60 protein-coding genes and 2 tRNA genes (2 of these 62 running past the window's edge) are annotated in these 57,671 nt (G+C 35.1%); 35 read left to right on the top strand and 27 right to left on the bottom strand.

From position 1 onward, the window contains the following. Both BN1225_RS09040 and BN1225_RS09035 read left to right on the top strand, forming a co-directional pair. Positions 1-388: the 3' end of a class I SAM-dependent methyltransferase gene (locus BN1225_RS09040; protein ID WP_041139473.1), read on the top strand. The gene continues 440 nt to the left of window position 1, outside the view; 388 of the gene's 828 nt are visible here — the last part of the coding sequence; its start codon lies beyond the left edge, outside the window; its stop codon occupies positions 386-388. A 237-nt stretch (positions 389-625) separates the two neighbouring features. Then, positions 626-1,753, top strand: coding sequence for an Mbeg1-like protein (locus BN1225_RS09035; protein ID WP_041139472.1), 1,128 nt, complete (start codon positions 626-628; stop codon positions 1,751-1,753). Positions 1,754-1,777: 24 nt separating this feature from the next. On the opposite strand, the gene BN1225_RS09030 is transcribed toward BN1225_RS09035, so the two are convergent. After that, positions 1,778-2,560: a Cof-type HAD-IIB family hydrolase gene (locus BN1225_RS09030; protein WP_041139471.1), complete on the bottom strand. Its 783-nt coding sequence runs from the start codon at positions 2,558-2,560 to the stop codon at positions 1,778-1,780. A 148-nt stretch (positions 2,561-2,708) separates the two neighbouring features. On the opposite strand from BN1225_RS09030, the gene BN1225_RS09025 reads away from it, so the two are divergent. The 5 genes from BN1225_RS09025 (at position 2,709) to BN1225_RS09005 (ending at position 7,358) form a co-directional block, all read left to right on the top strand. Next, positions 2,709-3,374: a putative ABC transporter permease gene (locus BN1225_RS09025; protein ID WP_041139470.1), complete on the top strand. Its 666-nt coding sequence runs from the start codon at positions 2,709-2,711 to the stop codon at positions 3,372-3,374. A 120-nt stretch (positions 3,375-3,494) separates the two neighbouring features. After that, positions 3,495-4,271 (top strand): ZIP family metal transporter, encoded by a 777-nt coding sequence (locus BN1225_RS09020; RefSeq protein WP_041139469.1) that lies wholly within the window; start codon positions 3,495-3,497, stop codon positions 4,269-4,271. Positions 4,272-4,281: 10 nt separating this feature from the next. Continuing rightward, on the top strand, positions 4,282-5,118 hold the full coding sequence (locus BN1225_RS09015) for a DUF2238 domain-containing protein (RefSeq protein WP_041139468.1): 837 nt from the start codon (positions 4,282-4,284) through the stop codon (positions 5,116-5,118). Positions 5,119-5,204: 86 nt separating this feature from the next. After that, entirely contained in the window at positions 5,205-6,527 is a 1,323-nt protein-coding gene (locus BN1225_RS09010; RefSeq protein WP_041139467.1) for an aspartate kinase, read from the top strand. Between the two features lie 108 nt (positions 6,528-6,635). Beyond that, positions 6,636-7,358 (top strand): biosynthetic peptidoglycan transglycosylase, encoded by a 723-nt coding sequence (locus BN1225_RS09005; RefSeq protein ID WP_041139466.1) that lies wholly within the window; start codon positions 6,636-6,638, stop codon positions 7,356-7,358. Between the two features lie 139 nt (positions 7,359-7,497). Here BN1225_RS09005 and gltX read toward each other — a convergent pair whose 3' ends face one another. After that, entirely contained in the window at positions 7,498-8,958 is a 1,461-nt protein-coding gene (gene gltX, locus BN1225_RS09000; protein WP_041139465.1) for a glutamate--tRNA ligase, read from the bottom strand. A 59-nt stretch (positions 8,959-9,017) separates the two neighbouring features. On the opposite strand from gltX, the gene BN1225_RS08995 reads away from it, so the two are divergent. Continuing rightward, positions 9,018-9,092 (top strand) — tRNA-Gln (locus BN1225_RS08995). Between the two features lie 118 nt (positions 9,093-9,210). Here BN1225_RS08995 and BN1225_RS15160 read toward each other — a convergent pair. Then, on the bottom strand, positions 9,211-9,363 hold the full coding sequence (locus BN1225_RS15160) for a tyrosine-type recombinase/integrase (protein ID WP_373139819.1): 153 nt from the start codon (positions 9,361-9,363) through the stop codon (positions 9,211-9,213). Between the two features lie 481 nt (positions 9,364-9,844). Then, positions 9,845-9,920, bottom strand: a tRNA-Glu gene (locus tag BN1225_RS08990). Between the two features lie 128 nt (positions 9,921-10,048). Here BN1225_RS08990 and BN1225_RS08985 point away from each other — a divergent pair. The 3 genes from BN1225_RS08985 to BN1225_RS08975 all read left to right on the top strand — a co-directional run bounded on the left by BN1225_RS08985 (position 10,049) and on the right by BN1225_RS08975 (position 13,946). Next, positions 10,049-10,726, top strand: coding sequence for a TIGR00266 family protein (locus tag BN1225_RS08985; protein WP_041139464.1), 678 nt, complete (start codon positions 10,049-10,051; stop codon positions 10,724-10,726). Between the two features lie 129 nt (positions 10,727-10,855). Then, positions 10,856-13,408, top strand: coding sequence for a calcium-translocating P-type ATPase, PMCA-type (locus tag BN1225_RS08980; RefSeq protein ID WP_041139463.1), 2,553 nt, complete (start codon positions 10,856-10,858; stop codon positions 13,406-13,408). 55 nt (positions 13,409-13,463) lie between these two features. Next, on the top strand, positions 13,464-13,946 hold the full coding sequence (locus BN1225_RS08975; RefSeq protein ID WP_041139462.1) for a GNAT family N-acetyltransferase: 483 nt from the start codon (positions 13,464-13,466) through the stop codon (positions 13,944-13,946). A gap of 183 nt (positions 13,947-14,129) precedes the next feature. Here BN1225_RS08975 and BN1225_RS08970 read toward each other — a convergent pair whose 3' ends face one another. After that, positions 14,130-14,438 (bottom strand): spore coat protein, encoded by a 309-nt coding sequence (locus tag BN1225_RS08970; RefSeq protein ID WP_041139461.1) that lies wholly within the window; start codon positions 14,436-14,438, stop codon positions 14,130-14,132. Beyond that, complete coding sequence (locus BN1225_RS08965) at positions 14,431-14,631, bottom strand: hypothetical protein (protein ID WP_041139460.1); 201 nt, start codon at positions 14,629-14,631, stop codon at positions 14,431-14,433. Before BN1225_RS08965 ends, BN1225_RS08970 begins: the two co-directional genes overlap by 8 nt. A 93-nt stretch (positions 14,632-14,724) precedes the next feature. On the opposite strand from BN1225_RS08965, the gene BN1225_RS08960 reads away from it, so the two are divergent. Together BN1225_RS08960 and BN1225_RS08955 are read left to right on the top strand one after the other, a co-directional pair. After that, the gene (locus tag BN1225_RS08960; RefSeq protein WP_041139459.1) at positions 14,725-15,036 is read left to right on the top strand and encodes a nucleoside triphosphate pyrophosphohydrolase; all 312 of its coding nucleotides are present in this window, start codon (positions 14,725-14,727) and stop codon (positions 15,034-15,036) included. A gap of 230 nt (positions 15,037-15,266) precedes the next feature. Next, positions 15,267-15,530 (top strand): acylphosphatase, encoded by a 264-nt coding sequence (locus BN1225_RS08955; protein WP_041139458.1) that lies wholly within the window; start codon positions 15,267-15,269, stop codon positions 15,528-15,530. 26 nt (positions 15,531-15,556) lie between these two features. Here BN1225_RS08955 and BN1225_RS08950 read toward each other — a convergent pair whose 3' ends face one another. Then, on the bottom strand, positions 15,557-16,120 hold the full coding sequence (locus tag BN1225_RS08950) for a hypothetical protein (RefSeq protein WP_041139457.1): 564 nt from the start codon (positions 16,118-16,120) through the stop codon (positions 15,557-15,559). A gap of 85 nt (positions 16,121-16,205) precedes the next feature. On the opposite strand from BN1225_RS08950, the gene BN1225_RS08945 reads away from it, so the two are divergent. Then, complete coding sequence (locus BN1225_RS08945; protein WP_041139456.1) at positions 16,206-16,649, top strand: GNAT family N-acetyltransferase; 444 nt, start codon at positions 16,206-16,208, stop codon at positions 16,647-16,649. A 12-nt stretch (positions 16,650-16,661) separates the two neighbouring features. Here the strand turns inward: BN1225_RS08945 and BN1225_RS08940 are convergent, their stop codons facing one another. Both BN1225_RS08940 and BN1225_RS08935 read right to left on the bottom strand, forming a co-directional pair. After that, a complete protein-coding gene (locus BN1225_RS08940) occupies positions 16,662-17,081 on the bottom strand; it encodes a flavodoxin domain-containing protein (protein ID WP_052466518.1) in 420 nt (139 codons plus the stop codon). 83 nt (positions 17,082-17,164) lie between these two features. Beyond that, positions 17,165-17,734 carry a YdcF family protein gene (locus tag BN1225_RS08935; RefSeq protein WP_052466516.1) on the bottom strand — a complete coding sequence of 190 codons (570 nt, stop codon included), beginning with the start codon at positions 17,732-17,734 and terminating at the stop codon, positions 17,165-17,167. Positions 17,735-17,835: 101 nt separating this feature from the next. Here BN1225_RS08935 and BN1225_RS08930 point away from each other — a divergent pair, with 101 nt between their 5' ends. The 3 genes from BN1225_RS08930 (at position 17,836) to BN1225_RS08920 (ending at position 19,900) form a co-directional block, all read left to right on the top strand. Continuing rightward, the gene (locus BN1225_RS08930; RefSeq protein WP_041139455.1) at positions 17,836-18,315 is read left to right on the top strand and encodes a VanZ family protein; all 480 of its coding nucleotides are present in this window, start codon (positions 17,836-17,838) and stop codon (positions 18,313-18,315) included. A gap of 216 nt (positions 18,316-18,531) precedes the next feature. Beyond that, entirely contained in the window at positions 18,532-19,425 is an 894-nt protein-coding gene (locus BN1225_RS08925) for an aminoglycoside phosphotransferase family protein (RefSeq protein ID WP_041139454.1), read from the top strand. 211 nt (positions 19,426-19,636) lie between these two features. After that, positions 19,637-19,900 carry a hypothetical protein gene (locus BN1225_RS08920; protein ID WP_041139453.1) on the top strand — a complete coding sequence of 88 codons (264 nt, stop codon included), beginning with the start codon at positions 19,637-19,639 and terminating at the stop codon, positions 19,898-19,900. Positions 19,901-20,013: 113 nt separating this feature from the next. Here BN1225_RS08920 and BN1225_RS08915 read toward each other — a convergent pair whose 3' ends face one another. After that, positions 20,014-20,868, bottom strand: a complete 855-nt coding sequence (locus tag BN1225_RS08915; protein WP_041139452.1) for a DUF368 domain-containing protein — start codon at positions 20,866-20,868, stop codon at positions 20,014-20,016. Positions 20,869-21,087: 219 nt separating this feature from the next. Here BN1225_RS08915 and BN1225_RS08910 point away from each other — a divergent pair, with 219 nt between their 5' ends. The 4 genes from BN1225_RS08910 (at position 21,088) to BN1225_RS08895 (ending at position 27,393) form a co-directional block, all read left to right on the top strand. Then, positions 21,088-23,313 (top strand): alpha-galactosidase, encoded by a 2,226-nt coding sequence (locus tag BN1225_RS08910; protein WP_041139451.1) that lies wholly within the window; start codon positions 21,088-21,090, stop codon positions 23,311-23,313. Positions 23,314-23,442: 129 nt separating this feature from the next. After that, positions 23,443-23,694 (top strand): dihydroxyacetone kinase, encoded by a 252-nt coding sequence (locus BN1225_RS08905; RefSeq protein WP_041139450.1) that lies wholly within the window; start codon positions 23,443-23,445, stop codon positions 23,692-23,694. Positions 23,695-23,776: 82 nt separating this feature from the next. Next, positions 23,777-24,742 carry an AraC family transcriptional regulator gene (locus tag BN1225_RS08900; protein WP_041139449.1) on the top strand — a complete coding sequence of 322 codons (966 nt, stop codon included), beginning with the start codon at positions 23,777-23,779 and terminating at the stop codon, positions 24,740-24,742. Positions 24,743-24,825: 83 nt separating this feature from the next. Then, positions 24,826-27,393: an alpha-L-rhamnosidase gene (locus BN1225_RS08895; protein WP_052466515.1), complete on the top strand. Its 2,568-nt coding sequence runs from the start codon at positions 24,826-24,828 to the stop codon at positions 27,391-27,393. Between the two features lie 529 nt (positions 27,394-27,922). Here BN1225_RS08895 and BN1225_RS08890 read toward each other — a convergent pair. Continuing rightward, positions 27,923-28,771, bottom strand: coding sequence for an AraC family transcriptional regulator (locus BN1225_RS08890; RefSeq protein WP_041139448.1), 849 nt, complete (start codon positions 28,769-28,771; stop codon positions 27,923-27,925). Between the two features lie 100 nt (positions 28,772-28,871). On the opposite strand from BN1225_RS08890, the gene BN1225_RS08885 reads away from it, so the two are divergent. Both BN1225_RS08885 and BN1225_RS08880 read left to right on the top strand, forming a co-directional pair. Then, positions 28,872-29,384 carry an SOS response-associated peptidase gene (locus tag BN1225_RS08885; protein WP_052466512.1) on the top strand — a complete coding sequence of 171 codons (513 nt, stop codon included), beginning with the start codon at positions 28,872-28,874 and terminating at the stop codon, positions 29,382-29,384. Positions 29,385-29,394: 10 nt separating this feature from the next. Further along, positions 29,395-30,288 (top strand): PfkB family carbohydrate kinase, encoded by an 894-nt coding sequence (locus tag BN1225_RS08880; RefSeq protein ID WP_041139447.1) that lies wholly within the window; start codon positions 29,395-29,397, stop codon positions 30,286-30,288. A 36-nt stretch (positions 30,289-30,324) separates the two neighbouring features. On the opposite strand, the gene BN1225_RS08875 is transcribed toward BN1225_RS08880, so the two are convergent. The 7 genes from BN1225_RS08875 to BN1225_RS08845 all read right to left on the bottom strand — a co-directional run bounded on the left by BN1225_RS08875 (position 30,325) and on the right by BN1225_RS08845 (position 38,146). Beyond that, a complete protein-coding gene (locus BN1225_RS08875; protein WP_041139446.1) occupies positions 30,325-30,963 on the bottom strand; it encodes a hypothetical protein in 639 nt (212 codons plus the stop codon). Positions 30,964-31,144: 181 nt separating this feature from the next. Further along, the gene (locus BN1225_RS08870) at positions 31,145-32,302 is read right to left on the bottom strand and encodes a tetratricopeptide repeat protein (RefSeq protein WP_041139445.1); all 1,158 of its coding nucleotides are present in this window, start codon (positions 32,300-32,302) and stop codon (positions 31,145-31,147) included. Between the two features lies 1 nt (position 32,303). Further along, a complete protein-coding gene (locus BN1225_RS14775) occupies positions 32,304-32,477 on the bottom strand; it encodes a hypothetical protein (RefSeq protein ID WP_156133052.1) in 174 nt (57 codons plus the stop codon). A gap of 1,093 nt (positions 32,478-33,570) precedes the next feature. Beyond that, the gene (locus tag BN1225_RS08860) at positions 33,571-33,966 is read right to left on the bottom strand and encodes a hypothetical protein (RefSeq protein WP_041139443.1); all 396 of its coding nucleotides are present in this window, start codon (positions 33,964-33,966) and stop codon (positions 33,571-33,573) included. 802 nt (positions 33,967-34,768) lie between these two features. Next, on the bottom strand, positions 34,769-36,781 hold the full coding sequence (locus BN1225_RS14130) for a sensor histidine kinase (RefSeq protein WP_052466510.1): 2,013 nt from the start codon (positions 36,779-36,781) through the stop codon (positions 34,769-34,771). 12 nt (positions 36,782-36,793) lie between these two features. Next, a complete protein-coding gene (locus tag BN1225_RS08850; RefSeq protein WP_041139442.1) occupies positions 36,794-37,492 on the bottom strand; it encodes a response regulator transcription factor in 699 nt (232 codons plus the stop codon). A 93-nt stretch (positions 37,493-37,585) separates the two neighbouring features. Further along, a complete protein-coding gene (locus BN1225_RS08845) occupies positions 37,586-38,146 on the bottom strand; it encodes a DNA-3-methyladenine glycosylase I (protein WP_041139441.1) in 561 nt (186 codons plus the stop codon). A 335-nt stretch (positions 38,147-38,481) separates the two neighbouring features. Between BN1225_RS08845 and BN1225_RS08840 the strand changes: the two genes are divergently transcribed. From BN1225_RS08840 to BN1225_RS08805, 8 genes are all read left to right on the top strand, one after another. Next, positions 38,482-39,753, top strand: a complete 1,272-nt coding sequence (locus BN1225_RS08840; protein WP_041139440.1) for a replication-associated recombination protein A — start codon at positions 38,482-38,484, stop codon at positions 39,751-39,753. After that, complete coding sequence (locus BN1225_RS08835) at positions 39,753-40,493, top strand: SDR family NAD(P)-dependent oxidoreductase (RefSeq protein ID WP_187117546.1); 741 nt, start codon at positions 39,753-39,755, stop codon at positions 40,491-40,493. Before BN1225_RS08840 ends, BN1225_RS08835 begins: the two co-directional genes overlap by 1 nt. A gap of 103 nt (positions 40,494-40,596) precedes the next feature. Beyond that, the gene (locus BN1225_RS08830) at positions 40,597-40,800 is read left to right on the top strand and encodes a cold-shock protein (RefSeq protein ID WP_041139438.1); all 204 of its coding nucleotides are present in this window, start codon (positions 40,597-40,599) and stop codon (positions 40,798-40,800) included. A gap of 107 nt (positions 40,801-40,907) precedes the next feature. Next, entirely contained in the window at positions 40,908-41,438 is a 531-nt protein-coding gene (locus BN1225_RS08825) for an RNA polymerase sigma factor (RefSeq protein WP_041139437.1), read from the top strand. Beyond that, positions 41,438-42,172, top strand: a complete 735-nt coding sequence (locus BN1225_RS08820) for a hypothetical protein (RefSeq protein ID WP_041139436.1) — start codon at positions 41,438-41,440, stop codon at positions 42,170-42,172. The genes BN1225_RS08825 and BN1225_RS08820 overlap by 1 nt, the downstream gene beginning before the upstream one ends. After that, positions 42,169-43,290 carry an ABC transporter permease gene (locus tag BN1225_RS08815; protein ID WP_041139435.1) on the top strand — a complete coding sequence of 374 codons (1,122 nt, stop codon included), beginning with the start codon at positions 42,169-42,171 and terminating at the stop codon, positions 43,288-43,290. Before BN1225_RS08820 ends, BN1225_RS08815 begins: the two co-directional genes overlap by 4 nt. Further along, the gene (locus tag BN1225_RS08810) at positions 43,291-44,157 is read left to right on the top strand and encodes an ABC transporter ATP-binding protein (protein ID WP_041139434.1); all 867 of its coding nucleotides are present in this window, start codon (positions 43,291-43,293) and stop codon (positions 44,155-44,157) included. Then, the gene (locus tag BN1225_RS08805) at positions 44,154-45,494 is read left to right on the top strand and encodes an ABC transporter permease subunit (RefSeq protein WP_041139433.1); all 1,341 of its coding nucleotides are present in this window, start codon (positions 44,154-44,156) and stop codon (positions 45,492-45,494) included. Before BN1225_RS08810 ends, BN1225_RS08805 begins: the two co-directional genes overlap by 4 nt. 139 nt (positions 45,495-45,633) lie before the next feature. Here BN1225_RS08805 and BN1225_RS08800 read toward each other — a convergent pair whose 3' ends face one another. After that, on the bottom strand, positions 45,634-46,209 hold the full coding sequence (locus BN1225_RS08800; RefSeq protein ID WP_041139432.1) for an ECF transporter S component: 576 nt from the start codon (positions 46,207-46,209) through the stop codon (positions 45,634-45,636). Between the two features lie 93 nt (positions 46,210-46,302). Between BN1225_RS08800 and pdxR the strand changes: the two genes are divergently transcribed. Beyond that, on the top strand, positions 46,303-47,619 hold the full coding sequence (gene pdxR / locus BN1225_RS08795) for a MocR-like pyridoxine biosynthesis transcription factor PdxR (protein ID WP_052466508.1): 1,317 nt from the start codon (positions 46,303-46,305) through the stop codon (positions 47,617-47,619). A 54-nt stretch (positions 47,620-47,673) separates the two neighbouring features. On the opposite strand, the gene BN1225_RS08790 is transcribed toward pdxR, so the two are convergent. Together BN1225_RS08790 and BN1225_RS08785 are read right to left on the bottom strand one after the other, a co-directional pair. Further along, on the bottom strand, positions 47,674-48,912 hold the full coding sequence (locus BN1225_RS08790; protein WP_041139430.1) for a 6-phosphofructokinase: 1,239 nt from the start codon (positions 48,910-48,912) through the stop codon (positions 47,674-47,676). 91 nt (positions 48,913-49,003) lie between these two features. Further along, positions 49,004-50,512, bottom strand: coding sequence for an IMP dehydrogenase (locus tag BN1225_RS08785; protein WP_041139429.1), 1,509 nt, complete (start codon positions 50,510-50,512; stop codon positions 49,004-49,006). A 319-nt stretch (positions 50,513-50,831) separates the two neighbouring features. On the opposite strand from BN1225_RS08785, the gene BN1225_RS08780 reads away from it, so the two are divergent. Genes BN1225_RS08780 through BN1225_RS08770 form a run of 3 tightly spaced genes read left to right on the top strand, consistent with a single transcriptional unit; the run spans position 50,832 to position 52,853 of the window. Continuing rightward, positions 50,832-51,419: a P-loop nucleotide/nucleoside kinase family protein gene (locus tag BN1225_RS08780; protein ID WP_041139428.1), complete on the top strand. Its 588-nt coding sequence runs from the start codon at positions 50,832-50,834 to the stop codon at positions 51,417-51,419. 47 nt (positions 51,420-51,466) lie between these two features. After that, entirely contained in the window at positions 51,467-52,306 is an 840-nt protein-coding gene (locus BN1225_RS08775) for a patatin-like phospholipase family protein (RefSeq protein WP_041139427.1), read from the top strand. Between the two features lie 10 nt (positions 52,307-52,316). Further along, positions 52,317-52,853 (top strand): nitroreductase family protein, encoded by a 537-nt coding sequence (locus tag BN1225_RS08770; RefSeq protein ID WP_041139426.1) that lies wholly within the window; start codon positions 52,317-52,319, stop codon positions 52,851-52,853. 26 nt (positions 52,854-52,879) lie between these two features. Here the strand turns inward: BN1225_RS08770 and BN1225_RS08765 are convergent, their stop codons facing one another. The 6 genes from BN1225_RS08765 to BN1225_RS08740 form a co-directional block, all read right to left on the bottom strand. Then, the gene (locus BN1225_RS08765; protein WP_041139425.1) at positions 52,880-54,208 is read right to left on the bottom strand and encodes a hypothetical protein; all 1,329 of its coding nucleotides are present in this window, start codon (positions 54,206-54,208) and stop codon (positions 52,880-52,882) included. Positions 54,209-54,304: 96 nt separating this feature from the next. Then, complete coding sequence (locus tag BN1225_RS08760; protein ID WP_041139424.1) at positions 54,305-54,640, bottom strand: EamA family transporter; 336 nt, start codon at positions 54,638-54,640, stop codon at positions 54,305-54,307. Continuing rightward, on the bottom strand, positions 54,609-54,980 hold the full coding sequence (locus BN1225_RS08755) for a transporter (RefSeq protein WP_041139423.1): 372 nt from the start codon (positions 54,978-54,980) through the stop codon (positions 54,609-54,611). Before BN1225_RS08755 ends, BN1225_RS08760 begins: the two co-directional genes overlap by 32 nt. Beyond that, positions 54,958-56,154 carry an ATP-grasp domain-containing protein gene (locus BN1225_RS08750; RefSeq protein WP_242857706.1) on the bottom strand — a complete coding sequence of 399 codons (1,197 nt, stop codon included), beginning with the start codon at positions 56,152-56,154 and terminating at the stop codon, positions 54,958-54,960. Before BN1225_RS08750 ends, BN1225_RS08755 begins: the two co-directional genes overlap by 23 nt. Continuing rightward, complete coding sequence (rffA, locus tag BN1225_RS08745; protein ID WP_041139421.1) at positions 56,105-57,232, bottom strand: dTDP-4-amino-4,6-dideoxygalactose transaminase; 1,128 nt, start codon at positions 57,230-57,232, stop codon at positions 56,105-56,107. Before rffA ends, BN1225_RS08750 begins: the two co-directional genes overlap by 50 nt. A gap of 14 nt (positions 57,233-57,246) precedes the next feature. Next, on the bottom strand, positions 57,247-57,671 hold the 3' portion of the coding sequence (locus BN1225_RS08740; RefSeq protein ID WP_041139420.1) for an ArnT family glycosyltransferase. It continues 883 nt past the right edge of the window; 425 of the gene's 1,308 nt are visible here — the last part of the coding sequence; its start codon lies off the right edge, out of view; its stop codon occupies positions 57,247-57,249.

Below are 57,671 nucleotides of genomic sequence, written 5' to 3'. Positions count from 1 at the left end.
TCGTAAAATTTTACTGAAAAAGGTCTATCAAGGTCTTAAAAGCGGGGGTTGTTTTTTATTTGATGTATTCACACTAGAAAAATATCGAGGACAAGAAGAATATAAGGAGTGGAGTATTGAAGCGCAAGGATTTTGGCGGGAAGAAGCAAGTTTGATTTTAAAATCTTTCTACCGTTATGAGGCGGAAAATACCTTTTTAGAACAATATATTATTATTAATGAAAATGAAACAGTCTGTTATAATATCTGGGAACATGTGTTTACTTTAGAAGAAATTAAGCAGGACTTAAAAGAGGCGGGTTTCAACAAAATTGAAGTTTATGGTGATGTTACTGGGAAACCCTACATCGATAATGGACAGACAATCTGTTTGATTGCAAAAAAATAATGGATATGTAAAAGGGGAACAAACTATTGTTTACCCTTTTTACTTTGATAAAGGGGTATCTATAGTAAGAGAAAAACAGAATTAAAAATAAATCTTATAATCAGCGGATTTTCTGTTGAAAGAATGGAGAGTGACAGCAGATGAAACGACATCTTTTTAATGATCAAGTAATAAGCAGGCAGTCCCATTGATTCCATGAATTATGTTATAATCTATATAAGATGTGGGGGGACGATCATGGAAAATATATTGACCTATTTAAAATGGCGTGGTGATCTTTTATTTAAAGAGAAGGCATTTAATAAAATAGACAGTCTAATCTTTGCGCTGTTAAGTTATATTGAGTGGGGAGAGATTATCAAAGAGACTTCTGTTTCACTGCCTACGGCATGTCTTGATTACTGTGAAAGATATGATCAGGAACATTTTAATAAAACCTATAGCTTTTCGCCGTTATTATCCGAATTGATTCATGTGCTTCCTACGGTTTTGCGTTACAGAGAAGTGAAATTAAGCCGTTATCAGGTGGTTAATGATAAACAAAAAGAAGTTCAGTTTGGTGCACTCTGCATTGAACTTGCTGAAAATATAGTTTATGTTTCTTATCGTGGTACCGATATTTCCATTTTAGGCTGGAAAGAAGATTTAGATATGACCTATCTGGATGTTATTCCATCTCAACACTTAGCCGAAAATTATTTAAAAGAAATTGGTCACCAGCTATTTAAACCGAAAAAATGGTGGAAATTTAGGGATAAAATGCCCGATTTATACATTGGCGGACATTCTAAAGGTGGAAATCTGGCTATGTATGCCGCTATTTGCTGTGATGAGCTGTCTCCTTGGATAAAAGGAGTTTATAGTTTTGATGGTCCGGGATTTCGTAAGATTTTTTACGAGCAGCATAATCCTTCTTTTATATCTGATCGATTGCATCATTATATTCCGGAAGCCTCTATCTTTGGCCGTGTGCTGGAACATTGTCAAGATCCGACAATTATTAAAGGGTATAGTGAGGGACTTATGCAGCATGATGCATTCTATTGGGAAGTGGATAAAGATCATTTTGTCTATAAGGATACACTAAGCAAAGAGAGTGATCAGATTAAACTGTATTTAGATCAGGTGCTGATTAATAAATCGGATGAAGAAAAGAAAACGTTTATCACACTTCTTTATAAAATGCTGGATGAGATGAAGATTGAAAGCATTAATGATTTTACTGCGGTTGGGTTTAGACAATGGATTCGTGGTATTAAAGAATTAAGCATGATGAGTAAAGAAGAATATAAAATGTTTTATGAACTCTTAAAATTAATGTTTATGCAGTCAAAATCCTTTCTATATGATCTGATCAAACGATAAAAGTCCTCACCTGAGGACTTTTGTTTAATCAATCCAGCCAAAATGTTTACAGGCATATTCAATACCGTCTTCATCATTGCGCTTTGTAGTAAATGTGGCAGCGGCTTTAACTTCCTCGATCGCATTGCCCATAGCAATCGAAATTTTAGCTCGCTTCATCATTTTAATATCATTCTTGCCATCGCCAAAAACCACAACATCTTCTTCATTCCCGCCCAAGTATTGAAGCATATCGAGAATCCCTTGATATTTATCGTCCGGTTCGATTTCAATATGCCCATGACTATAACGTGAATAAGGAATTCCGGTTTCTTTAATAGAAGTGATTTTGTCTTCTTCCTCTGCGGTGAGTCCTGCATAAATTTTGAAAAACTGTGGAATCTCATGATAATCCAGCCAAGGATTGACAGTTAAAGTAAAATATGGTTTTTCTTTATAGTGGTCATATAAACGGGTATTATGGCTGTACCAGGTTCGTGTCTCGTCAATCATTACACAGATGCCAACATCTTTTTCATTGCATTCATCGATAACTTTTAACGCATCTTCACGATGAAGCGGGTGAATGTGAATAAGCTGATGATCAACAACCAAACCGTTTCCTCCGTCTGTGATCATATTGGCGATATTTGCCTTTTTGGCAAATTCTGCGGCACTGACATATTCTCTTCCCGTCGCTATAGAGACAACATGTCCGTTTTCTTGCAGCTTTTTTAAAGTTCGATAAGTAGAATCCAACACTTTTCCTCCGGGGTTTTGATCGGTCAAAGTGCCATCAATATCAAAAAAGAAAAATTTGCGTTTCATTTTTTATCCTCCTTCACCATTATAGCAAAATAAAAAAAGCGGGGACTTCGCTTTCAAGAATAGAAAAACAACAGAATTTGTCTAAATATAGCTGAATACCTGTCTTTTAAAGTGAATCTTGGTATAATGAAAAAAAGGAGGCGATTCCATGGCTGAAAAAAAGATATTTGCAAAAGGATATTGCTTCGCTAAGATTTTTATCTTCTTTTTAATCGGGTGTATTATTGGAACGTATTATGAAGAATGGCTGTTTTTTATAAAGGTTGGTCAAACGACTTCCCGACAAGGATTGATCTATGGTCCTTTTAGTCCTATTTATGGAGTGGGCGTTGCAATTTTTGTTGCTTGTTTAGGGAAGTATAATGATCAAAGAAGCATAGCTAAAACATTGCTTTATGCCTCCCTTATCGGTGGGGTTACGGAATTTGCAACGAGTTGGATTGCGGAAGTATTCTTTGGTGTGGAATTTTGGAACTATAGCGGTTACGTTTTAAATATTGCTGGCAGAACCACTGTTCCTTTTATGTTGGGATGGGGAATTGGCGGAACTCTATTGATGAAAGTTATTTATCCATTTATTTCTAAATGGATTGAGAAAATCCCTTATTCAATAGCGCATCCGGTTTATTATGTAGTCCTAATTCTTATTCTATTTGATGTTGTATTAACCTATACGGCTTTTGCTCGTATGGCGTTAAGGGATCAAGGGAAACCACCCTACAGCATTATCGGAGAACTCATGGATGATTGGTATGATGATGCCTTTATGTATCAAACATTTCCCGTTATGCGCCCGCAATCCAATGCGGAATAATGATGATGCATTTGGCTAAAACTGAATTAATGGTAAATAATAGGTATATGGCTTGCAAATGGGCAAGAATATCGTATACTTAATGTTAATGAAAACTAACTTATGTTTGGGAGGGATTGTATGGAAACAATAATTGGGATATTGATTCCTTTTTTAGGAACAACTCTAGGGGCAGGATGTGTCTTTTTTATGAAAGGCGCTATTCGTCCTAAAATACAAAAAATGCTGTTGGGATTTGCTTCCGGAGTGATGGTGGCAGCTTCTGTTTGGTCATTATTAATACCGGCAATGGAGATGTCAGAAAGTATGGGAAAATGGGCTTTTATACCGGCGGCTGTTGGCTTTTTGTTTGGTATTTTGTTTTTACTTATTTTAGATGCTACCATTCCTCATCTTCATCTAAACGATGATGAACCGGAAGGGAGAAAAAGCAATATTACTAAAACGATGATGCTGGTCTTAGCAGTAACGCTACATAATATCCCGGAGGGGATGGCCGTCGGCGTCGTTTTCGCCGGTGTTGTGAGCGGTTCACAGAATATTACCATGGCGGGAGCAATTGCCTTAGCGATAGGAATCGCGATTCAGAATTTTCCTGAGGGTGCCATTATTTCAATGCCATTAAAAAGTGAAGGATTAACAAAAGGAAAAGCTTTCATTTACGGTACTTTATCCGGTGTTGTAGAACCGATTGCGGCAGTTATAACGATTTTATTATCTTCTTTCATCATACCGATTTTACCTTATTTATTATCCTTCGCAGCTGGAGCTATGATGTATGTGGTGGTAGAAGAATTAATACCGGAATCTTCAGAAGGTGAACATTCCAATATTGGAACGATTGGTTTTGCTGTTGGCTTTGTGATTATGATGGTGCTGGATGTTGCATTAGGATAGGAGGTCTTGAATGAAAAATCGTCTCAAGATGACATGGACAGCCATGCAGATGGAGCGACGTGAGCATAAGAGTTCTTTTTGGGTATACTTGATTTTAAGAGCGATGGTAGTGGTCGTGATGATCCTTCAATTCTTAAATCGCAACTATGAAAATGTATTCTTTTGTTTGCTGACATTATTTCTGCTAATCGTACCTAGCTTTATTCAAGTAGAATTCAAAATAGAAATACCGACAACATTAGAAATCATTATTTTGCTTTTTATCTTTGCAGCGGAAATCTTAGGGGAAATTCATGCTTTTTATGTGAAAATCCCCTTATGGGATACTTTATTGCATACAATGAATGGCTTCTTAGCCGCCGCCATTGGATTTTCTTTAGTAGATATTTTAAATCGCAACAAACGTTTGGAATTTAATTTATCTCCTTTGTTCATGGTTTTGGTAGCCTTCTGTTTTTCAATGACCATTGGTGTGATCTGGGAGTTTTTCGAGTTTTTTATGGATTCATGCTTCAACATGGATATGCAGAAAGATACAGTAATTCATGCAATTCATTCGGTGATGCTAGATCCATCGATGAGCAATCGTGTATATTCAATTTCTTCTATTAATGAAGTGTTCATTAATGGCAATGCGTTACCTGTAAACGGCTATATAGATATTGGCTTGATTGATACAATGATGGATCTGATTGTTAATTTTGTCGGTGCGTTTATCTTCTCTGTTTTTGGGTTCTTTTATTTAAAGAAAAGAGGGAAGGGAACATTTGTTAAGCGGTTTATTCCCAGAATTAAAGATAAATCAAAGGACTATCTTCTAAAACTTAGAAAAGAAGCTGAAAAATAGGCTTCTTTTTAATTTTAAACGCCTTGTAATTTAAGTTTAGACGTGGTATTTTATTTAGTAAGCAAATAGAAAAGTGGGGGAGAAATATGGCTAAAATAGCGAAATTTGGTGGATCATCACTAGCAGATGCCAACCAGTTTAAAAAGGTCTATGAGATTATTAAAAGTGATCCTAACCGTATGTTTGTTGTGCCTTCAGCACCGGGAAAAAGATTTAAAGACGATACAAAAGTAACTGACCTTTTATATCAGGCTTACTACGCAAAAGAAGAAAATGAGTTTGAAATGGTTTTTCAACAGATCAAACAGCGTTATCAAGATATTATAGCGGATTTACACTTAGATTTTAGTTTAGAAAAAGAATTTGAAACGATTGAGACTAATTTTAGGGCTCAGATTGGAATTGACTATGCGGCAAGTCGCGGGGAATATTTAAACGGATTACTTTTAGCTCATTATCTTAACTATCCGTTTATTGATGCGGCTGATGTTATTTATATTGACGAATATGGGAATTATGATGCTAAGCTGACAGATCCGGTTTTAACGCAAGCATTAAAAGATTGTGGCTATGCTGTTATTCCCGGATTTTATGGAACCTTGAATGATGGATCAAAGCAGATCAAAACATTTTCTCGTGGTGGCTCTGATGTAACCGGATCAATCGTTGCTAAAAACGCCCATGTCAGTTTATATGAAAACTGGACAGATGTTTCCGGATTTATGATTGCTGATCCGCGTATTATTAAAGACCCTGAATCAATAGAAACGATTACTTATCGTGAATTAAGAGAGTTATCTTATATGGGAGCAAGTGTTCTTCATGAAAATTCTATTTTTCCAATTCGTGATGAAGGAATCCCCATTCATATATTAAATACAAACCGACCACAAGATAAGGGGACTTTGATTGTAGAAAGTACTTGTCATAAGCCGAATCATATTATCACGGGGATTGCCGGAAAAAAAGGGTTTGCAACAATTATGATTGAAAAAGAGATGATGAATGGCGAAATCGGCTTTAGCCGTAAAGTATTGCAGGTATTGGAAGAAAATCAGGTTTCTTTAGAACATATGCCTTCAGGTATTGATACGATGACGCTGATTGTTCATACAGATGACTTTTTAGAAAAAGAACAGGATATTCTTGCCGGAATCCATCGTGCAGTTCATCCGGATTCGATTGAGTTAGATTCTAACCTTGCACTGATCGCAGTAGTAGGACGGGGAATGAAAGATGGTCGTGGAACCGCCGCCCGTATCTTTGAAGCATTAGCCAGAGCCAATATCAATGTGAAAATGATTGATCAAGGTTCATCAGAACTCAATGTCATCGTCGGGGTAAAAAACGTGTACTTTGAAAAAGCAATCAAAGCGATATATGAAATGTTTATTGAAAGAGAAGCTTAGCTTTTCTTTTTTTCTTACTAAAATGTAAGATAAATGTAAGAATTTATTTGGGATATCTTTAACTTAAAGTGATACAATAGACTTGTGAAAAGGGAAGAGGTGACCCACATGAAATACATAAAAAGATTTCTGATGCTGCTGCTTGTCGTTGTGCTCATTATTGGTGGCTACTATGTTTATTTGGGGTATCAGATGTATGATAAAGCAAAAAATGAAAAACCATTTGACGAGATGGCAGAAACAATTCAAGGCAATCAAAACTATACCACGTTAGATCAGTTACCTTCTATTTATTTAGACGCAGTCATTGCGGTGGAGGATCACCGTTTTTATGAACATGGCGGTATTGATGTTTTAGCTATTGGACGTGCCATTGGAAATGACATTGTTTCTCTTTCTTTTAAAGAAGGGGGAAGTACCATTACTCAGCAACTCGCTAAAAATCTTTACTTTACTCAAGAAAAAAAGATAGAAAGAAAAATTGCTGAGGTGTTTATGGCATTCGATATCGAAAGAACATGCAGTAAGGATGAAATCTTAGAATTATACTTAAACACTATTTATTTTGGCGATGGCTATTATTGTGTGAAAAATGCCAGTCTTGGTTATTTTGATAAATTACCAAAGGAAATGAACGATTATGAAGCGACCCTTTTGGCAGGAATTCCGAACGCCCCCTCGGCGTATTCACCAACAAACTCTACGGTATTAGCGTCACAAAGACAGCGTCAAGTACTTGAAAGAATGGTGAAGTGTCATTATTTAGATCAAGAGGAAGCAGATCGGATCGCCGCTTTAGGAAGCGTTGAACAAATTGATCGTATTGATTAAAAAGGGGGATTACGCCCCGTTAAAACAATCAACAACATAAGCAGAAAAAAACAGAATGGAAGCATTGTCTTCTTAAAAAATAGTATATAAAATGATTTAGGCTAACAATTAAAATAAAAAGCGATAGTGACATGGTTCATCATGCCGTTATCGCTTTTTCTAATTCTTCTATAGCTTGGTCAATACGCTTTAATGTTTCCTCTTTCCCTAGAATATGGGCAATTTCCACAGCCCCTCCGGGAGTGAATGATTTATAGGTCAAGGCAACACGAACAGGCCACATGATACGCCCGTTTTTTACAACGTGTTCCTGAGCTATATGAACAAATAAATTCATTAACGCTTCATCATCGTCATAATGCTCTGTCTTTGCTAAAGCTGTTCGCACCCATTTCAAGGCTTCTAATGAATTTTCAGGATTCGTTTTCATCTTTTTGCTTGTATAAAGATCAATGTTGAAAGGGTGTGCTTGATCAATAAAATCCACCGCTTCACAAATATCTTCCAACATAACAACACGAGGCTGTAAGACTTTACTTAATTCCAAGAGATCAACTTTAGCTGTGATTGTTTTTTGATAATATGGCAGTGCATATTCATGGAAAGTTTCAATATCCATGTTACGCAGATACACCCCATTCATCCATTTTAATTTTTCAATATCAAATATGGCAGGAGATTTACTGATACGATCTACCGAAAAAGCACCAATTAATTCATTTAGTGTAAAGATTTCTTCTTCCCCATTAGGAGCCCATCCAAGTAAAGCAATATAATTTAAGATGGCTTCTTTTAAGAATCCTTTATCTATTAAATCCTGATAAGAGGCATCTCCGTTTCGTTTGCTTAGTTTATGCTGTTCATCCTTCATGACCGGCGGAACATGAATGTAACTTGGGATATCCCAGCCAAATGACTGGTAGATTAAATTGTATTTAGGTGTACTGGATAAATATTCATTTCCCCTGACAACATGCGTAATCCCCATTAAATGATCATCCACAATATTGGCAAAATTGTATGTAGGATAGCCGTCACTTTTTAATAGGACTCCTTCATCCAACGTAGCATTTTCTACCTCAATATGACCGTATACCTCATCTTCAAATGAAGTGATTCCATTTGAAGGAATGGTTTGACGAATCGTATAAGTTTCCCCATTGGCAATTCTTTTTCGTGCTTCTTCAATTGAAATCGCATGACAAGGATCCTGATATTTAAAAATCTGTCCTTCACTGTTTTGTTCACGCATCTTCTGAATATCTTCTTCGTGACAAAAACAATAATGGGCACCGCCTAATTCTACTAAACGATCGGCATACTCCTTATAAAGTGGAAGTCGTTGTGATTGAACATAGGGTCCACAGTCACCGGGCTTATTCGGACCTTCATCATAATGTAATCCGGTATCTTCTAAAACATGGTAAATCATGTCAATAGCGCCTTCAACTTCACGTGCCTGATCGGTATCTTCGATACGTAATATAAAATCTCCACCATCATGTTTTGCGATTAAATATTCATAAAGTGCGGTTCTTAAATTTCCAATATGCATATATCCAGTTGGACTTGGAGCAAAACGAGTACGAACTTTTTTCATTTTTTTATATTTCCCTCTTTCCTTTTTATTCATTTTGCGTTATAATAATTCTCGTTGATTGGGGTGTCGCCAAGCGGTAAGGCTCTAGACTCTGACTCTAGCATGCGGAAGTTCGAATCTTTCCACCCCAGCCATTTAACTGTTGACACTGATTGAAGTTACTTTGATTTCATCAGTGTTTTTTAATTTATTTGATTTCTTGGAACTGTTTTTGACATGTTTTTGACATACTTAGGTGATAAATCTGCAGTGCTAAATACATCTGACATTTTTTACTATGTTTTTATAAATTACTAAGGTTTTCTCTATCTTTTTGCGATATAATATTTCTTGTGCAATTTTTGGACTTATATCAGCTTCACATAGGCGTGTTGCCATACTATGCTTTAGTTGATGGAAATGTATATGAACTCCATGCTTTTTAGAATAGTAGTGCCTATTAGTTTAAATGCGCTTTGATCATAACTTCAAAGATGATTTTTAAGGAAGGGATAGAAGTTATCAGATTTGATAGAGTCATTATAACGCTCATATTAAGAAGGGTGATTCTTAAGTGAATTCCATTTACTCAACAGAAGTCGTAATATCACAGACTTTAATGAGTGCTGAAAATTTGCTTACATTCTTACTTTAGGGTTAATGAAATAACAAGGATATAGGCAAATTTTCTATCTCTTTAGTAATTATTGTAGGCACAATAACTTCTTTGTTTAACACATTTTTTCTTTTATTAATCGCCTTCACATATAAAATAATACAAACACGATTCTTTGAAACTATATTTTTTATAGGCACCAACAACCATTATTATACTATATTCCGTTAAAAGGAGAAATGTTTTATTAAAAAAACCAATCTTTTTTGATTGGTTTATCTAAATTATTAATGGTAGCCTGTAGGGGGCTCGAACCCCTGCATGCTGGAATGAGAATCCAGTGTGTTAACCACTTCACCAACAGGCCATCGTTCTTTCATATTATAGCACTAAAAAAGAAAATGTGATAGTGAAAATTAAAAAAATTCCCTCGTCTCTATTTTATAAAAATAATCTCTGCTATAATGAAATTAGAATAGATAAAGGAGAAACACTATGAAATATGAAATTATAGGAGGGCAATTGCCGGTTGTCAGTTGTACATTGAATCAAGGGGACAGTATTTTTACAGAATCTGGCGGGATGTGCTGGATGGATGATGCATTCGATATGGAAAGTAATACCCGTGGGGGATTATTAAAAGGACTAGGCCGTGCTATGAGTGGTGAATCCATCTTTATGACAACGTATCACTGTAAAAAGGATGAATCAACGATTGCCTTCGGATCTTCATTTCCGGGTTGTATTATGCCTGTTGATCTGCCGGCGGGAAAGCGTTTGATTCTACAAAAAACAGCTTTTTTGGCAGCTGAAAATACAGTGACTTTAGAAGCCCATCTGAATAAGAAAGTCAGTACCGGACTTTTTGGGGGAGAAGGTTTTGTTCTGCAAAGGATTATCGGTCCCGGGTTAGCCTTCTTAGAAATTGATGGGGATGTGGTTGAAAAAACTCTAGCTCCCGGAGAAATGATTAAAGTTGATCAAGGATATATCGCCGCATTTGAAGATACGGTTAATTATGAAATTACGACAGTAAAAGGATTAAAAAACAAATTTTTATCAGGAGAAGGGTTTTTCTTAGCGACATTAACCGGTCCGGGAAAAGTATGGCTTCAAACAATGCCATTTAACGTCTTAGCAGGAAGAATTATCGATTTAGTGCCGAAACGTTAGAGCGCCTATTCAATTAGGCGTTTTTTTATGTTTAAAATAAGCAATATAAAAGAAATTGTAAAAAAAAGGTAGGTAAGATCAAGCATAATCGTTATTTCCTTTCATAGATATAACTAGGAGGGTTAGACAATGGATTATAGAAAAACAATTAAAGAAGTCTACGAAGAATATAAAGTAGATCCAAAGTTAGGATTAACGTCCCAACAAGTCAAAGAACGTATCGAATTGTATGGTCAAAACATTTTAGAAAAAGAAAAGAAAAAGAGTCTAATCAAAATGTTTATAGAACAATTCAAAGATCCGATGGTAGTGATTTTAATCATTGGTGCCATCATGTCCCTTGTTTTAGGGGAATTTATTGATGCTTCTATTATTTTATTCGTACTTATTTTAAATGCATTTATAGGTGTATTCCAAGAATTTAAAGCAGAAAAATCATTGGAAGCTCTGGAAAAATTAAATTCACCGATTGTTCAGGTGCTAAGAGATGGGCATGTCGGCAGCATTGACTACCAAGATTTAACTATTGGCGATCTTGTTTTTTTAAGTTCGGGTTCTTTTGTACCTGCGGATTTAAGATTAGTAGAATGTGAACAGTTAGAAATAGATGAATCGATGCTGACGGGGGAGAACGAACCGGTGAAAAAACAGGCAGAATTTGTCAGTTATCAAGAACTCCCAATTATGGAACAAAAAAACATGGCATTTATGTCTACGTATGTCACTAAAGGCAAAGCGGTAGGGCTCGTTACGGCAATTGCGAAACAAAGCGAAGTGGGACACATTGCCAAGTTGTTAACCGATCAAAAAACAGAAAGCAGTCCTTTGCAAATAAAATTAGCACAGTTATCAAAATTATTAGGGATTTTAACGGTTGGATTATGTGGACTGATGTTTATCATCGGACTTGTTCAAGGAAAAAATCTGTTTGATATGCTCCTTTTGGCAATTTCTTTAGCGGTAGCCGCAATTCCCGAGGGACTGCCGGCGATTGTCAGTATTACCTTAGCTTTCAGTGTTCAGGCAATGTCTAAACATCATGCGATTGTACGTAAATTAGGTGGGGTTGAAACATTAGGCTCAGTCAGTGTTATCTGTAGTGATAAGACCGGGACATTAACTCAAAATCGAATGAGCGTAGTGGGGACTTATCCTAGTAACGTTCCCGTTCATATGTATGAATGTATGAGTCTTTGTCATGATGTCAGCTTTGGGGATGGACGTATGTTTGGCGATCCGATGGAACTTGCCTTAGTCACTTTTGCTTTGAAGGCGGGGTATGATCCAATCTCAATGAAAAAAGAGTATCATAAGATTTCTGAAATTCCTTTTGAAAGCAAAACAAAAAAGATGCAGGTAACCTATCAAATGGGCAGCAGACGCTATCTGTTTGAAAAAGGAGCGATTGATGTTTTATTGAAAGAATGTCAAAGTGAGTATCGGGATGGACGTATCGAACCACTGTCATCGATTCGTAAAGAGACATTGCAAAAAGAAGCAAATGATTTAGCCAATCAAGCGTTGCGTGTACTTGCCTTTGCCTATAAAGAAAACAATGGTTTAAATAATGAACCCTTGATCTTTTTAGGATATGTCGGATTGATGGACCCACCAAGAAAAGGCGTAAAAGAAGCTATTGAGACTTGTCATAAAGCATCTATTAAAGTTGCTATGATTACGGGAGATCATCCGAATACAGCTTTAGCGATTGCAAAGCAGTTAAATATAACGCAAAATCCCAATTCTGTATTAACCGGAAATGAGATTGAAAAGATGGGAGATGAAGAATTAAAACGGCAAGTCAAAACACATCAGATTTTTGCTCGAGTGTCGCCTACGCATAAAGTAAGGATCGTAGAAGCTTATCAGCGTAATGGGGAAGTGGTATCCATGAGCGGAGATGGGGTCAATGATGCTCCGGCACTAAAAAAAGCGGATGTTGGAATTGCGATGGGAGAAAGTGGAAGTGATGTTGCTAAGCAAGCTAGTGATCTAGTGCTGACAGATGATCATTTTGCCAGTATTGTATCCGCAATCGAAGAAGGACGCAACATCTATCTTAATATTAAAAAAGCCATCTTATATTTACTTTCATGTAATATTGGGGAGATGATGGCATTGATTTTATCGGTTATTCTCATGCCTCACACTAATGCTTTAATGTCGGCTGTACAAATCTTATGGGTAAATCTTGTCACAGATGCCCTGCCTGCTTTAGCGTATAGTTTAGAGCCGGAAGATCCATACATTATGAATGAGGTACCAAGAAAAAAAGACGAATCTGTTTTTAGTCATGGCGGAGGCATCTTTACCTTAATGAATGGTTTGTTAATCGGAACAATTACTTTAGTTGCTTATCGCTATGGATTAAATATTTCACATACTTATGGACAGACAATGGCTTTTATGGTACTTTCTATTTCACAATTAATTCATGCCTTGAATTTAAGAAGCATGAATCATTCTATCTTTAAAATCGGTATCTTTAAAAATAAATATTTACTGGCAACTTGTATATTAAGCATCGCCTTGCAGATTAGTGTGACGATTTTCCCATTCTTTCAAATTTTATTGAAAACGGTCAGTTTGTCATGGAATGCTTGGATTATTATATTCTTGCTTTCTTCTTTAACCTTAGTTTTAAATGAAATCAGTAAATTATTTTACAAAGAAGAAAATTAATTGTCAAGGAGCTGACGAATTGGTATCCTAGAAGCAGTTGCAAGGGGGAACTAACATGATAATTCGATCAGCAAAACCGGAGGATTTAGAACACATAAACACTATTGAAAGTCGCTGTTTTCCTGAAGCTGAAGCGGCATCAAGGGCGGCATTGAAAGAGCGTATTTCCGCTTTTGAAGGCTGCTTCTTTGTTGCAGAAACAGATGGGAAAATAGTAGGCTTTATTAACGGCTGCATCAGCAACGAGGATACCATTCAGGATGAAGCTTATGAAAGCGTCCGTTATCATGATCCTTATGGTAAATATCAAATGGTCTTTGGCTTAGATGTATTGCCGGACTATCAGCATCAAGGCATTGCTCAACGTTTGATGGATCATTTAATAAAGACCGCAAAGGACCGTGGACAGCTTGGCGTTGTCTTAACATGCAAGGAACGTCTTATTGGATTTTACGAACAGTTCGGCTTTGTTAATGCAGGAAAATCCGCTTCTACACATGGCAATGTCACATGGTATGATATGCGTTTACTATTTTAAGCACTGAGTTATTTGAACGAATTCCCTGAAGTAAAATTTCAGCAGGAGAGTAGTTCATACCCGGTGCTTTTTTATTGAAATGACTTTCTTGAATACATGTGTTACACTATAAGTATAGAAAATGCAGATTAATTTTACTGGCAAGATTATGAAAAAAGAGCCAAATGGCTCTTAAAATAAGAATTATAATTGCGTTTCTTTGCCAGAATATTCTTGATAAATCTTCTGTACTTTTTCAGGGGTCTGCTTTTCAAGCGTGTACCATCCTTTTGAGTACATTAAATCAAAAATTTCTCTTTGAGAACAGTAAGTTTCTTTTTGAATCTCGATCAGTTTTTTCTGTAAATCTAAATGTGAACATTCAATAATGAAAGTGGTGTAGTCACTTAACAGTGATTTTAAAGATAGCAGGACATCATCGATTTTGTCATAGTCATTAAAAGCATTTTCATTAGGAAGAATTGGCTGTTTTGGTGGGTTTAAATTATCCATTTAGACACTCCAATAATTTTGAATAATGTGTTTTTAACATACTATGTAATCGATCTAATGTCATTTGAATATCTTTGTCCTCTACACTTTCCTTATAACTTTTCACTTTTTTAGATAATACAAGAATAGTATTTAACTGATCGTCGAAAGAACCGCTGTCTTTTGTTGAAATCATTTTTGGTGGCTGGTTCATTATAATTCCTCCTTCATCAATAGTATGGATGAAGAGATCAATCTTATTTACATTTTTTAAAATTTAATATTTTTTTATGACAAAGGAGTAAAGATGAAATTAATAAGAGACAATATTCCTGAAATGATTGCTAAGCAAAATAAAAAAGCGATTGTTTCAGTAATGAATGATGAAGAATATTATCAAGCATTATTAATGAAGCTGCAAGAAGAAACTTATGAATTTTTAGAGGATCAAAACGAAGAAGAACTTTGTGATATCTTGGAAGTCGTGTATGCTCTCGCAAAAACGATGCATATTTCACAAAGCCAACTGGAACAGCAGCGGGAAGAAAAAAGGAAAAGAAACGGTGCATTCAAAAAACATTTAAGATTGGAAAAGATTATAGAAAACAACGATGAATAAGCTCATAATGATTTTGATTGTAGAATGAAATTTCTTTTTAAAAGCAATCACTACAGTGGTGAAACCCTATTGTATACAAACATAGTCTTGGGAATTTATTTGTATTCAATTTAGCTTTATAAACAATATGAAATTGAACTTTTCATATCTAAAATAAACATAGGGAAAGAAAAATATTAAAGTTTTATAATGAGCTGCATAAACATCCTATTTATAAGGAGATGAAAAAGATGATAAGAAAACATATTTATTTTAGCGGGCATGTTCAAGGCGTGGGTTTTCGCTATACGGCAATTCAGACAGCAAGACGCTATCACCTTACGGGGTGGGTAAAAAATTTATATGATGGTAGAGTGGAAATGGAAGTACAGGGGACACTTGATCATTATGAACTTTTGATGCAAGCGATTAAACATCAGTTTGCCATTCATCAGATTCAAATTCAAGATTGCGAGATAAGACAAAATGAATCTGAATTTGATTTAAAATGGTAAACAAAAAGCACTTCATAATTGAAGTGCTATTGAGGATTAAAAGAATCATTTAATTCTTTGACAGTATTCACTAAATTACCGCTGATTACATTTTGCAGATCTTGATTATCATCGACCACCCATTTTTTATTTTCATCTTGATGCAGAGTTAAGGTAATAGTGGTCGTAAAATCTTTTTCTGCGGTATTGAAGCCATCGATAAACATTTTTTGAATTTCCTGACTGATCGTTTCTTGATTGGTGCCAGCCAAAGATTCATTCACGGAATAGGCAATAATAGATGGAAATGTTGCTTTAAAGGCTTTCCCAAAGTCATAAGCTGTAAAGGTTACATCAACGGTGGCAGTTGTATCGGTAATTTTTTCATTGGTAATTTTATAAGAAAAGTCTCCCAGTTTCTTGAGAAGATCGTTTGGAATAGTAAACTCACCAGTTCCTGTGAATTGATCCAATACATCTTGACTGGCTTCGTTTACTTTTTCTTTTGCTTCTTTTAAATAAGTCTGAGCTGCTGATGTAGGTGTATCTTTTTTAGGCGAACACCCAGTCCATAATCCTAAACATAATAAACATAGTAGTAATTTTTTCATAGTTCTCCCTCTCAATCATTATACTTTTATTCTAATAAAATCTATGTCATAGTTCAATCTTTATTGAAGCAGGAAAGGAAAATACATGGAAATAAAATTAATAACGGATCATCGGGAAGATTATTTTGAATGGCTCTTATTAGCAGATGAACAAAAAGAATTGGTAGAAGCCTATTTATATCAGGGAGATATGTGGGCATTAGATGATGCTGGAGTGAAAACAGTCTGTATTGTCATCTTTAAGGATGAATATACATGTGAACTGAAAAATTTAGCGACCTTACCCTCTTATCAAGGCAAAGGCTATGGTAAAAAGATGATTCAGTATCTTTTTTCCTACTATTCATCCCAGTATCGGTATATGGAAGTAGGAACCGGTGATAGTCCCAAGACAATTCCCTTTTATGAAAAATGTGGGTTTAAGCGAGATCATATTTTGCCTAATTTCTTTTTAGACCATTATGATCATCTTATCATAGAGGATGGAGTGCTTTTAAAAGATATGATTTATTTAAAAAAGGAACTGTAAATGCAGTTCCTTTTAGCTGTTTGCAAAATCTTGGCCGAATTGATGACAGCGAGAATCATTTTCTTCCGGTTCTCCTTTAATGATGAGACTGCCAAATAATTCAGCTGAACTTTGAGAAATCATCGCTTCAAATTTTCTCATCCATTCTCCGTCTCCCCATCCATATGAACCGAATAAAGCTATCTTTTTATCGGCTAACTGTGTTTTAATATCTTCTAAAAACGGCATGAAAGTTGAACCTTCAAGCTGTTCTTTGCTTGTTGCAGGACAGCCGAGCATGATTTTTTTGAATCCCTCTATATGGGGGATTGTTTCTTTCAAATTAATTAATGTCACTGTATTATTTGTTTCTACAATGGCATTGCGAATTTCTTCTGCTATTTTTTTAGTGTTTCCGGTACCAGACCAATATACGATTAAAATATTTTCCATATTAAGACCTCCTTATAAGTTAGTGTTTACTAACTGATGATAGTCTATCAAATTCATCGAATGAGGTCAAAGAAGATGCTTCATTATTTTTTTATAAGAGCATAGATGAAATTACGATATAAATTCAAATAAGAATAGAGATAAGCCCCTAAGATATGAAACAATGTGAAAGTTTTTGGATACATAGAAGGCCACATGGCATAATTCAATTTTGCCTCTTTGGCAAAACGATTGGCTTTTCTTAATTGCCATGGAGAAGTAATGATGATAGCTGTATTTAAACGATGTTGAGCCATGATCTGTTTGGCATATTGAATATTTCCATAGGTATTGCGAGCTTTTGTCTCTAATAGAATCTGACTTTCTTTAAAGCCATGTTGGAGAGCGTAAGCTTTCATTACCTCAGCTTCAATATATTCATTTTTAACGGCACCTCCGCTTACGATTATTTTTTTAAAGATTCCTTGATGGTATAACCGGATAGCAGTATCCATTCTTGCCTGTAAAATAGGGTGAATCGTTCCTTCTTTTTTAGCCGGATATCCTAAAACGATACAAACATCGTAACAAGCCTGTGAGCTGCTTTTTTGTATGGGACCAAAATAGAAAAAAGGCAATAAGAATAATAAAACTAAAATAACCATTATTAACATAGAATCCCTCCACTTGTATTATAAAGTATTTATTTATCAAAAGATACATTGAACCTTTTTTTGGCAGATGTTATTCTAATAATAGAAGTAAACATAGAAAGATGGGAAAGCATGAAAAAAGTATAGAAGGACATAAGAAATATTGTTGGGCTGTTTATTTTTTACTGCTGTTGGGAGCTATTTGGCAAACAAATCGTTTTATGCCAAGTTGGATGTTCAGTATTGATCATTGGTTAAAAGGAGCAGTCAGCCTCATTCCATTTAAAACCATCGCTTATTATTTTAGCAGTCTGTGGACAGGATCATTGAATGTCAGCATTCCAATCCGATTTTTTACCATGAATCTTATTGTGGGAATAGTATTGGGAGTACTGTTTGTCATCATGAATCGCAAAGCATCAATCATTCAAATGATAGCGTTTAGTTGTTTGTTTTTTACAGTCTTTGAGGGAACAGCTCTTTTGCTGAAAATCAGGATTTTTGATGTGGATGCAATCTTGCTTAGAACAGTTGGGGCAGTAGGCATATATAAGTTAATCCACCGATATGTTTTGACGGGTAAGAAAGTGATAGAGGTTTAATACTAAACAGGGTTATTTTAAACGATGATGCTTCGAGATATAAAGATATCAGCATACTGATAGGAAAGCGGATATAGACTAGGGGCGGTATTTATAAGAATGGAGCATTTTTAGTGTAGTATCAAAGTGATGTCTGTGATTGATCATTAACGTTTATGGCATCAACACAATAAATTTTTAATGAAAGCAATTTACAAAGAAGAATAGGAAACGGTTATGAACGATATATTATCTAATTTATGTATGCAATCTTATACAGTTGTTAATCAAATAACAGAAGGGTGCTCCGGAGATGACAAATATAAACTCAAAAAAAATGGGGACTCATTTTTATTAAGAATCGGAGAAGTGAAAGAAGCTAACGAAAGGCGAAAAGAATTTGAACGATTAAAAATGTATGTACAACAAGATATTCATACGCATCGTCCCATTTGTTTTGGCACAACTAAAAGCAAGTTCTTTTCAATCATGTCATGGGTGGAAGGCACAAATATTATGGATATCATAAAAAAGGATGCCGGTAAGGATTATTATGAATTAGGCGTCCGTGTAGGAAAGGAACTTAATAAACTTCATTTAGCTTCTAAATCAGCTTCCAAAGCAGACTGGCGGAACATAGTTCAAGGAAAAGCAGAGCTAGTCTTAAAAAATTATGAAAGTATGAATATACTATTTGCAAATAGTGAACAGGCAAAAAAATATATATATGATTATCTTAACACTCTTCCCAAATATGCCGATGTCATGCTGCATGGTGATTTTCACTGGAATAATATTGTTGTAGATTCGAATGGGGAGGTTGGTATAATTGACTTTTCGGGAACGCATGTAGGGGATCCTTGGTCTGAATTTAGCGGAGCATTATGGGCGCTTGAATACAGTGAGAGCTTTGTAAACGGACAAATAGATGGTTACTTCGATACGCCGCCAATGGAGTTTTGGAGAGCTTTTAAGTTATATACAGCTCTTTATGCTTTTGAACATTTAATGTATAATGACAAAACTAATGAGGATATTCAATCTAAAATCGTTAATGCTGAGAGAATGCTTAGTATTTATGGTAAAGATTTCAATTTAGAGATACCTGTTTTCAGAAAGCAGAGGGTTTAACGATTTACTAAATATAATAAGAAAAATACATAGTGCTGCAATTTCTAATTGTATAAAATGGTATTTCATATATACTAATTGACTTAAAATGATATTATAAATTTAGGATTTACATAATATGAAAAGAAAAATGAAGTAAATCTATTTAAAAACTTGCATTGATGGTATATAATGTAAGTGTAGAAAGAGGAAGAGAAAGGAGATGAGAAATATGAAACAGTCATTGAGTCTTATAGCGATGGGTTTATATGGGGCTGCGCTAGTTGGACAAGTTATGTTGTCTGAGGAACGAATGAATATTTTCCAAGGCAAAATAGAAGTGCCATTAGAAATAATGTGTAAATTTGATTTGAAAAACGTATTTCCATCTCGTTTCGTTCCGAGAATTGAAATGACAGCAGATGAAGAAGCATTACCAAAAGCATTTCGATTAAATCGGAAGACTAGACCCCCTAACATACGTTGGGCTCAATAAGAGCCGAATCCATCTTATGAATGGAGAGATGATCACAGACTTATAATGAAGTGCATACAACCCTCCCTTCAAGTAAAAAGGATATAGCTTAAATTGGCTATATCCCTTTTTGTTTATTCCTGTCCAGCAAACCGAGCAATGATTAATCCTATAATAAAAGTAATTGCACTCGTAAGAAGAATCGGAAGATTGAAAGTTGTTGAATGAATTCCCATTAAAATAGCAATCGGAGAAGCGATTACTAAGCCTAAAATTGCACAATACGTATGAGATTCATAATGTTTTAATAAAATCTCAATGATTTTAGCAATCAAGAAAATACCGATGACAACCCCTAAGCCAAATGGAACTAAGATCATTGAACTTTGAATAAGCTGATCAAAGTTCAAGGCGACAAGGGCTTTAATAAATAAATTAATATGACTGATGATGGGATTGTAATAACCGATAATCATCAACATCATCGAACCACTGACACCGGGAATGACCATCGTTGCTGATGCGACTGCACCGATTAGAAATAGCTTGATAATTTCAAATAATGAAATTTGAATGGTTACATCTTTAGTCCCTTGTCCGCCCAAAAGCTGCATTCCAATAATTAAAGCAAAAAACAGGATAAAGATCAAACTGTGAGAAAAATCAGATCGTTTGATTTTGATACGTTTGGTAATAATAGGCAGTCCCCCTAAAATTAATCCAATAAAGCATAAATTGGTTTGGATGGGAAAATGCAGAAATAAGTATTCGATAATGAATGATAAACAAACAATACCGATTCCGGCTCCTAAAATATATGGAAATAGGGTACGGATGCTTTTTTTCATATCGGTGAATAAATGAGTGATAGAATATATGATATCATCATAAATACCCATAGATACTGCCATTGTTCCGCCACTGACACCGGGGATGATATTTGCAATACCAATGAGAATCCCGCGAAGAATTTCATTTAATAATTTCATGTCTTACTCCTTTCATTTCTCGATTATTCTATCACAATGAAAGTTTAAAAAATGTAAATAAAAGAAATCTTAACAACTTATTTATATGTCATGATTTTTATATAAGATTCATTATAAAGATATCACATTTGGACATGTTTTAGTAACGAAAGCTACTAGTTTATAAGCGGTGTCATGCTATAATGGGGGAAAGAAGACAGGAATACAAAGGAGAAAATTATGCCAATTTTATTTCATGAAACATCCCAAACTTTTCATTTATATAATGAACATGTAAGTTACATATTTAAAGTTCTGAAAAATGGGCATTTGGGGCAACTTTACTATGGAAAACATATTCGTGACCGTGAAAATTTTGATCACTTATTAGAAATGCAGGCTCGTTCAATGGCCGTATGTCGTTTTGAGGGAGATCTCAGTTTTTCACTGGAACATTTAAAACAGGAATATCCTGCTTATGGAAGTGGAGATATGCGTCATCCGGCAATGGATATCATTCAGGAAAATGGCAGTCGAATTATCGATTTTACTTACCGTTCATTTGAATTGAAGAAAGGAAAACCTAAATTACCTCAGCTGCCTGCAACCTATGTCGAAGATGAGAGTGAAGCTATGACATTGTTTGTTACCCTGTATGATGATGTGATGGAGACAGAACTGGTTTTGAGCTACACGATTTATGAAGCAATGCCGGTGATTTGTCGTAATGCTCGTTTCATCCATCATGGGCATTTTCCTATTTCATTGGAATCTGCGATGAGTATGAATTTAGACTTACCGGATAAAGACTATGAAATGATCGAATTAACCGGGGCATGGTCAAGAGAACGCAGTGTCAAAGAAAGAAAATTAGAACATGGGATTCAATCTATCTATTCAATGCGAGGAAATTCAAGCAATAACTTTAATCCATTTATTGCTTTAAAACGTGCAGATGCGACGGAATTTAGCGGAGAAGTATTAGGGTTTAGTTTTGTTTACAGTGGAAATTTCTTGGCTCAAGTAGAAGTGGATACCTATGATGTAACGAGAGTCAGTATGGGGATTCATCCACATTGTTTGAGTTGGAAGCTGAATCAGGGAGAATCTTTCCAAACTCCGGAGGCTGTAATGGTTTATTCGGATCAAGGATTAAATAAGATGAGCCAGGTTTATCATGAACTTTATCGAAATCGTTTAGCCCGAGGAAAATATCGTGATCAAGTAAGACCGATATTAGTCAATAACTGGGAAGGAACTTATTTTGATTTTGATGAAGAAAAGATCCTTTCGATGGCAAAAACAGCTAAAGAGTTGGGAATTGAACTCTTTGTATTGGATGATGGATGGTTTGGTAAACGTAATGATGATACAACCGGATTAGGCGATTGGTATCCAAATTTAAACAAACTGCCGCACGGAATTAAAGGACTTAGTGAAAAAGTAAAAGCGTTGGGGCTGCAGTTTGGGTTATGGATTGAACCGGAGATGGTCAGTCATGATTCTGATCTTTATCGTCAGCACCCGGAATGGACATTAGCCACTCCTAAGCGTCCATCCAGCCATGGAAGGAACCAATATATTTTGGATTTTTCGAATGATGAAGTGGTTGACTACATTTATGCAATGCTGCATAAAGTGATATCGGAATCGTTTATCTCTTATATTAAGTGGGATATGAACCGCTGTATGAGTGAAGTGTATTCTACAGTAAAATCCGCTGAGGATCAAGGGAAAGTCATGCATCAATATATTTTAGGTGTTTACCGTCTTTATGAACAGCTGACGACAGAATTTCCAGATATCCTATTTGAATCTTGTTCTTCAGGGGGAGCCCGTTTTGATCCGGGGATGCTGTATTATGCACCGCAATGCTGGGCGAGTGATGACAGTGATGCGATTGAACGATTAAAGATCCAGTATGGGACATCCATTGTTTATCCGATTTCAAGCATTGGAGCCCATGTATCGGCTGTTCCCAACCATCAGGTATATCGTTCAACTCCGATCGAAACCCGTGCTAATGTCGCTTATTTTGGTACCTTTGGTTATGAGTTAGACTTAAATCAGTTAGATCAGGAAACGTTAGATAAAATAGTTGAACAAGTTGCATTTATGAAAGAATATCGTGAAATTATTCAGTTTGGTACGTTCTATCGTTTAAAGAGTCCATTTGAAACAAAGGTTACCGCCTGGATGGTTGTATCTAAAGACCAAAATACAGCCTTAGTTGGCTACTATAAACCTTTGCAGGAAGTCAATACGGCTTACGAAAGACTGCCGCTTTGCGGATTAGCACCGGATAAGGAATATCATGTTTCTATTAATGAAATAGACTGTTATGGTGATGAATTGATGAATGTCGGACTTATTACATCAGATACACCCCCTCAATCCATTGATGAGATTCATGATGGCAGTCATGGGGATTACACCTCAAGAATTTATATTATTAAGGCAAAATAAGTGTTCTTGTATGAACACTTTTTATATGTACTATTTATTGAAAAGGACTGTATAGGCAAAGGATGATACTTGACTTTCAAAAATGGAGTGGTAAAGTTTTTATAGAGACTATTTGAAAGGAGTCATATAATGTTGGAATATAGATATGATACCCAGCTTTTGATTGAAGGAAACAATCTTGATGAAGATGCAATCAATGAATATTTCGTTGAACATTTTGCCGGAGACTGCTTATTGGCAGTAGGAGATGATGAATTGATTAAAATCCATTTCCATACCAACGAGCCTTGGAAAGTGTTGGAATATTGCACAACATTAGGCGAAATCTATGATATTGTGATTGAAGATATGGATCGTCAGTCAAGAGGGCTGAAAGGATAAAACATGTGCATTGACACATGTTTTTATTTGTGTTAAAAAGCAAAATAAGATAAACTGATAGTAACAAACGAGGTGAAAGATCATGCTGAAAAAAGAGATTTTAGAGGATTTGATCCAGCTAACAAAAGAAGAAAAAGATAATCTAGCCGGGGTTCAATCCGTTGATCGCAGTATTTTTTTAAATGATTCCAGTAATATCATTGATTATCATAAACTTTTATCTGATGATCAGTCTTTCACGATCAGACGCCATACACGTTTCCAAGAATATCCAAGTCATCGCCATAATTATTTAGAATTTATGTATGTGTACAGTGGAGAAATGACGCATATCATTCATGATCAGAAAATTACGATTCGCGAGGGAGAATTACTGCTTTTAAATCAAAATATCGAGCATTCGATTCTCTATACAAAAGAAAAAGACATCATCTTTAATTTGATTATCAAAACTGACTTTTTGGTGTTCATGGCTTCTTTGATTGAAGAAGAAAGTGAATTGTTCAGCTTCTTGTTTGAGGCTCTTTATTCAAATAAAAATGATGGGGAATACCTTCTTTTTAAAGCCGCTCATAATAAACATGTGAAAACAATTATCGAAGATTTGATTCAACATGTCTATGAACCTGCTTTTAATCAGTCCTTAATCCTTAAATTAACAATGGGGTTATTACTGACTGAATTAATGAATCACCCTGAAGATATTGAAGCCTATACGGGCAACAGCTATGAAAAGATATTAAGCGGGTCGATCTTAAAATATATTGACTTGCATTATCAAGAAGGATCGTTGAGTCAGCTTGCGAAAAATCTCCACCAACCGGATTATAAGATCTGTAAAATCATAAAAAAGCATACCGGATTCACTTTTAAGCAGTTAGTGCAAAAAGTAAGACTACAGCATGCTGTCCGCTTATTAAAGACAACACATTTACCTATTGTGGAAATTATGGAAAAAGTAGGATATGACAACATTACCTATTTTTATAAGATATTTAAAGACACTTATCACCGGACACCTAAACAATATCGTGAACATGCAAAATAGGATAATCATTTTGTCAATTTACGTTATTTATCATAAAGTGTCATTATTATAAAATAAAATTAGGGAAGGCTTAGGAGGAATGTATGAAAATATCACATGTCAGAATTAATCATTTAAAAAATCCAGTGGGATACGATTTTTCTCATCTTAGTATCACTTGGCAAGTTCAGGAAGAAAAAGCGAAGAAAATAATCTGGTCAAGAATACAAATTGCCTTAGATGAACAGATGGATCAAATCGTTTATGACACCGATAAAACAGAATTAGAAGCGTTGGGAACTAAAATAAAAATGGATATATTGCCTTATACACGCTATTATGTTCAGGTTACAGCTATGAATGATCTAGAAGGAACAGCTAAAAGTGAAGTTTCTTATTTTGAAACAGCGAAATTAAATGATTCATGGCAAGCTCGTTTTATCACACCGCAAATAGATGAACCTTCTATTTTATTCAAGGATTTCTCATTGACTAAAAAGGTGTGTAAAGCTCGTCTCTATATTTGCGGGTTAGGTTTATATGAAGCTTATCTCAATGGGCAGTTTGTTAATGGGGAATATCTAATGCCGGGGTTTCACAGTTATGATGACTATCTTCAATATCAAACATATGATGTCACGCATCAGCTGCAAACAGGAGACAATCATCTCGAAGTCGCTTTGGGGAATGGCTGGTATAAAGGGCGTATGGGCTTTGATGGCGGTTATACTAAGATTTACGGAGATCAATATGCTCTAATTTTAGAATTGCATGTCACATTTGAAGATGGTACAAAAACAGTTGTTTTATCAGACCATAGCTTTAAGCGTAAACCTAGCCCGATTCTTGATCAGGGAATCTATGACGGTGAAACTTATGACAGTCGTTTGGAAAAAGCGAATCAAGTTAATGACGTTGATTATCTAGATATGGACACCACTAAGCTGTCAGAACGTTACTCAATGCCGATTCATATTATTGAAAAAAGATCAGTTCAAGAGGTCATTTATACTAAAAAGGATGAAATCATACTGGACTTTGGACAAAATATTACGGGCTGGGTAGAATTTGTCACAGATCAGGATCTTATCTTATCCTACAGTGAGACGATGCAGGATGGCTGCTTTTATAATGCCAATTATCGTGAATCTAACCCTTATTTTACTTTTATTTCAGATGGTAAGGAAAGAAGCGTTCGTCCACACTTTACATTTTACGGCTTCCGTTATGTTAAAGTGGAGGGGATAAAGGAAGTAAATGCAGCTAATTTTACCGCTTGTTTAATATCCAGTGATTTAGATCAGACTGGTTATCTAAGAACAGGGAATGCAAAAGTGAATCGTTTGATCGCCAATGCTTACTATTCACAGCGCGATAATTTCTTAGATGTTCCAACGGATTGTCCGCAGCGTGATGAGCGATTAGGTTGGACAGGGGATGCCCAAATCTTTGCTGGAACGGCATCTTTTAATTTAGATACAGCTGGTTTTTACCGAAAATACCTGCGTGATATGTTAGCTGAACAAAGAAGATTAGGAGGGTCAGTGCCTTTTACAGTGCCAATGTTGAAACCTAAGATTGAAAATTTTGTTGAATGGCCTAATAAACCAAAAGAAATGGCTAAACGACCTTTGATGATGCTGATGGGGCATGGGGCAAGTCCGTGGTCAGATGCCGCCGCTATTATTCCGTGGACTTTGTATCAGTATTATGGCGATAAAGTGCAGCTTGAAGAAAACTATACAAATATGAAAATGTTTGTCGACTATGTTATTGGACAAGATCAACTGCATGGGCATCATCATCTTTATGATTTTGGTTTTCACTTTGCAGATTGGTTGGCACTAGATAACAAGGCTGAACCAGATTCACCGTTTGGTGCAACTGACATTCATTTTGTGGCAAGTATGTTTTATTATTATTCGACCACATTGTTAAAAGAAGCAGCAGAGGTATTAGGTTATCAAGAAGATCAAATTCAATACCATAAAAAAGCACAATTAATAAAACAAGCGATTCGTGATAAATATATACAAGCTGGACATTTAACGATAGATACTCAAACGGGACTAGTTTTAGGATTGAAATTTGATTTGTTTAATAAAGAAGAATTTGTGATTAATAGTCAGCGATTAATCGAAAAATTAAAAGAAAACAATATGCATTTAGATACAGGTTTTGTAGGAACTCCTTATTTAGCTCCGGTTTTATCCAAAATCGGTCATGATAAGGAAGCTTATCAGCTTTTGTTGAATGAAGAATATCCCGGTTGGCTTTATGAAGTGAATTTGGGAGCTACAACCATTTGGGAAAGATGGAATTCTGTTTTAGAAGATGGGTCGATGAATCCGCAAGGAATGAACAGTCTTAATCATTATGCATATGGTTCAATAGTAGAATGGATCTATCGCTATGCTGCTGGGTTACAACAAATAAAACCAGGTTTTAAGGAAGTGGAAATAAAGCCAATTCCACATCCGGATCTTGGATATTGTGACATGCGTTATCAGTCAGCCAGCGGAGAATATAAAATCAAATGGGAGTATCAAGAACCAAATTCGATTCATTATGATATCACTGTTCCATTTGGCTGTACTGCTCATATTTTCATTTCCGGACTAACCAAGCAGTCAGTAATGGGAGGAACCTATCATTATGAGGTAAAGCTATAAAACGGCGGAAAATAATTCGTTGTTTTATTTTTGGAGATTTTTTTGTTTTTAAGTTATCCTTATCCCCCTAGAAAATTAAAGAAGTTTTATCTTTAAAAAACAGACAAAATAGATGTGCGGTCTTATTGTCATTTACCGGTAACAATAGAGAAATGCTTCATATTGCCAAATACCTTAAAAAAGCTGGGATTCATGTTATTGGGATTGGCAGTAAACAAGGGAAATAAAAACTTTATGTCATGAATTTGTCAGTACTTATCCATCAGAGCAGATTCTTAGTTTAGAAGTCATGACTGCTTTTACTTCTCATGTCTATATATTAGATATTTTATTTGCTTGTTTAATTTCTAAAAACTATCAGGAAAATATAGAAACTGCCCTTTTGACACTTTGTTTTTCTAAGGAAGAGGCTGTGTAATAAAGGAAGTATACTGATATCAGCAACAGAATTTTTATTTAAGAAGAGCATAAAACTTGGAAATAAAAAAGACTGAAACAAATTTATGATTTATAACAGTCTGGTAAAATTTTATTTAATTAAGATTTGTCCTTCTTTAAGCTGATTGGATTTTCGATATTGGCTCGGAGATGAACAGTGGGTATGATGAAAAGCTTTTGAAAAAGCTAACTGATTGGCATAGCCACACGAATAAGCAATTTGATTGATTGGAAGGTCTGTATCTACTAACAGATCTCGGGCTTTATTCATACGATATTGTAATAAAAAGTTTTGTGGGGTTGTTTTTAAATGCTTCTTAAATAAAGAACTCAAATAACTGCGATTTAATGATAAGTAATCAGCAAGATCCTGAACACTGATTTTATTTTGGTAGTTGTTTTGAATGAATAAAATCGCCTTTGTTATATAGATATTATTGCTTTTAACGGTATCTTTTTTAGGGTAATAGGGCTGGTTTTGAGATAAGTATGAAAAAAACAGATAGAGTTGTCCCTGAATAAAAAGTTCATTGCTGTAGCTCATTTGGTGATGGGCAATCATGGATTCAACACAGGTTTGAATTTCCTTGTTCAGTTGACAAGTAATGACATGATTGACAGATGAAAAACCGCATTGTTGGCAGTAATATTCAGCTTTATCTCCATCAAAACCAATCCATAGATAAGTCCAGGGATCTTTTTCATCTGCACGATAAAAAGTGGTGTCATTTGGGTAGATTAAAAAAGCTTGACCGGCTTCAACAGGATAAATTTTATCATGAACGTGATAATATCCTTTTCCTTTTAAACAGTAATGAATCAGGTAGTGACTGCGAATTGCGGGACCATAAGCATAATTGGCACTGCATTTTTGGATGCCGCAGAATTTAACCCAAATTTCATTAAAAGTATCGTTTTTTATTTCCAAATAAGAATACATCCCTTTCACCTCTTTTCCATTATAGCAAAATCTTATTCATAAAGTATAGTGATTTAAAAATGATGGGAATAATGATAGAATAAGAAAAGAGGTGATGCCTATGTGCGGACAGTTTTATATTATGCTTCATGGTAAGAAAAAAACTATTTTCCCGGATATGCCATATAAAATTATGGTATATGATCAAAATCAGTTTTCTTATCAAAAGGCTAATTGGGGATTTAAAATAAATAAGCGACCCATTATCAATGCCAGAAGTGAAACATTACTGACAAAACCAACTTTTATAGGTTTAAAGCATTGCTTGATCATGGCAAACGGGTATTATGAATGGGACGAAGCAAAAATGAAAACAGACATTCATTTAAACGATCATAGCTACTTATATATGGCAGGGTTGTATCGTTATCAAAAAGATCGCTGGGAATATACGATTATTACAACGAAAGCGAATCCGAGTGTTGATCAGATCCATGATCGGATGCCATTGATTCTAACAAAAGATGAAGCTGAATGCTGGGTACGAGGAGAGGGAACGGAGCAGTTATTGGAAGTTATTCCCCCAGCTATGCAATTTAATCAAGAAATGAGCCAGTCTCATTTGGATTTATAGGAGTAACCCTATGAAAACATTAATTATTGGATCGACAGTTTGCGATGTAGTGATAGAGGTTGAGCGTCTGCCTAAAATCGGAGAAGATGAAAATATTAAACAGCAAAGTCTGCATATTGGCGGCTGTGCTTTTAATGTAAGCAGGATGCTGGCACTATTTCAAAGCGAATATGTATTATTCACTCCGGTTGGTCAAGGGGTTTACGGTGATTTTGTACGTCATTATTTACAACAAGAAAATATTCCGATCTTATTGGAACCTTCTCAACCAAATGGCTGTTGTTATTGTATTGTAGATCAAAGTGGTGAACGCACGTTTATTTGTGAGCATGGAGCAGAATACTTTTTTAAAGAAGCATGGTTTAATCAGATTAATTCCCTAGATTTTCAGTATGTTTATATTTGTGGATTGGAAATAGAGGAAACAAGCGGTGATCAGATTATTTTATTTTTAGAAAAGAATCCTCATCTTACTATTTTCTTTGCTCCGGGACCGCGCATCTGTAAAATTGGAAGGGAAAAAATGAAGCGTTTGTTGGCGTTACATCCGATTCTCCATTTAAACAAAAGTGAAATCCTCGCTTTCAGTCAGAAAGAAAGTTTAGAAAAAGCAGTTGAAGAAATGTATTTGTTGAGTCAAAATACGATTATTGTGACATTGGGAGCAGAAGGAACATATTATAAAGATCATACAGACTGCTATTTTATCCCTACTAAACAAGTAAAACCGGTAGATACGATTGGAGCAGGGGACGGACATATTGGCGCAATCATTGCCTGTCTTAGTCGATCTATGCCTTTAAAACAAGCCATACAAATTGCTAATAAAGTTTCCGGTAAAATTGTTCAGAAAAAAGGTGCTGCATTAACCCAAGAAGAATTTGAAGAACTGCATATCATATAAAAATTGAGCTGCTTTGCTCAATTTTTCTTTACTAAATTATTGATTTTGCATGACTAAGTCTAAAAGATGAACTCCGTTTCCACCACCTAACTTAATCCCTCTTAAACATGAGTTGCAATAGCAGACAACAAGATTATTTTTATATAGTGCAGTTTGTTCCTCCATGAATTGCGTTTGTAGTTCTAATGGCAGACGAGAAAGTTTACAGTTGTCATATTGTTTCCACACATCTTTTAATTTATTATCTTTGGGTTCATAATGTAATAATCCGCAGAAATCAGCATTTTCTTTTTTATTTTCTAATTCAATAATTTGAATATTCATCTTTAACATAATATTTCTTACAGCGTTATAAGCTTTAGGATTTTGTGCATCTCGGAAACAATCTTGAAGAATCATCTTTTTTCCTTTGAAATCTGGGAAAATAAAGTCAGTGTCCTGATCAATAAATTCCCATATACTCATTCTTTGAATCGTCGGTTCTTTTCTTTGAATTTCTTCATTGCAAGCCTGACATACGGTTAGAGCAGTAAACTCTTTTAAGGAAGATAAATTTTCAAATCGGCAGCATTTTGTATGACCGATGTTGAATCGTTGCTTTAAATAGGCTTTTACTTTCTTTTCAGTAGCAGGGGAAGCTTTCATAAAATTACAGCTTGGATAGTAGATATACATATGGTTCATCTCCTTTACATGTTTGATTATAGTCAAACGTTTAGATTGTTCAATGCAATTGAGATGACTTTAAACAGTGTTTTATTATTTGATAATGATTTATTTTAATTTTCGCAACAGTGTTTGAATGATAGTGTAAATAAAAAACTGAATCATTGTGATTCAGTTTTAAGGTCTTGTTTTAATCAAGCAAACCGGCATAAAAACAAGCTTCTTTATATTGTTCGGATTCAATTAAATAATGGATAAGTAATTTGTTTAGAAATTGATAGCTTCCGTAGTTTTCAGTTGTACTTTCATATTCTCTGAAATCTTTTAAATAATGAATCATTTGCTCATCCTGACGGGCAATTTTTTCAATTAATATCAGATATCTGTCCGCACTAGGCTGTGTGTTAGAAGCTGTCTTTCCAATCTCGATCCATTGAAAACATTTAGCTTTGTTGTTTAATTGTAAAAAACAAAAAGCATATATGTAAGCAGAATTATTAGAGATATCTTCTCTATTTATCTTATTTAGCGTATCAATTGCTTTTTGATAATCCTGATTATACATCATCACAGTAGCTATATATTCGAGTAGAACAGTTTTCATATCTAAATGGAGATTATCTGCTCCATCTAAACATTCCCTATATAACTTAATGGCTTCATCAAAACCACCTAATGCAGACATAGTTCTCGCTAAATTCATTTGACTATAGAAATATCGTTTATAATTACTTGTCTCTAATGATAACTTTTCTGTTTCTTTGCAGCTAATGATAGCTTGATCCAATTGACCATTAGCAATATAGACAAGGGAAAGAAGAAAGTAAGTGGTTGCTAAAAAATGGATATTTCTTTCTGGATAACCTTGAATGATGTATTCAAGCTGTTTTTTTGCTAATTCATTTTGATGGTTGAAATGATAAAAAGCAGCACGGTATTGGATATAACTTAGTGTTTTTAAGTCCGGTTCATATACTTGATAATCAATTTTATATAAATCATCTAAATATTTATCAATTTCAATCACAACATGATCATATTGCTTAATAGTAACTAAGTGAATGAAGATCATGATTAAAAATGTATCATAATTGATTGCTTTTTCAAACAAGTCTTTATTTTTTAAAAGAAAATTGATGATGGATGCTCTTTTTTCTGAGTTGAAAAAAGATTGATAATAATAAAAATCTTTAAAGATTTTGTCAAGAATGATCTCTGCATCAACAATTGTAACTTCATCTAATTCAATTTCTTTGTCTAAATAGGTTTGAAAATAATTCTCATTGGTATTTTGATCATTATTTAGGATTGAATTAATAATTGTATTGTTTAAAATAAATCTTTTCATTCTATCCGATTGGTGGTTCACCCTCAATTAGCGGCATGATTGATACATGCGTACAACCATTATTGGTTTCTGGATTATAACCACAGTTATCATCGTGAATGTGTTGACAGCTAACTCCTGCACAGATTGCTAAAGCGATCATTAGGCAAGCTAATTTTTTGATATTTTTGAACATAAATAATATCCCTCTTTCATAAATTTTGTTTTCATTTTCGTTTTATTGCTCATTAGGTAGGTGGATATCCCATAATTATTGTTGTTGCCTCATAGGGAAGTATCCGCTTTTTGTTTCCGGAATGTAATTATAATTCTTATCATGCGCATATTGACATCGCTGTTTGAAACAAATTACAATGGCAACTAGTGTTTTTTTATTATAGTTGAATTGCCTCCTTTCTTTTCCATAAATAATATTATCGAATTACGAATGCTTTGTATACTGTACAAAATGATGTATTTTTATAGTATGTTGCATATTTTGCTAATATTTGTCAATAAAATGATGAATATTTTTTTATTGCTTAGTAACCATATAAAAAGAGTTTAACAAATAAATGGTTTTGAACCCATTATCTTATTAAACTCTTTTGTAAAACTATTTTTACATCTCTTTGTATTTTAAATATCAGCTTTATTAGTAGTAGGGACTTTATAGGAATATAAGATTGTAAATATACAATATTGTAAAGCCGAAAAAGCAATCCAAATATAATCAAAATTATATAAGTAATAATGAATAACTCCAAAGATAATATCAATGATTAAGATGTCAGATAAAGTATAGAGAGCTCCCTCTTGCCAGCATACTTTTATGATTTGAAATGAATTTAATTTAGTATAATGATTTACAATAAATAGGGGAAGAAATCTCAATCTATATGAAATATAATAACCGGGGATTATAAACATTAATGCTCCAATTCCAATAGAGATAAGCTGTATAAAAGAACAACATACCGCTTTTTTCCAAAATAAGAAAGGATACCTTACTGACATGGTTTTTTTATGGCAATAGCTATAAATATAAACATTCAACGGGTTGACTATAAAAATGTAGATGAATATAAAGATTATGAGTAAATGAGTGTCTTTCCACCAAGCATAAATTGGATTGGGGTTAAAAGGCTGGGAAGTATTACTATTACTTAGAAATCTGACGGAATTAAATAATAAATAAGAAACAAAGCACATGAGTATAGCTTTAAAATAAATATCATATATTTGGTGTGCTTTCTCTCTTAATATTTTTAAAGTACGAAAATGCATATTTATCCGATTTCGGCTAATGTAATGGCATTATTTGTAAAAGTTGAATACCATATTGCACTAGCTGTTGCTAAAAAGTCAGATTTTCTATCCACTGTAATATATCCACCATATCCACTCACAGAACTAATATTTGATGGTACAATACATTGTATACTGAAACTTCCGGAAGTCACATAACCTCTTGTTCCTGAAACATCTACACCAACCGTGAAAGAAAACATATGTACTCCTTTTTCTAATAAAGAATCATAAACTTTCACTTTAGTATTATAAAGTTGACAGTGTTCTATATACTTTGGTTTGATAGTTTCTTCTGCATGAATCGGTTTCATCACTAAAATAATTGCCATACACATACTCATTGCAAAAACTAAATTTTTTTTAAAGTTTTTCATGACCTTACTCTCCTTATATGATTTTTTAAAAAACGTAGCTTCATATTATTGCTGCTAGGAATTATCATAATCGCTTATTTGGATAGGTAATATACACCCATACTTTATTAGAGTTTATCTATATCTACTTAAATATTAGCATGGTTTTTCATAATCTGTATAGATTAAACAGAAAAAGATGAACTAGACTACATCTAATTCTATTTTTCTATATATCTTTCAAAATAATTATAAATTAATCTCTCTTTGGGGTGAGTGAATTTGTTTTTATTGTATTCCATTTAGAGAGAAATGTGTAATGCAACGGTGAAAAAGAGTTTGATTTGATGATTACTAAGGTATTAATGAGGTACTCATCAATCAAGATGACTGAGCATTATACCCACATTGATCCCGATTATGCTATTAACCAGTATTCCAAAATATACAATAAGGAAGGCTGAAAGTATTTCCAAAATTGGTGTCAAGTCGTATTTTAAGAAGATAGCGTACAAGCAAAACAAAATATTCCGACAGTTTTCATTGATTGGATAATATCAAAAAACATTGATTTTATCATTGTAAAATGAAAAACCGAGTCGGGATTACTCGGTTTCTCTTTGCCTTATGATTACAAATTATTATATATATTTTAAGTTTAGGGAAATTAATTGAAAAAAACTATTTTGTCTGCTTATTAAGTCTTTAACTATCCTCCTTTCTATGATTACAGTATAGCAAGAAATGTTGGTTATAATATGTCAGCAATATGGAAAAATTCACATAATTAGAAGATAGAAAAAAGCTGCCAATGGCAGCTTCACTATTTATCAAATATAAGAGTGACTTTGAATAAATCACCATCTACACTTACTTGACAAGTTCCGCCTTGAAGTTCGGTAAATGTTTTGGTAATGGCTAATCCTAAACCAGAACCTTCACTATGACGTGAACTGTCACCTTGAACAAATCGTTCTAATAATTCATTCGCTTCAATACGAATTTCATGTTTACTGATATTCTTTAATGTAATTTCAACTTTGTCTTGTGTATCTTTGACATCGATATAAACACGTGTATTTTCCATTGCATACTTGGATATATTAACCAGCAAGTTCGTAAAAATACGATACGTTTTTTGACTGTCTAATTTTAAAATTGATTTTTCCTGATTAGAAGTAAATTTCAATTTTAACCCTTGTTTTTCAAAGAGATGATCATATTCCAAGATCGCTTGTTTAATTAATGAGATAATATCAATTTTCATTAAATTTAAAGTGATATTTCCTGATGATGCCTTACTGACTTCAAAGAGATCGTTGATCAGATTTTTTAAACGCAGAGCATTACGGTCAATAACGGCAATGTATTCTTTTTTCTTTTCATCATCAAGATGATTATCTTTTAGTAAATCCGCATAGGTCACGATTGATGTTAATGGTGTTTTTAAATCATGTGAGACACTGGTGATTAATTCTGTTTTCATTTTTTCAGAACGGATCTCATTATCTACAGCATTTTTAAAGTCATCTCGGATTGTATCCATTGAATCTTTATAAGAGTTGAATACACCTAAATCGGTATTTGTTGTTTTATCAAATTTACCAGAAGCAATCGAAGAGGTCACTTCCAATAAGGACTGATAATCATTTTTAACACGATTAGCCACATTAATCATAATAATAAACAACAAAACACAATAGATAATTAGTCCGATGACACCCATCCACATTGGCAGGATAATGATCACAAATGCATTAACAACGACCACTTTAAATAAGGTCAGATTATATTTTTCAGCTAAGTCAAATTGTTTCATATTATCAAATACAAAACTGGCAACTTGAGCTGTTAAGCTTCGTTCCTTTATATATTGCAAAGGTGGATACTGCAAGAAATATTTAAACACCAAGACATCCATAAGGAAGATAAAAGCCAGAATAGCATAAAGCATTACACTTAATGGATTATTGTAGAAAAAGTTGCTTGCGATATAACGACCCGAGAAAGTTAAGAAGCCTAGCGAGACAATGACTAATATCTCTAAAGGAATATCAATGATATTCTGATAGAAAGAAAACTGTCTTAATTTTTTTAACGGCAAACATAATCCTAAGATGGCTAAAACAACAAAGCTAAACAGCACGGCATTCATATGATATGAATAATCTTTATAGACATAGACATTACTGTTGTAAGAAACAAGCGAAGAAAGATCGGCTGATTTTTCTACTTGGAAAGTAAATACACGATTCTTTAAAAGTTCGATTGTTTCTTGTGAACTGGAATAATTGGATTGGAAATTACTGCGAATTAAGTTTGCATAAGCTGTCTTGATAGGCACGTTGATGTCTGAAGCGGTTTCTATCGAAATTGCCCCTTCCTCATCAAAGGTGATTTTATATACATAACCGCTGGCATTCATTGGAATCTCTCCGAAATTAGAATACGTAGAACTGTCTGTAAGATCCAGCATATGGTATTTCAAAAATGAGTATTCATATTGCAAATTATCATTTGCGGAAATAATAAAATTATCCATTTGATTAATCAGATAAGTACTTAAATTCGACCCATATAATTGTCGTAAGTTTTTTTCATTGGAAACATTAAGGTCATAGCGGTTGTTATAGTCGATCGCATAACAAAATCGAATCAGATCTAACTCAAAGGTATAGCTTTGCAAATATTCATTACGAATTTGAGTCGTATTGTTTTGTTGTGTGTAGCTGTAGTTACGTGCACTGTTGAGGCTGTCATACTGCATAATGCCAATACAGCTGGCAACGATCAGGATGAAGGGGAGAAGGAAAACAATGATCGATTTTTTCTTCATAGTATCGTCTCCTTATTGTTTTTCAATTTTATAGCCAATTCCCCAGACCACTTTAATATATCGTGGATTTTTAGGATCAATTTCAATCTTTTCTCTTAAGTTACGGATATGAACCATGACAGTATCACTATTGATGGCAATATCGTTCCATACTTTTTCGTAAATGGTATCTGTATCAAAAACGATACCCGGATTAGACATAAACAAATCTAAGATTTTAAATTCGATAGGTGTTAATTTAGTAAGCTGTCCATCCACGAAAACTTCCTTAGTATCTTCGTTTAGTTCCAAACCGCCAATGATTTTGACGTTTTCACTTACTACATCTTGACTTTTCATATAACGTTGATAACGTCGTAAATGGGAATTGACACGTGCTAATAACTCCATTGGAACAAAAGGCTTTGTCATGTAATCGTCAGCCCCCATATTCAGCCCCGTAATTTTATCAATATCTTCTGATTTAGCGGATAACATGATGACAGGCAGATCATGCGTTTCTCTTAGTTTTAACACCATAGAAATTCCATCCATGACTGGCATCATAATATCAATGATAGCTAGATGTACAACATTTTGTTCCAGTACATCTAACCCTTCTTGTCCGTTTTCGGCAATTAGGACATGGTATCCCTGATTTTTTAAATAGATTGCGATGGCATTTGCAATCTCCTGCTCGTCTTCAACAACGAGAATCGTTTGGTTATTCATTTTTTTCCCTCACTTATTATTTTCCTGACACACATAGTATAGGTCAGTTTTATTAATATTCTTTGTAGTAATTATTAAAGATTCTCTTAAGATTTATTGCTGACACTCTTTAAAACATGGACAATCGATCAAATGATCATTTACCATCCCAATCGATTGCATATAAGAATAGATAATTGTTTCACCGACAAATTTGAACCCACGCTTTTTGAGGTCTTTGCTTATTTCTTTGGATAAAGGGGTAAAAGCAGGCACTTCTTCTAAAGTTTTCCATTGGTTGATAATAGGCTGATGGTTACAGAATTGCCAGATATATGTATCAAAACTGCCAAATTCTTTTTGTACTTCCATAAATGCTTTGGCATTGGTGATGATGGCATCGATTTTACGTCGATTTTTAATCATCGCGGGATGAACTAAGAGTTCTGCCTTTTTTGAATCATCATATTCAGCAATTAATTGATAGTCAAAATGATCGAGTGCATCTTGAAGTCCGTCCCATCTTTCTAATATTAAACGCCAGCTTAATCCGGCTTGCAGTCCTTCTAAAATCAGCATTTCAAATAAGGTATGATCATCATGGTGTAATCGACACCAATGCTGATCGTGGTATTTTATTTCTTCTGGTGTTTTTGCCCAGCCGCATCGTTTCATTTTATCACTCCTTTATTTAACATTATATAGGAAAAACTCTGATAAGCAATCGCTTCGTTTCAATTAGACAGATTATTGACTGGCTTTAGACTCAGAATATGAATATATGAAAGAATTTTATAAAACGACGTAAATAGCGAATATACACTAAGATAATCTGCCAATCCCAATGAATATAGAATGTGAAACTAAAATGCGGGAATAGGCGGTATAAACGCTCAATTAAAGTAGAAAATGGTATTAGGAAAAGGTTGATCCTGCATTTGAAGTTATGAAATAATAAACATACCCAAATCTCCAAAAATAATATATAATAACCAAAGAGGTGATGATAAATGCCATTAGCAGATAAATTAAGACCGGAGACGATAGATGATATTGTAGGACAACGTCATCTTTTAGGGGAGGGAAAACCTTTAAGAAAAATCATTGAATCAAGACAAATTCCCAATCTGATCTTTTTTGGACCACCGGGAGTAGGAAAAACGACAGTAGCCAAGATGATAGCGAAATACAGTGATAAACAGTATTATAAATTAAATGGAACAACGGCATCTTTGGCAGATATCAAAGCCATCATGGCAGAGTCGGAAAGTATTTATGCGACTCAGGGAATTATTCTTTATTTAGATGAAATACAGTATTTGAATAAAAAACAACAGCAGTCTTTATTAGAATATATTGAAGTAGGGAAGATTACATTAATTGCGTCAACAACCGAGAATCCTTATTTTTATGTATATAATGCCTTGCTGAGCCGTAGTGCAGTCTTTGAATTTAAGTCGGTCAGTGCAGAAGAACTGCTGCCGGCAATTGATCGTGCTTATCATTTTTTAGAGCAAGAACATGATATTCATTTTAATATCGAAGATGATGTGAAATTATATATTGCTAAAACAAGTGGCGGTGATGTAAGGAAAGCGTTGAATTCGGTGGAATTATCTTATTTTGCTTGTCGGGGAGAAGAAAAGGAAATCGTAATTACTAAGGAAGTGGTTACCCAACTTGTTCAGCATACCGGGATGAATTTTGATAAAGATGGAGATCAGCATTATGACTTGTTGTCAGGACTTCAAAAATCGATTCGGGGAAGTGATGAAAATGCAGCATTATTTTATTTGGCGAAATTATTGAATGGGGGAGATCTGCTTTCTCCTTGCCGACGTCTGCAAGTGATCGCAGCAGAAGATATTGGGATGGCTTATCCGCAGGCAATTACGATAGTGAAGGCATGTGTGGACAGTGCTATTCAATTAGGGCTTCCGGAAGCACAGATCCCCTTAGCACAAGCAGTTATAGTGTTGGCAACAGCACCGAAATCCAATTCTGCCTGTAATGCTATTGCGATGGCAATGCAGGATGCAAGCAGCGGAAAAGGCAGTCGTCTTCCACGCTGTATTCAAAACGTACACTATGATGGATTAGGAGAACAAAAGGGACAGAATTATATTTATCCTCATGATTATGTAAATGATTATGTGCATCAGATTTATATGCCGGAAGATTTAGTTGGGAAAGTTTATTATCAGCCCTCTAACAATAAGCATGAACAGCAGATTGCCCAATATTGGAAACAGGTAAAAAGTCAAAAGGATCGAAAAAAATAATGAAAGCAGTCATTACCGGAGCAAGCAGTGGTCTGGGAGAGTCCTTTGCCAAATGGCTGTCTGTTCATCAATATTGTGTCGTTTTAATTGCACGTCATGAAGAGGCTTTACTGCGTTTGCAAAAAGAGCTGCCAAATAAAAGTGAGATTATCGTTGCTGACCTTACGGATGAAGCGGATATTTCCAAAGTATGCGCTTATTTACAAGATGAAAAAGTGGATTTACTCATTAACAACGCCGGAATCGGCTGCTTTGGAGAGTTTTGGAAGATCCCAAGTGATCAGGAAAGGAAAATGTTGGAGTTAAATATGTTGGCTCCGGCACTTTTGATGAAAAGCTATATTGCCAATCAGCAAACAGGCAGGATCTTGAATGTGGCATCTATTGCCGCTAAACAGGCAGACCCACTGATGGCAGGATATGGGGCTTCCAAAGCCTTTTTATTAATGCTGTCTAAAAGCATCAACGTCGAACTGGCTCATTCTACTAAAGATATTTTGGTTCAAACTTGTCTGCCGGGTTCCTTTCTCTCTGCTTTTGACAAACAGGCAAATATTACCCATTCTTTAGCAAAAGATGGAAGTGATTGCATTGCAGAAAAAATTATGCGTGATGTATTTAAAAATAAAAAAATAATTGTACCCGGAACTAAAAATAAAGGGGCATATTATTTAGGAAAAATGATTCCTGAAAGAATAATGAATAAAATCGAATATAAGCTGCAAAAGAGCAAGAGATAATAGGGATATCCTACAAAAATAATTTGCATTTTATGAATAGGTGTAGTATAGTTTAATTGTCGGAAGACATTAGATTATTGAAAGGTTTAAGGTATTATTGAAAATGGCAACAGGAAAAGTTAAAATGTTTAACAAAGAAAAGGGATTTGGATTCATCATCATGGATGGTGGAGACAAAGATGTATTTTTCCATTATTCTCAAATCGTACAAGACGGATTCAAAACAGTAGACGAAGGTCAATTAGTTGAATTTGAACTTGTTGAGGGAGATAAGGGATTACAAGCTCGCAACGTAGTTAAATTATAATTAACGAAAAGAAGGGTGTAAGAGAAATCTTACATCTTTTTTTGTTTTTTCATATTTTTTCGTCTTTTTTATAAATCAATCGTTATATAGAGTGAAGGAGGTTATCGATGAGTTCTAAAATAATAAAACGAATCGCTCAAAAAGAGGAGCATGCATTGGATTCCATGATTCGTGATTGTTATCCTAAAATATATGGATACTTATATCGCCGTATAATGGACGAAGGCTTAGCTAAAGACCTGACTCAGGAAACTTTCTATCATTTTTTCTCACATATTCAGCAATATCAAGATCAGGGGAAGCTGTTGAACTATTTATATAGAATTGCACAGCATCTTCTCTATGACTATTTCAAATCACAAAAGATCGTAATCAGTGAATTGGATGAGTCATTGATTAGTGACCCAGCTTACGATACACAGACGATAGTAGAACGTCAGGAAGAAGACATTATTTTAAGAAAATGGATTGAGCAGCTGCCAGTTCATTTGCAGGATATTATTTATCTGCGTTATTATGAAAAGATGAAGTTCAAGGATATTTCAAAAATTACCGGGAAACATGTCTCGACGTTGAAATCACAATCAAAGTTGGCTGTAGAATTGTTGAAAAAAATGGCAAAAAAGGAGGGCTGGTAATGAAAAAAGCAAAATTGAATTTAGAAAACATTGAAATTCCACCAATCTTAGAGGCGGATATAATAAAGACTATTGAGCATTCTAAGCAGATTTTAAATAATGTTCAAACTGTGAAAAAAGAAAGGAATATGACGGAGGTTATTAAAAGAGTTATCTTTTTATATGGATGGAAAAGCATTTGTCTGCAAGGACTTTTATCTCTGTTGGTTTTAGTATTAGGCTGGATCTTGTTGCCCGGTGCTGCCAGACAATTTTCGATGGCACTATTATGGATGGGGGGGATTATTATGTCGATTGCGGTATCAGCGGAACTGATTCGTTCAGACATCTATCAAATGTCAGAGTTGGAAAGAACCTGTGAATATTCACCTCAGCGTTTATTGATATGGAAGATGAGCTTATTGAGCTTTATTTCTCTTACCGGATTAAGCTTAGTGTCTTTCCTGCTGGCAAGTAAAACCAACCTTCATTTTTATACGTTGCTTTGTGGTGGTTGTATCCCGTTTTTTGTATTAACCGGATTAATATTACAGCTGCGTAATCGTGAGAATTTACTGGCGAATTTTGTTTTGCTGTATACCTTAGCCATTGGTGTCTTAATAACAGCAGAGATCAACTGTTCCAATCAGATTTTACATTTTTTAGATACATTTGGCGTTGCTTTGTTGGTTATTTCGTTTATCTATTGTTTAATGAATTCTTTGAATGTAAATAAATGGAGGCACGGAAAATGAAAAATCTAATAAAGTGTGAATTAAAAAAGTTTTTACATCCGCTTCCGCATCGTATCGTTATTGCATTTTTGATGATACTGCCACTATTGTTCGTTTTGGGTTTTCAGTATAGCGAGCAGCATTCTCAAGTACTTTTTGATGGCGAATGGGTATCTTTGGCTAAGGGGAAACAATCTGCCGATCAGATTCGGACAGACTTAGCCGGATTGATTGATGAAAGCTGGCTGTCAAGGGCAAAGACAATGCTTGATGATGTAACCAATAGTGATTTAGGGCAGATGGATATGAAATATCAAACAGTTTCTGATGCTTACTGGAAAGGCAAATACACCTATAATAACTATGAAACCAATAAACATAACATCATGACTCCGGAAATTGTTAAAGTGGATTTAGAAAAACATTCACCGGTCTATGGCCCCTATGAAGGATGGCTTACACGTTTGGAAATCTTTAAATACTGTGCCATTGTTTATATTATCAGCTGTTTATATCTGTTTAGTGATTTATTTAATCAAGAAGAAGCGGCAGGCATCATGGATATGCTTAAAAGTTCTCGGATGGGAAGAAAACCATTAGCTTTTGCTAAAATTGCAGTTGCTTTAATAATGACTGTAACGATTGGCTTACTGATGTACGGAGTATTAGCTTTAAGTACATCTTCCATGCTTAATTTACAAGGGAGCAAAACAACGGTTTTGATGCTTGAAGGGGCATTTCAAATCTATAATTTTAAAGAGATCAATCAGCAGGCTTTTCTATTAATGATGGTTGGCGGAGTAAGCTGTACAATGGTAGCGGCATTTTTATCTGTTATTATGAAAAAGCCATTTGCCAGTCTGGCAGGAAGCATTCTTTTTTATGCGGGACCAAGTTTAATTACAATTCGCTTTTTTAATACTGCATGGAATGTTTTCTTTCCATCAAGCTTTCTAAATTTTCAGTCGTTAAATCAGCTTATGCATTTTTCATGGGTACAGATTAATGCTCAAATTTATCATCGTATGGGTGCGGTCGGGCTGATTTGGGGAACGATTACTTGCTTGCTGATGATAAGCATTATCTATGTTCACTGCAAAAATAAAAAGAACTATATTTTAAAAGGATGGAGATCGTAAATGAACCTTAAATTAGAAAATATCACAAAACAATATGGACGTACACTTGCCGTTAATCATTTGAATGCAACGTTATCTCCCGGAATTATCGGATTGCTGGGAGCAAATGGAAGCGGTAAGACCACTTTGCTGCGAATCATTGTCGGTGTCTTGATGCAGGATGAAGGGAATGTCTGTTTTGGAGATATCAATATTGAAAATAAGAAAGAAGAATATCTTTCTCAAATCGGCTATATGCCACAGCATCTAGGTATGTATCCAACGTTTAGAGTTGATGAGTTTCTATATTATATGGGGGCAATCAAAGGGTTAACGAAAGCGTATACGGAAAAAAGAATTAATGAACTTTTACCCAAACTGCATTTGGAAAATGAACGAAAAAAGAAAGTAAAGGCATTATCCGGAGGAATGCGTCAGCGTTTAGGGATTGCTCAAGCTTTATTAAATGATCCGGCATTTTTAATCTTGGATGAACCGACGGCAGGATTGGACCCAAAAGAAAGAAATCAGTTTTCAAGATTGCTCTCAGAATTATCAAGAGAAAAAATCATTTTGCTTTCAACGCATATTGTCAGCGATGTAGAAGCTATTGCAGATAAGATCATGATTATGAAAAAAGGCAGTATATTAGCCTATGATACTCCTCAGATCTTACTAAAAACGATTGAAGGCATGGTCAAGGAATGTGTTGTTAGTCAAAATGAATGGAAACATTGGCAGTTTCAAGCTGTGATCTGTTCACAAAAAACAAGAGGGGATGGCATTATGGTTCGATATATTGATAAAGAAAATAAAGGACAAGGAGAAGTCGTTGAAGCAACACTAAATGACTTATATTTATATTTTTTTGAGGAGGGAAACGAATGAGACTCTTTCTATATGAATGCAAAAAAATAATAGGCTCTAAAATTAATTTTCTAGTATTGATTATATTTTGTTTGATTTGTGTATGGATATATAATGTCAATGTTAAAAATGATGCACCCTCAATTTTGCAAAGAGACTACTATGATCAGGGGCAGAAAATGAGTAAACAAGAAGTGATGCAAGAAATTGCCGTAGCGAAGCAGCAGTGGACGGGGATCATGGATGAGTCTTGGTGGGAAAGGCTTCAGCAGGCGTTTATCGAGAGTGAATTGCGCAGCAATGAACAACTGTTTGATGTCGATCAGATGAACGAGCTTTATGGCACCGGCTGGAGTTTAGATTATGCACTAAATCACCAAGATTATACAATAGCAGCGGATGGTGAAGTCGAAGAGGGGAAAAAGCAGTTGATCTTAAGAAAAAACATACTTCCTTCAACGAAAGAAGATATTGCGAAAGATGTTGCGTGGGATATTTATATGAACTATGCGGAAATTATTCTAAAAAATAAACCATGGAATAGTGAAGATGGAACGTATGGGACTATGTATAGCGGATTAAGCGGTGAAGCAACTCCGTCCCCTGTTTATTCTTCTGCGAATCTGAGCAAAGCGGAAATTTTAATGCTGAAAGATAAGATGAATTCCATTGATAAGTTCTATTATGGGGATACAAAAAACTTAGGCAGCTTGCTTAGCACCTTAGCTACTTCGGGTATTCTTTTGATGATTTGGGTGCTGTTGATCTCCACGGATATTGTGAATAAAGAACGAAAAAATCAAATGTTGGAAATACAGCGTACTTGTATAAATGGAAAATCACGTTTAATTCTCTCTAAAATCGGGGCTGTCCTTATCAGCAGTACCATTGGGTTTGTGGTGATTGTAGGCGGAGTCTCACTGTATGCTTTATTGACAGGCGGAATCGGTGATGCTTCTGTCAGTGTCATCGAACAAATTTATATGGTTTCCATTTTCAATTTTAGACAAGCTTATTTGATTGGTGTAATGAGTATTTTTTTAGGAACGCTGGTGACTGCGATGATTGGTTGTCTTGTCTCAACGTTTATTAAATCTACTTACAGATCATTAGCATTAACCGTTATCATTATGTATATTGTGCCTACTTTATTTAATATTTTTGGCAATATCAAAAATTTGCTTCCGGTAAACTTTATGAGTATTACCAATGTCTCAGTAAGAAGCTTTACCACAATGTTTTTTGGCAAACCATACTATTTGTATCAGTTGCTGCCGATTTTATGGATTCCTATCTGTATTTTCATTGTCATTATTGTCAAATTCAAATATAATTCGAAATCCTATCCCATTATTTAATACCAGCTTATTTCTCTATTATAAAGAAGCTTAAATGAAGTAAAGGGCAAAAAAAGGAGTTGAACTCATAATGAATCTCTTAAGCTGCATGCAACTTAGGAATTCGTTTTTAGAGAAAACTCCTTTTTATCATATCGTTTTATTGAATCAATGACTTGACTTTTGAATTTTTAGATAGAGCTAAATACAGCACTGTCGCAATGATAACGGATGTTACGGCATTAAATAAGGTAACTCCACCCATCCACGTCGCTAAAATTTTAGCGGCATTGACATCAGCGCCTAATAAGAAACGATTGTATAGAAAAGAGACAATCGGTTCAAAGATGACATTAAAGCCCATTCCGGCAGAGGCGGCAAAGATCGTCCATTTTAAGGTATAAGATTTGTCGTTGCTCTTCGATAGTTTAGCGATTTTATGAGCCACTAAACCGGTAATTAAGCCGATACATAATTTTAAAATAAATGTTTTAGGTGCGGACATGATATATAATGGATTAAATAAATCTCCTAAAGTCATACCGACTGCGCCGGCTAATCCGCCATAAAATCCCCCTAACAACAAAGCCCCGAGAACGCAGAATGCATTTCCAAAATGAATGGCTACAGCACCGGTAGGCAATGGAATATCGATCTTTAAATATTGAAAACCAATATAGCAAAGTGCTGCCATTAATGCTGTTAATGATAATCGAAGTACTGAATTTGATTTCATACTATTTCCCCCTTAATGAATTTATGCTATAATTAAACCACTAAGTTGTGTATATTAAAATACACAAAAATGATAAAATTAAAGGGGACAGATATGAGCAAATATGAAGCCTTATATAAACGTTTACGTCAGGATATACTAGATGGGAACTATCGTTATAAAGAAAAGCTCCCTTCGATTAGGGAAATGGAAAAAAATACCGGATTGTCACGTACGACCATTGAAGCGGCATATGGGCAATTGCTGGTAGAGGGGTATATCGTGTCACGCCATAAAAGCGGTTATTTTGTAGACGTGGATCTTAAGCAAAAGCAAGAAATGGCGATTTTGAAACAGCCTCATTGCTCCTATTTAAGAGTACATTATAATTATGATTTTAGTGGGGGGGCAGTTGATCCATCGTCATTTAATATGGAACTATGGAAAAAATATATTCGTCAGGCATTGCAGGAGCAAGAAAGTTTATATGAGTACGGACAACAGCAGGGAGAGTTGGTATTAAGACAAGCGCTATGCCACTATACGTCCATGTATCGTGGTGTTCATGCAAGTGAGGAGCAAATGGTCATCGGGTCCGGATTTCAGGCGTTGTTAACGATCTTATGCGGGTTATTAAAAAATGTAAAGCGGGTTGGAATGCCTAGAAGCGGATTCTTGCATGCCCAGATGATTTTCAGTGATTTTAATATTGAAACAATCATGCTGGAAGAAGATGAAGATGGTATCGTGATGGATTCCTTGTATAATGTTGAGATTGACTTTCTTTATCTAAATACCTCTTCTGCGGGTCAAAAATCAGGCGCTTTGCCAATATCACGTCGTTTGCAGATAATTGAATATGCTAAAGCCCATTCTATCTTTATTATAGAAGATGACCATAATGGAGAACTGCGTTACAGTGCAAAGCCGGTTCCTGCCATGCAGGGACAAGATCCGGAACACATTATCTACATCGGTTCCTTTTCCAAACTGATGGTTCCTTCTTTACGTATTGCCTATATGGTCTTACCGCTTTCTTTATTGGATAAATACAGCATCAAAAGAGATTATTACCATCAAAACGTATCTAAACTCGAACAGATTGCCTTAGCTTATTTTATTGAAGATGGTCAGCTGATCCGGCAGTTAAAAAGGCTTCGCCGCCTATACAGTAAAAAAAGCCGAATGCTTATCGATAGTCTGAATCTTTATTTTGATCATCCCCAAATACAGCTCGAAGAAACGGCTTTGCGTGTGCGTGTTACTTTTCAGTTTTTGTTGGATGCAGAAGGAATTTTAAAAAACGCACATGAACATGGGATTGATTTGCAGATCCAGCAAAAACAATGTCTATTATCATTTTCCAGCATCTCTTTAGATAAGATAGAAGAGGGGATTAAGCAGTTATCGAAGATTATTTTGACACAATGAATAAAAACGGAGATTCATTGTTTATTAAACCGAGATCTCCATTTTTTTGTAGTTTTATTTTTCTAAATGCGCAGTACTTAAATATTGAGGAATTCCATCTTGATAAGAAAGATAGACTTCACCAAGGATAAGCGGATATAAATATTGATATAGCTTGTCGGTAATATCATTGCCGGCTTCATTAATCCATTCAACAGGGACTTTCTTCTCATAGTTTGCAGCAGTTAAGACATCGATTGCCCCAATTTCGATTTCATAATCTTCTTGATCTTTACGATTGAAGACCATCATTTTTCCGGTTTCACCACGCAATGCATGAAGCACTGCTTCTTTACCGATCAAGAAAGATTCGTCGTTATCACATTTGCTGGCAATGTGCATGGCACAACGCTGCAATACATTTAATTCAATACTTCTTACTTTACAGTGGAACGCTTGGAAAGCAATCGTTTCCAATACTTTTGCAGTACCGGAATGGATAATATGTCCAAACGCATCTTTTTTTGTATAACGTGAATCCTGATCTAAGTAATTACCGTCTTTATCACGGATTCCTTCCGAAACGGCGATAACGACACCACGCTTATGCTTAAATACTTCCGCAATAGCTTCAATAAATTTTTCTTTATCGAAAGTTACTTCCGGCAAGTAGATCAAATCCGGTGCAGTGTTATAGCCGTTTCTCGCTAAAGCAGCGGCAGCAGTTAACCAACCGGCATTACGTCCCATGATTTCCACAATCGTAATGGATTGCAGTTGATAGATCATGCTGTCATGAGCAATTTCCAACATAGACGTTGCCACATATTTAGCCGCGGAACCAAATCCGGGAGTATGATCAGTTCCCATTAAATCGTTATCAATGGTTTTAGGAATACCAATAATTTTTACATCTTTGTTCATCATCTTAGCATAACCGGATAACTTTAATACAGTATCCATAGAATCATTTCCGCCGATATAAAAGAAATCGGTAATCTCTAAACGTTCAAAAATATCAAATACTTCTTTATAAACATTCGGGTCTTCATCATAATTAGGTAATTTATAGCGGCAACTTCCTAAAAACATTGCCGGAGTATGACGTAACTGTTCAAGTTTTTCAGCTGTGTCAAACTCTTTTTTTAAATCTAAATATTGAAGTGCCAATAACCCCTTAATGCCATTTACGGCACCATATATATTATCAAATTGTTCTGATTCCAGACATTGAGCGATCACTCCTGCCAAAGAAGCGTTGATCGCTGCCGTAGGGCCTCCGGACTGCCCGACTAAACAATTACGTTTTTTCATAGATACCTCCAAAAAATCCACCTTTATTATCTTATCATAAATTGTCCTTTTTTGTCTAATATAAATTAAAAAAGAGCCGATTGGCTCTTGATTATTTATTTTGGTTAGGCACTGAATCTTTTAAGACAACATCATGTGCGCCACCTTCGACGATACTTGTTGAAGAGACTAATGTCATCTTTGCATTCTTCTGTAAGTCAAGAATAGAAAGTGCTCCGCAGTTGCACATTGTGGATTTAATCTTATTTAAGGATAAAGCAACATTGTCTTTTAAACTTCCGGCATAAGGAACATAAGAATCGACACCTTCTTCAAATGAAAGCTTAGAATCTCCTCCCATGTCATAACGTTGCCAGTTACGTGCACGAGCGCTTCCTTCTCCCCAGTATTCTTTCATATATTGTCCATTGATGACAACTTTATTTGTTGGTGATTCGTCAAATCTTGAGAAATAACGACCTAACATGATAAAGTCAGCTCCCATGGCTAAAGCCAAAGTCATATGGTAATCATGAACGATTCCACCGTCACTGCAGATAGGGACATAAATTCCGGTTTCTTCAAAATATTCATCTCTTGCTTGAGCGACTTCAATCACAGCTGTTGCCTGTCCGCGCCCAATCCCTTTTTGTTCACGAGTGATACAGATTGAACCACCGCCGATTCCTACTTTAATGAAATCTGCTCCGGCATCTGCTAAGAAACGGAATCCTTCACGGTCAACGACATTTCCGGCACCTACTTTTACATTTTCACCGTAATGTTCTCTGATCCATTCAATGGTGATTTTTTGCCATTCTGTAAATCCTTCTGATGAATCGATGCATAAAACATCAGCTCCGGCTTCGATTAAAGCAGGCACACGTTCAGCGAAATCTCTTGTGTTGATACCGGCACCTACTACATAGCGCTTAGATTCATCAAGTAATTCATTAGGATTATCTTTTGCAGATTCATAATCTTTTCTAAATACAAAATAAAGTAACTGCTGATTTTCATTAATAATTGGCAATGCATTCAATTTGTTATCCCAAATCATATCATTTGCTTCTTTTAAGGTAACACCTTCTTTAGCGTAAACTAATTTATTGAATGGTGTCATGAATTCTTTTACTTTTGTTGATGGTTCCATTCTTGTTACACGATAATCTCTTCCTGTAACAATCCCCAGTAATTTACCATCCGCAGTACCATTGTCAGTAACTGCCATAGTAGAGTGACCTGTTTTTTCTTTTAATTTAATCACGTCTTGTAAAGTTGCTTCAGGTGAAATGTTAGAATCACTTTTAACAAACCCTGCTTTGTAATCTTTTACGCGTTTTACCATTGCGGCTTCATTTTCAATCGTTTGAGAACCGTAGATAAATGAAACACCACCTTCTCTTGCTAAAGCAACTGCCATTGTATCATTAGATACAGACTGCATGATTGCAGATACAAGAGGAATATTCATCGTAATTGCTGGTTCTTCTCCCTTTTTATATTTCACCAGCGGTGTTCTTAAAGATACATTCTTTGTTTGACACTCAGCTGATGAATAACCAGGAACTAATAAATACTCGTTAAAAGTGTGTGAAGGTTCACTGTAAAAAAATGCCATGTTTTTATCTCCTTTTTCTTTGATTAATGTTTTAAAAATTATACAGACTATAATGAAAAGTGTCAAGAGAATTGTCGAATTATTTTGTATTCATATAAAAACATTTTTATTGATAAAATGGGAATAATTGAATGCATTTTAATAAATTGAAAATTATAGAATTCTGTTGAAAAATAGTCTATAATAGATACGTGAAATATTTGATTGGTTTTATCTTATCTTATAAAAAGAGATAATTATTGACACAACAATTTTAGTGGTGTAAGATGTTGTGTAGACAAAAAATAAGATTTAACGTAATGATAAACGGAGGTTTTTTATGAAAAAATTGATTTTAGTTACTTCTCCACCAGCAAGCGGAAAAACATTCGTATCTAAACAATTATCTAAAGCATTAAAAAATATTGTATATTTAGATAAAGATACATTGATTCCACTTTCTCATCAGGTGTTTAGAGTAGCGCATGAAGAAGAGAACCGCAGTTCGGCCTTCTTTGAAGAATGGATTCGCAATCCTGAATATGAAGTCATTGTTGATTTAGCTTTGGAAGCATTGGATTATGCTGATACAGTATTGATCAATGCACCATTCACTCGTGAAATCCGTGATCAAAAATGGATGGATCAAATGATGGAAAAACTAGCTAAAAAGGGAGCTAAATTATCTATTATTTGGGTACACACAGATGTTGAAACATGCCGTCAACGTATGATTGACCGTAATTCTGATCGTGATACTTGGAAATTGGCTCATTGGGATGAATATATTGCAGGACGTGATTTCTCGATTCCTGATTTATTCCCAGATCCAAATTGCAATGGTGAACTTATTGTTTTTGAAAATTCTTCTGATGAAGAGTTCAAAGCATCACTTGAATCTGTTTCAAAATATCTAATGGAGAAATAATAGACTCAACTTTGGTTGAGTTTTTTTATTAGAAAGGAGCATTATTTATGCCGAGTTTAGTTTTAGAAGGAGGAACGTTTCGCCCGATTTTCTCTGCCGGGGCAATGGACGCTTTATTAGACTTAGGATTAGAATTTGACTATGTCATTGGTGTTTCGGCAGGCATTTGCAATGGTTTTTCCTATGTCTCTAAACAAAAGGGAAGAAATTTGGAAGTGGTTCGTCAGTTTCGCCATGATAAGCGCTACATCGGGAAACGTCATTATTTAAAAGAGAGCTCTTTGTTTGGAATCGATTTTATTTATAATCAGATTCCCAATACGCTGATACCATTTGACTATAAAACCTTTATGGAAAATGCTTGTCAAGTAAGAGTAGGGGTAACGAATGTGGAATCCGGAAAGTGTGAGTATTTAGATGGAAAAATGACAGATAAAACAAACGTGATGCTTCAGGCTACTTGTGCCATTCCTTTTGTCTTTCCGGCTATAAAAATTGGCAACAGCAAATATTATGATGGGGGACTAAGCGATCCAATCCCGATTAAAAAAGCGATTAAGGATGGCAATCAAAAACATTTAATCTTACTTACCCGAACGAAAGAATATCGTAAGGAATTAAACACATCAACTCGCATGGCGGCAAAGACTATTCGTCATATTTATCCAAAGCTGGCATCTGTTTTATTAAATCGTCATCTTTTATATAACGAAACGGTTGCTTTTTGTGATAAACTAGAAGCTAAGGGGAGTGCTGTTGTTTTGCGCCCCAGCTATGAACTGGATTCCATGGAAAACGATATTGAACAGTTAAATAAAAACTATGAAGCTGGCTATCAGTTAGTCATGGAAAATCAAGAACGGATCAGACAGTTATTCAATGAATAGGAGGGATAATATGGAACTGACTGCATGTATTGAAAACAGAAGAAGTATTCGTCGTTATTTAGATAAGCCGGTTGATCGCGATATCATTAAAACATTGATCAAGGCGGCAAGTGATGCACCATCTTGGAAAAATTCTCAAGTATCACGTTATTATGTGGTAGATCGCCCGGAAACCAAAACCGCATTTATGCCTTGTTTAGCTGAGTTTAATCAAAAAAATGTAAAAGATGCACCTGTGATTATTGTTTCGACAGTCGTAAAAAATCGCAGTGGTTTTGAACGTGACGGCAGCTATACGACCCATTTAAAAGAAGGGTTCCAATATTTTGATAATGGGCTGCAAGTTGAAAATCTATGCTTAAAGGCTTATGATCTTGGGTTAGGAACATTGATTATGGGAATTTATGACAATGAAGCGATTCGTACATTCTTTGCGATCCCGGATAATGAAGAGGTGGTTGCGGTTATTGGTGTCGGATATGCAGATATTGCTCCGGAACAGCCGATGCGTAAAAGTGTTGATGAAATTGTCCATTTCAAAGAATAAAACCAAGCTTATTGAGGCTTGGCTTTTTAGTTATCTATTCTTTTTAATTGACAATTTTTAATCTGTACGTATTGTCCTTCTTCTAAGAAAATCGGATCATTTAATTGTTGTCCATAAACTTTTATGATCGGATTATCACGATAATAACTGTCTTTGTAAATATTGACTTGATTAGAATAGTTATCACTGTTTTCAGGTATAATCCGATATTCTCCGGCTGGCAGATGAAGTCCAACTTTAAAGATACCGCCCTCAGATAAGTTTACAGACGGATTGGCGTCAATGGAATAAAAGTAATTTGAACCGGTATAATGGATATACTCTCCTTTTTTCACACTGATGACCAGTGTTTTATTTGTATATAAGGTTTCTTTATTGAGAGCGGAACTGTAATCTTCGGCACCGCTTCTGACATAAAAACTGCCCCTGTCATAAAAGGCGATATATTCTCCTTCGGGAATATCGGTGCCAACTTTATAAACCCCCTTACCATAACGGCTTTTCATCAAATTATTTTGGTAAACTTCATATTCTTCTACTTGAGGTTCCAATTCTTCTAAACGCTTGCACCAATTCTCATATTCATTTGAGTATTGGGGAGCATTCATTTTATCTACAAAGCTTTTGGTCATGCTGTAGTTCCGCTGTGTCGGTTCATTTTCCAATATTTTAAATTCATTATTGACGAAAGTAATATACTCATTTCTGATTTTTGATTCATGACTGGATATAAATGTCTCCGCCTCTTTATCCAAGGTTGAAAGAAGCACTTCATATTCGGATGCACTTATTTTATTTTGCTGAGTAAAACGCAGCCCGTTCATTGCTTTTTCAAATGCTTTTGTGGTGATAGACTGCTGTTGACTATAAGGATCGTTGATTGAGGTGATCAAAACAACATTCTTAATTTGAGTCGTGTTGTAATGATATTTATAGTACCGGTCATTCGCTACATAATCCCCATAGGCTGCTGCCGTAAAAACCTCTGCCCCATAAGTTTGGAGAGATTCCAAATATTTGATTCTCAGTTGTGCTGCTTCTTTATTTTTATAAACTTCGATACGACCATACTGCTGATCAAGATATCTAAACGTAGTATAGGATAACGGATAATAATGTTGTTCTAATGTTTTAGGCGGATTAAGATGAAGATCAACAACCGAGCCATTCACATAGTTAAGTGCATTCTTAAAATCTGATTCCTTGTACATTCTATTCACGATGATCTGGGCATCACAGTTAACCAAATCCTGCTTTCTTAAAAAGAAACCTGAAGCCGCAATCACGCCGATAATCATGATGATGAAATAAATAAGTTTAGAATATTGTTTTATAAGTGTATTTAGTCTTTTCATTTTATCCCCCACCGTATCCCCATTATAGCATGTATTTTGAGTTCTGAAAAATAAAAATCCAAGGAGCACTTGGATTTCTTTGAAACAGGATGGATTCTATAAATAGAAAAGAATAATCCCAATGACAATAATGATATTGCCTAATAATTTCCGTTTTGTTATTTTCTCGTTTAAAAAGAAATAACTTAAGATCATGACAATGAAATAACCGATTGATTCAATGATAGGACCTTCTTTATAATGAAGTCCGGAAAAGGCAAAAATCGTTAAAATGGTGGAAATAATCATTAAACTATATCCGAAAATCACATAAGGATTGAGATATTCTTTTAATAATGAATCATGATGGTGATAGGTGCTTTTTTTAAGGAAAATCTGTGATATACTAGCGACAATAACGCTAATGATCAGGATTAGATGATGTTTGTTCATCAAGATTAACTAGGAGGATGCCGCAAATGGCAACGCCGATTCCGATTATATTCATGATTGTAATGTTTTCCTTAAAAATAAATAAAGCAAAGATTACCGACCAAAGCAGTCCGGTGGCTCGGTTGGCATAGGCAATAGAGAGATCAAAATGCTTGATGACCTGCTGCCAAAGGATCGCGTAAATACCTAAAATAAGAATTTCAATTCCGTAAAACAAAATAAATTTAGGGGAAAGGAAAGCTTCATTAGAAGCAAATTTCGCACATACGCTGGATAAAGAATAGATTATAATAACGAGTTGTAATAGAATGATGTTTTTAAATTTTAGCTTTGTTTTCATGTGTAAGTAGTCCTTTTAACTGATCTTTTCGATCACATTTTAAAATAAAGTAGCCATGACGGCTGCTGCTGTCTACAATGTTTGCACTAGGATGTTCATCGATATATATTTTTTCAATCCAGTGTGGCTTTGTTTTTTTAAGGTCTTCAAGCAGCTTAAGATCTTCATCATTGAATATAAAATGGATCAAAGCAACCTTAGGGGGTTGTTTTTTTTGCGGTTTTGGCCGAATGCCTAAGGCAATATCTAAAACACACCCTACGAAGTTATAACCGGTGGATAACTGAACTAAGTGGCTGCCGATACAATCGCCTCCCATACGGGCACCGATTTCGATGATGCGCATTCCTTCCTTAGTTAAACGAAACTCACCGTGAATAGCGCTGTTTTGAATATTTAAAGCTTTAAAAGCTTTAAATAATTCTAATGTGATGGCATGCTGTGTTTCTTCATCAAGATCACTTGGCTGTAAATGGGCTGTTTCGATGAAATGAGGAGCTCCCGTTGTGTATTTTTTAGTAAAGGTCAAAAGATGATATTCACCTTGAAAAGCAAACGCTTCTACACTGTATTCGGGGCCCTCGATATATTCTTCAACCATTGCTTTTTTCTCAAAACTATAGTCTATCGCTTGATCGATAGCATCGGATAATTGATCAGAGTTTTCCACTTTAAATATTCCCCGACTGCCGGAACGATCTGTTGGTTTGACGATCACGGGAAAAGCAAATTCCACCGTTTCTTTACTAGAAGCAACGACTTTAAATGATGGGGTAGGCAGTCCCGCTTTTTTTAAAGCTTGGCGCATGGCATATTTATTCGTAGTGTTTTTAACACATTTTAAATCATTGCAGGGCAGTGACAGTCTTCTTGAAAGTTCATTAACACTCACTGCCGCAAGATCAGAGGCAATCGAACAAATTGCATCCGGTTTTATTTTCAGACATTCTTCATATATCTGATCAATCTCAACGATACTGATTGGATAAAAGTAATCAGCTTCCTTTTCTCCGATATCGCCACATTCCCATGCAAAGACATGCGTCGTATAGCCCCGCTTCTTGGCTTCTAAAATAAGGGGCAGCTGAAAATCATTTGCCCCTATGATAACGATATTTTTCATTTTAACGATAATATTCCTTGATTGCTTCGATAACGCTGCTGATTTCGTCATCGGTAATATTATAGAAAAGCGGAAGTCTTAATAAACGCTCACTTTCTTTTGTGGTATATTCGTCAACTCCATGAAAATACCCGAACTTTTGACCTGCCGGAGAACTATGTAACGGTACATAATGGAATACTGCCTGAATGCCTTTTTTCTTTAGATGTTGAATCAATGCACTTCGATCTGTTAAATCTTTAGTTTTAATATAAAACATATGGGCATTATGTGTACATTCACTAGGAACATAGGGCAGTTCAATATAGCCTGCCTCTGCCAGTTTACTTAATCCATCGTAATATTTATGCCAAGTACTTAAACGATGATTGTTGATCATATCCGCAGCTTCTAATTGTGCCCAAAGGTAAGCCGCGTTTAAATCGCTTGGCAAATAAGATGAACCATAGTCAACCCAAGTATATTTATCCACTTGTCCGCGGAAGAACTTAGAACGGTTTGTTCCTTTTTCACGGCTGATCTCCGCTTTTTCTTTGTATTGATCATCATGAAAAAGAATCGCACCGCCTTCTCCCATACTATAATTCTTCGTTTCATGGAAACTGTAGCAGCCAAAATCACCGATTGTCCCTAATGCTTTTCCTTTATAATAAGCGGTAACTCCCTGTGCGGCATCTTCCACAACTAACAAATGATGTTTTTTTGCAATTGCCATGATGGTATCCATTTCACAGCTGACACCGGCATAATGGACCGGTACGATCACTTTTGTTTTATCGGTAATCGCAGCTTCAATTTTTGTTTCATCAATATTCATCGTATCCGGACGAATGTCCACAAATACAATTTTAGCTCCTCTTAATACAAAAGCATCGGCAGTCGATACAAATGTGTATGAAGGCATGATGACTTCGTCTCCTTTTTGAATATCACAAAGGATCGCAGCCATCTCTAAAGCATGTGTACATGAAGTGGTTAATAAGACATTATTGATTTCAAAGCGTTTTTTCATCCACTCACTGCAAAGCTGAGTGAATTTTCCGTCACCGCAGATCTTATGCAGGTCCACAGCTTCTTTGATGTAATCCAATTCTTTTCCGACGTATGGCGGACGGTTAAAATCTAGCATATTATTTTCTCCCCCTAGTAGTAATATGGAATGATGATGAAAAATAAACTATATACCATTGTAAAAATACAACTACTACTCATTATTATAACATAGTGTTTTTTCCATTTGAAATGTTCTAGTAAAGATTGTGTCCCCAAAACAATAAAGTAGGCTAAAGGAATGATCATCGGCATACTGTAACGTCCCTGCGGCTGAAAATCATTGAAATAAGAATAATAGAGATTCAACAGGTTAGGGATGATCATAGCCAGTAACATCCCATAGTTAAACAAGGTCTTCATAAAATCTTTGGAAAATAAGATTTCTTTAATCTTATAAAAGCATCCGATCACCCCAACCAAAATCACGATACCCCAAAGCGGATAAAACCATAATGGTGGGAAAATCAGCATTCCTCCAAAGCGTGCGATAAAAGAAGTTAAAAATATTAATAACC

Origin of the sequence: Beduini massiliensis (assembly GCF_000829905.1) — a bacterium.
Classification (GTDB): domain Bacteria; phylum Bacillota_I; class Bacilli_A; order Erysipelotrichales; family Coprobacillaceae; genus Beduini; species Beduini massiliensis.
Note: the sequence above shows the minus strand (reverse complement) of the source record. Positions and strands in the feature narration are given on the sequence as shown.

Coding starts and splice junctions, on each gene's coding strand:
- BN1225_RS08895 (WP_052466515.1), top strand. CDS start 24,826: ATGAAAATATCACATGTCAGAATTAATCATTTAAAAAATCCAGTGGGA.
- BN1225_RS08805 (WP_041139433.1), top strand. CDS start 44,154: ATGAGACTCTTTCTATATGAATGCAAAAAAATAATAGGCTCTAAAATT.
- BN1225_RS08900 (WP_041139449.1), top strand. CDS start 23,777: ATGCTGAAAAAAGAGATTTTAGAGGATTTGATCCAGCTAACAAAAGAA.
- BN1225_RS08915 (WP_041139452.1), bottom strand. CDS start 20,868: ATGAAATTATTAAATGAAATTCTTCGCGGGATTCTCATTGGTATTGCA.
- BN1225_RS09020 (WP_041139469.1), top strand. CDS start 3,495: ATGGAAACAATAATTGGGATATTGATTCCTTTTTTAGGAACAACTCTA.
- BN1225_RS09010 (WP_041139467.1), top strand. CDS start 5,205: ATGGCTAAAATAGCGAAATTTGGTGGATCATCACTAGCAGATGCCAAC.
- BN1225_RS08875 (WP_041139446.1), bottom strand. CDS start 30,963: ATGTATATCTACTATCCAAGCTGTAATTTTATGAAAGCTTCCCCTGCT.
- BN1225_RS14130 (WP_052466510.1), bottom strand. CDS start 36,781: ATGAAGAAAAAATCGATCATTGTTTTCCTTCTCCCCTTCATCCTGATC.
- BN1225_RS08970 (WP_041139461.1), bottom strand. CDS start 14,438: ATGGATAATTTAAACCCACCAAAACAGCCAATTCTTCCTAATGAAAAT.
- BN1225_RS08860 (WP_041139443.1), bottom strand. CDS start 33,966: ATGAAAAACTTTAAAAAAAATTTAGTTTTTGCAATGAGTATGTGTATG.
- BN1225_RS08940 (WP_052466518.1), bottom strand. CDS start 17,081: ATGGAAAATATTTTAATCGTATATTGGTCTGGTACCGGAAACACTAAA.
- BN1225_RS09015 (WP_041139468.1), top strand. CDS start 4,282: ATGAAAAATCGTCTCAAGATGACATGGACAGCCATGCAGATGGAGCGA.
- BN1225_RS08975 (WP_041139462.1), top strand. CDS start 13,464: ATGATAATTCGATCAGCAAAACCGGAGGATTTAGAACACATAAACACT.
- BN1225_RS08785 (WP_041139429.1), bottom strand. CDS start 50,512: ATGGCATTTTTTTACAGTGAACCTTCACACACTTTTAACGAGTATTTA.
- BN1225_RS08880 (WP_041139447.1), top strand. CDS start 29,395: ATGAAAACATTAATTATTGGATCGACAGTTTGCGATGTAGTGATAGAG.
- BN1225_RS08985 (WP_041139464.1), top strand. CDS start 10,049: ATGAAATATGAAATTATAGGAGGGCAATTGCCGGTTGTCAGTTGTACA.
- gltX (WP_041139465.1), bottom strand. CDS start 8,958: ATGAAAAAAGTTCGTACTCGTTTTGCTCCAAGTCCAACTGGATATATG.
- BN1225_RS09035 (WP_041139472.1), top strand. CDS start 626: ATGGAAAATATATTGACCTATTTAAAATGGCGTGGTGATCTTTTATTT.
- BN1225_RS08935 (WP_052466516.1), bottom strand. CDS start 17,734: ATGTTAATAATGGTTATTTTAGTTTTATTATTCTTATTGCCTTTTTTC.
- BN1225_RS08930 (WP_041139455.1), top strand. CDS start 17,836: ATGGGAAAGCATGAAAAAAGTATAGAAGGACATAAGAAATATTGTTGG.
- BN1225_RS08910 (WP_041139451.1), top strand. CDS start 21,088: ATGCCAATTTTATTTCATGAAACATCCCAAACTTTTCATTTATATAAT.
- BN1225_RS08770 (WP_041139426.1), top strand. CDS start 52,317: ATGGAACTGACTGCATGTATTGAAAACAGAAGAAGTATTCGTCGTTAT.
- BN1225_RS08925 (WP_041139454.1), top strand. CDS start 18,532: ATGAACGATATATTATCTAATTTATGTATGCAATCTTATACAGTTGTT.
- BN1225_RS08825 (WP_041139437.1), top strand. CDS start 40,908: ATGAGTTCTAAAATAATAAAACGAATCGCTCAAAAAGAGGAGCATGCA.
- BN1225_RS08830 (WP_041139438.1), top strand. CDS start 40,597: ATGGCAACAGGAAAAGTTAAAATGTTTAACAAAGAAAAGGGATTTGGA.
- BN1225_RS08780 (WP_041139428.1), top strand. CDS start 50,832: ATGAAAAAATTGATTTTAGTTACTTCTCCACCAGCAAGCGGAAAAACA.
- pdxR (WP_052466508.1), top strand. CDS start 46,303: ATGAGCAAATATGAAGCCTTATATAAACGTTTACGTCAGGATATACTA.
- BN1225_RS08820 (WP_041139436.1), top strand. CDS start 41,438: ATGAAAAAAGCAAAATTGAATTTAGAAAACATTGAAATTCCACCAATC.
- BN1225_RS08960 (WP_041139459.1), top strand. CDS start 14,725: ATGAAATTAATAAGAGACAATATTCCTGAAATGATTGCTAAGCAAAAT.
- BN1225_RS08980 (WP_041139463.1), top strand. CDS start 10,856: ATGGATTATAGAAAAACAATTAAAGAAGTCTACGAAGAATATAAAGTA.
- BN1225_RS08885 (WP_052466512.1), top strand. CDS start 28,872: ATGTGCGGACAGTTTTATATTATGCTTCATGGTAAGAAAAAAACTATT.
- BN1225_RS08840 (WP_041139440.1), top strand. CDS start 38,482: ATGCCATTAGCAGATAAATTAAGACCGGAGACGATAGATGATATTGTA.
- BN1225_RS08965 (WP_041139460.1), bottom strand. CDS start 14,631: ATGAACCAGCCACCAAAAATGATTTCAACAAAAGACAGCGGTTCTTTC.
- BN1225_RS08950 (WP_041139457.1), bottom strand. CDS start 16,120: ATGAAAAAATTACTACTATGTTTATTATGTTTAGGATTATGGACTGGG.
- BN1225_RS08955 (WP_041139458.1), top strand. CDS start 15,267: ATGATAAGAAAACATATTTATTTTAGCGGGCATGTTCAAGGCGTGGGT.
- rffA (WP_041139421.1), bottom strand. CDS start 57,232: ATGCTAGATTTTAACCGTCCGCCATACGTCGGAAAAGAATTGGATTAC.
- BN1225_RS08765 (WP_041139425.1), bottom strand. CDS start 54,208: ATGAAAAGACTAAATACACTTATAAAACAATATTCTAAACTTATTTAT.
- BN1225_RS08750 (WP_242857706.1), bottom strand. CDS start 56,154: ATGACGAAATCAGCAGCGTTATCGAAGCAATCAAGGAATATTATCGTT.
- BN1225_RS08890 (WP_041139448.1), bottom strand. CDS start 28,771: ATGTATTCTTATTTGGAAATAAAAAACGATACTTTTAATGAAATTTGG.
- BN1225_RS08920 (WP_041139453.1), top strand. CDS start 19,637: ATGAAACAGTCATTGAGTCTTATAGCGATGGGTTTATATGGGGCTGCG.
- BN1225_RS08815 (WP_041139435.1), top strand. CDS start 42,169: ATGAAAAATCTAATAAAGTGTGAATTAAAAAAGTTTTTACATCCGCTT.
- BN1225_RS08775 (WP_041139427.1), top strand. CDS start 51,467: ATGCCGAGTTTAGTTTTAGAAGGAGGAACGTTTCGCCCGATTTTCTCT.
- BN1225_RS08790 (WP_041139430.1), bottom strand. CDS start 48,912: ATGAAAAAACGTAATTGTTTAGTCGGGCAGTCCGGAGGCCCTACGGCA.
- BN1225_RS08755 (WP_041139423.1), bottom strand. CDS start 54,980: ATGAAAACAAAGCTAAAATTTAAAAACATCATTCTATTACAACTCGTT.
- BN1225_RS08850 (WP_041139442.1), bottom strand. CDS start 37,492: ATGAATAACCAAACGATTCTCGTTGTTGAAGACGAGCAGGAGATTGCA.
- BN1225_RS08835 (WP_187117546.1), top strand. CDS start 39,753: ATGAAAGCAGTCATTACCGGAGCAAGCAGTGGTCTGGGAGAGTCCTTT.
- BN1225_RS14775 (WP_156133052.1), bottom strand. CDS start 32,477: ATGTTCAAAAATATCAAAAAATTAGCTTGCCTAATGATCGCTTTAGCA.
- BN1225_RS08905 (WP_041139450.1), top strand. CDS start 23,443: ATGTTGGAATATAGATATGATACCCAGCTTTTGATTGAAGGAAACAAT.
- BN1225_RS08810 (WP_041139434.1), top strand. CDS start 43,291: ATGAACCTTAAATTAGAAAATATCACAAAACAATATGGACGTACACTT.
- BN1225_RS09030 (WP_041139471.1), bottom strand. CDS start 2,560: ATGAAACGCAAATTTTTCTTTTTTGATATTGATGGCACTTTGACCGAT.
- BN1225_RS08760 (WP_041139424.1), bottom strand. CDS start 54,640: ATGAACAAACATCATCTAATCCTGATCATTAGCGTTATTGTCGCTAGT.
- BN1225_RS09005 (WP_041139466.1), top strand. CDS start 6,636: ATGAAATACATAAAAAGATTTCTGATGCTGCTGCTTGTCGTTGTGCTC.
- BN1225_RS09025 (WP_041139470.1), top strand. CDS start 2,709: ATGGCTGAAAAAAAGATATTTGCAAAAGGATATTGCTTCGCTAAGATT.
- BN1225_RS08870 (WP_041139445.1), bottom strand. CDS start 32,302: ATGAAAAGATTTATTTTAAACAATACAATTATTAATTCAATCCTAAAT.
- BN1225_RS08845 (WP_041139441.1), bottom strand. CDS start 38,146: ATGAAACGATGCGGCTGGGCAAAAACACCAGAAGAAATAAAATACCAC.
- BN1225_RS08945 (WP_041139456.1), top strand. CDS start 16,206: ATGGAAATAAAATTAATAACGGATCATCGGGAAGATTATTTTGAATGG.
- BN1225_RS08800 (WP_041139432.1), bottom strand. CDS start 46,209: ATGAAATCAAATTCAGTACTTCGATTATCATTAACAGCATTAATGGCA.